This is a genomic window from Psychrobacter piscatorii, from assembly GCF_904846415.1.
GTDB lineage: Bacteria > Pseudomonadota > Gammaproteobacteria > Pseudomonadales > Moraxellaceae > Psychrobacter > Psychrobacter piscatorii.
Genome location: NZ_CAJHAR010000031.1, coordinates 1 through 43,366 on the forward strand (window position 1 = coordinate 1; position 43,366 = coordinate 43,366).

The 43,366-nt window shown below is 43.7% G+C and carries 35 protein-coding genes and 1 tRNA gene; 25 read left to right on the forward strand and 11 right to left on the reverse strand.

The window, feature by feature from the left end:
- The first annotated feature begins 938 nt into the window (after positions 1 to 938).
- From thrS to rnr, 4 genes are all read left to right on the forward strand, one after another.
- Entirely contained in the window at positions 939 to 2,873 is a 1,935-nt protein-coding gene (gene thrS, locus JMX83_RS12305) for a threonine--tRNA ligase (RefSeq protein WP_201602218.1), read from the forward strand.
- A 23-nt stretch (positions 2,874 to 2,896) separates the two neighbouring features.
- Positions 2,897 to 3,400 carry a translation initiation factor IF-3 gene (gene infC / locus JMX83_RS12310; protein WP_057762155.1) on the forward strand — a complete coding sequence of 168 codons (504 nt, stop codon included), beginning with the start codon at positions 2,897 to 2,899 and terminating at the stop codon, positions 3,398 to 3,400.
- Positions 3,401 to 3,735: 335 nt separating this feature from the next.
- On the forward strand, positions 3,736 to 4,980 hold the full coding sequence (locus JMX83_RS12315) for a toxic anion resistance protein (protein ID WP_201602221.1): 1,245 nt from the start codon (positions 3,736 to 3,738) through the stop codon (positions 4,978 to 4,980).
- 137 nt (positions 4,981 to 5,117) lie between these two features.
- Entirely contained in the window at positions 5,118 to 7,394 is a 2,277-nt protein-coding gene (gene rnr / locus JMX83_RS12320) for a ribonuclease R (RefSeq protein WP_201602222.1), read from the forward strand.
- A 93-nt stretch (positions 7,395 to 7,487) separates the two neighbouring features.
- Here rnr and JMX83_RS12325 read toward each other — a convergent pair whose 3' ends face one another.
- The 3 genes from JMX83_RS12325 to hisA all read right to left on the reverse strand — a co-directional run bounded on the left by JMX83_RS12325 (position 7,488) and on the right by hisA (position 10,310).
- Entirely contained in the window at positions 7,488 to 7,787 is a 300-nt protein-coding gene (locus JMX83_RS12325; RefSeq protein ID WP_201602223.1) for a hypothetical protein, read from the reverse strand.
- 81 nt (positions 7,788 to 7,868) lie between these two features.
- Positions 7,869 to 9,497 (reverse strand): mechanosensitive ion channel family protein, encoded by a 1,629-nt coding sequence (locus tag JMX83_RS12330; protein ID WP_227675854.1) that lies wholly within the window; start codon positions 9,495 to 9,497, stop codon positions 7,869 to 7,871.
- Between the two features lie 75 nt (positions 9,498 to 9,572).
- Positions 9,573 to 10,310 carry a 1-(5-phosphoribosyl)-5-[(5-phosphoribosylamino)methylideneamino]imidazole-4-carboxamide isomerase gene (gene hisA, locus JMX83_RS12335; RefSeq protein WP_201547583.1) on the reverse strand — a complete coding sequence of 246 codons (738 nt, stop codon included), beginning with the start codon at positions 10,308 to 10,310 and terminating at the stop codon, positions 9,573 to 9,575.
- 1,085 nt (positions 10,311 to 11,395) lie between these two features.
- Between hisA and JMX83_RS12340 the strand changes: the two genes are divergently transcribed.
- The 13 genes from JMX83_RS12340 to JMX83_RS12400 all read left to right on the forward strand — a co-directional run bounded on the left by JMX83_RS12340 (position 11,396) and on the right by JMX83_RS12400 (position 25,997).
- The gene (locus JMX83_RS12340) at positions 11,396 to 12,748 is read left to right on the forward strand and encodes a Na(+)-translocating NADH-quinone reductase subunit A (protein WP_201602225.1); all 1,353 of its coding nucleotides are present in this window, start codon (positions 11,396 to 11,398) and stop codon (positions 12,746 to 12,748) included.
- A 5-nt stretch (positions 12,749 to 12,753) separates the two neighbouring features.
- Positions 12,754 to 13,989, forward strand: coding sequence for an NADH:ubiquinone reductase (Na(+)-transporting) subunit B (locus JMX83_RS12345; protein WP_201602227.1), 1,236 nt, complete (start codon positions 12,754 to 12,756; stop codon positions 13,987 to 13,989).
- Positions 13,970 to 14,872, forward strand: a complete 903-nt coding sequence (locus JMX83_RS12350; RefSeq protein WP_201602229.1) for a Na(+)-translocating NADH-quinone reductase subunit C — start codon at positions 13,970 to 13,972, stop codon at positions 14,870 to 14,872. The genes JMX83_RS12345 and JMX83_RS12350 overlap by 20 nt, the downstream gene beginning before the upstream one ends.
- Before the next feature lies 1 nt (position 14,873).
- Entirely contained in the window at positions 14,874 to 15,545 is a 672-nt protein-coding gene (locus JMX83_RS12355; protein WP_201602231.1) for an NADH:ubiquinone reductase (Na(+)-transporting) subunit D, read from the forward strand.
- Positions 15,545 to 16,153, forward strand: coding sequence for an NADH:ubiquinone reductase (Na(+)-transporting) subunit E (gene nqrE / locus JMX83_RS12360; RefSeq protein WP_075107228.1), 609 nt, complete (start codon positions 15,545 to 15,547; stop codon positions 16,151 to 16,153). Before JMX83_RS12355 ends, nqrE begins: the two co-directional genes overlap by 1 nt.
- A 122-nt stretch (positions 16,154 to 16,275) precedes the next feature.
- Positions 16,276 to 17,511, forward strand: a complete 1,236-nt coding sequence (nqrF, locus tag JMX83_RS12365; RefSeq protein ID WP_201602233.1) for an NADH:ubiquinone reductase (Na(+)-transporting) subunit F — start codon at positions 16,276 to 16,278, stop codon at positions 17,509 to 17,511.
- 165 nt (positions 17,512 to 17,676) lie between these two features.
- Positions 17,677 to 18,477 carry an SDR family oxidoreductase gene (locus tag JMX83_RS12370; RefSeq protein WP_201602236.1) on the forward strand — a complete coding sequence of 267 codons (801 nt, stop codon included), beginning with the start codon at positions 17,677 to 17,679 and terminating at the stop codon, positions 18,475 to 18,477.
- A gap of 169 nt (positions 18,478 to 18,646) precedes the next feature.
- A complete protein-coding gene (locus JMX83_RS12375; protein WP_406947638.1) occupies positions 18,647 to 19,759 on the forward strand; it encodes an FAD:protein FMN transferase in 1,113 nt (370 codons plus the stop codon).
- Between the two features lie 141 nt (positions 19,760 to 19,900).
- Positions 19,901 to 20,146, forward strand: a complete 246-nt coding sequence (gene nqrM / locus JMX83_RS12380; RefSeq protein WP_201602239.1) for a (Na+)-NQR maturation NqrM — start codon at positions 19,901 to 19,903, stop codon at positions 20,144 to 20,146.
- 317 nt (positions 20,147 to 20,463) lie between these two features.
- Entirely contained in the window at positions 20,464 to 21,678 is a 1,215-nt protein-coding gene (locus JMX83_RS12385) for an MFS transporter (protein WP_201602242.1), read from the forward strand.
- Positions 21,679 to 21,812: 134 nt separating this feature from the next.
- Positions 21,813 to 22,658 (forward strand): arylesterase, encoded by an 846-nt coding sequence (locus JMX83_RS12390; protein WP_201602244.1) that lies wholly within the window; start codon positions 21,813 to 21,815, stop codon positions 22,656 to 22,658.
- A gap of 25 nt (positions 22,659 to 22,683) precedes the next feature.
- On the forward strand, positions 22,684 to 23,403 hold the full coding sequence (locus JMX83_RS12395) for an ABC transporter ATP-binding protein (protein WP_201602246.1): 720 nt from the start codon (positions 22,684 to 22,686) through the stop codon (positions 23,401 to 23,403).
- A complete protein-coding gene (locus tag JMX83_RS12400; RefSeq protein WP_201602249.1) occupies positions 23,400 to 25,997 on the forward strand; it encodes an ABC transporter permease in 2,598 nt (865 codons plus the stop codon). Before JMX83_RS12395 ends, JMX83_RS12400 begins: the two co-directional genes overlap by 4 nt.
- A gap of 141 nt (positions 25,998 to 26,138) precedes the next feature.
- On the opposite strand, the gene JMX83_RS12405 is transcribed toward JMX83_RS12400, so the two are convergent.
- On the reverse strand, positions 26,139 to 27,011 hold the full coding sequence (locus JMX83_RS12405; RefSeq protein WP_201602252.1) for an HNH endonuclease: 873 nt from the start codon (positions 27,009 to 27,011) through the stop codon (positions 26,139 to 26,141).
- Positions 26,995 to 28,680: an ATP-binding protein gene (locus tag JMX83_RS12410; protein WP_265089549.1), complete on the reverse strand. Its 1,686-nt coding sequence runs from the start codon at positions 28,678 to 28,680 to the stop codon at positions 26,995 to 26,997. Before JMX83_RS12410 ends, JMX83_RS12405 begins: the two co-directional genes overlap by 17 nt.
- A 111-nt stretch (positions 28,681 to 28,791) precedes the next feature.
- On the opposite strand from JMX83_RS12410, the gene JMX83_RS12415 reads away from it, so the two are divergent.
- Both JMX83_RS12415 and JMX83_RS12420 read left to right on the forward strand, forming a co-directional pair.
- The gene (locus JMX83_RS12415) at positions 28,792 to 30,114 is read left to right on the forward strand and encodes a valine--pyruvate transaminase (protein ID WP_201602255.1); all 1,323 of its coding nucleotides are present in this window, start codon (positions 28,792 to 28,794) and stop codon (positions 30,112 to 30,114) included.
- Positions 30,115 to 30,133: 19 nt separating this feature from the next.
- Positions 30,134 to 30,601 (forward strand): hypothetical protein, encoded by a 468-nt coding sequence (locus JMX83_RS12420; RefSeq protein ID WP_201602258.1) that lies wholly within the window; start codon positions 30,134 to 30,136, stop codon positions 30,599 to 30,601.
- Positions 30,602 to 30,689: 88 nt separating this feature from the next.
- Here JMX83_RS12420 and JMX83_RS12425 read toward each other — a convergent pair whose 3' ends face one another.
- From JMX83_RS12425 to hisB, 4 genes are all read right to left on the reverse strand, one after another.
- Entirely contained in the window at positions 30,690 to 31,595 is a 906-nt protein-coding gene (locus tag JMX83_RS12425) for a DJ-1/PfpI family protein (protein WP_201602261.1), read from the reverse strand.
- Between the two features lie 392 nt (positions 31,596 to 31,987).
- On the reverse strand, positions 31,988 to 32,356 hold the full coding sequence (locus JMX83_RS12430) for a hypothetical protein (protein ID WP_227675855.1): 369 nt from the start codon (positions 32,354 to 32,356) through the stop codon (positions 31,988 to 31,990).
- 192 nt (positions 32,357 to 32,548) lie between these two features.
- Positions 32,549 to 33,184: an imidazole glycerol phosphate synthase subunit HisH gene (gene hisH, locus JMX83_RS12435; RefSeq protein WP_201602291.1), complete on the reverse strand. Its 636-nt coding sequence runs from the start codon at positions 33,182 to 33,184 to the stop codon at positions 32,549 to 32,551.
- A 172-nt stretch (positions 33,185 to 33,356) separates the two neighbouring features.
- Positions 33,357 to 34,004 (reverse strand): imidazoleglycerol-phosphate dehydratase HisB, encoded by a 648-nt coding sequence (gene hisB / locus JMX83_RS12440; protein WP_201602294.1) that lies wholly within the window; start codon positions 34,002 to 34,004, stop codon positions 33,357 to 33,359.
- Positions 34,005 to 34,402: 398 nt separating this feature from the next.
- On the opposite strand from hisB, the gene JMX83_RS12445 reads away from it, so the two are divergent.
- Together JMX83_RS12445 and JMX83_RS12450 are read left to right on the forward strand one after the other, a co-directional pair.
- On the forward strand, positions 34,403 to 34,825 hold the full coding sequence (locus JMX83_RS12445; protein WP_075107241.1) for a hypothetical protein: 423 nt from the start codon (positions 34,403 to 34,405) through the stop codon (positions 34,823 to 34,825).
- A gap of 122 nt (positions 34,826 to 34,947) precedes the next feature.
- A tRNA-Phe gene (locus tag JMX83_RS12450) sits at positions 34,948 to 35,023 on the forward strand.
- Between the two features lie 104 nt (positions 35,024 to 35,127).
- Here the strand turns inward: JMX83_RS12450 and JMX83_RS12455 are convergent.
- Positions 35,128 to 35,484, reverse strand: coding sequence for a hypothetical protein (locus tag JMX83_RS12455; protein ID WP_201602297.1), 357 nt, complete (start codon positions 35,482 to 35,484; stop codon positions 35,128 to 35,130).
- A 133-nt stretch (positions 35,485 to 35,617) separates the two neighbouring features.
- On the opposite strand from JMX83_RS12455, the gene JMX83_RS12460 reads away from it, so the two are divergent.
- Entirely contained in the window at positions 35,618 to 36,118 is a 501-nt protein-coding gene (locus JMX83_RS12460; protein WP_201602299.1) for a DUF4385 domain-containing protein, read from the forward strand.
- A 117-nt stretch (positions 36,119 to 36,235) separates the two neighbouring features.
- Positions 36,236 to 36,919 carry a phosphoglycolate phosphatase gene (locus JMX83_RS12465; protein ID WP_201602301.1) on the forward strand — a complete coding sequence of 228 codons (684 nt, stop codon included), beginning with the start codon at positions 36,236 to 36,238 and terminating at the stop codon, positions 36,917 to 36,919.
- Between the two features lie 49 nt (positions 36,920 to 36,968).
- Here JMX83_RS12465 and JMX83_RS12470 read toward each other — a convergent pair whose 3' ends face one another.
- Positions 36,969 to 38,549 (reverse strand): YifB family Mg chelatase-like AAA ATPase, encoded by a 1,581-nt coding sequence (locus JMX83_RS12470; RefSeq protein WP_201602303.1) that lies wholly within the window; start codon positions 38,547 to 38,549, stop codon positions 36,969 to 36,971.
- Positions 38,550 to 38,885: 336 nt separating this feature from the next.
- Here JMX83_RS12470 and JMX83_RS12475 point away from each other — a divergent pair, with 336 nt between their 5' ends.
- Positions 38,886 to 41,336, forward strand: a complete 2,451-nt coding sequence (locus JMX83_RS12475) for a penicillin acylase family protein (protein WP_201602305.1) — start codon at positions 38,886 to 38,888, stop codon at positions 41,334 to 41,336.
- 362 nt (positions 41,337 to 41,698) lie between these two features.
- Complete coding sequence (hemN, locus tag JMX83_RS12480) at positions 41,699 to 43,192, forward strand: oxygen-independent coproporphyrinogen III oxidase (protein WP_406947639.1); 1,494 nt, start codon at positions 41,699 to 41,701, stop codon at positions 43,190 to 43,192.
- Positions 43,193 to 43,366: the final 174 nt, after the last annotated feature.

Here is a 43,366-nt window from a genome sequence, read left to right on the forward strand (position 1 = left end):
AAAGATAGTCAACTTTATTTTTTAGCATTCTGAATCAGCAAAAATCCACACAAGTTGTTCTTTAGTTATGCTTTTAAATAGTCTCAATCACTGTCGTCCAGTCATCGATATATAGGGTAAATCTTTCGCTTTTCGCCTTTTCCGTTGCCGGTTAAGCTATCTAGCGAGCCGACTATCTTATCATAATGATTTGAATTGTCAAGACTTTTTATAATTTCGTTTCACCAGGTTAACCGCGTTATTAATGTGTAATCTACACATCTCTCACTGCTAGTCCGTCTGATGAGGGCGTATTATAGAGGGTTTAATTTTTGTGTCAACCTGTTTTGTTCATGTTTTTGGACTTATTTTCCCGTAATTTAGAAAGTTGAATATTTTCAATAGGTTGGAGTTAGCTTCTTTAAAAAGGCAATAAAAGTGTGCTCTGGTTGATAGTTTTATCAGATATGTAGTGCCGTTTATTATCTTCTACCTCTTTTAAGGCACTCCTACTCATACCTCCAATATTGAGATTACTACAAACATCACTATATAAAAGGTTAATCGACAAACTTCATATAGTTTTGCCAACATTCTATTTTGAAATGTCCAAAAATAACTTTCGCAGTTTATCTCTTATTGAGCTTAAGGCTCTATCCCTTGATATCTAGTGTTGGTAGACGGTTTTTGCTATAATCATTCTTTTATTACATTACTTATTTTTGCTGATTATCTAAATTAGATAGATGACAAGGTTCTGTCTATGATATCGGTATTGGTTTGATACTCTTGAATAACCAATAAAACCCACAATATATAGCAGTACAAAGCAGTAGCAAGTAATGTGTCACTCTCACTATATATCACAACGATTAGATATAATTGATGCGGTCTCACGGTTATATGATTGATTGTTGCAATCATCACTGCCAACGGACCCAATAACAGGCGAATAGATTATGGTAGCGATTACTTTACCCGATGGTAGCGTGAAAAACTTCGAAGGTCATACAACAGTCATGGAAGTGGCGCAAAGTATTGGGACAGGGCTCGCTAAAGCGACAGTTGCTGGACGTGTCAATGGTCATCTAGTAGATGCGCACGATCCTATCGTCGCTGATGCCAACGTTGAAATCGTAACGCCAAAAGATGACGATGGTGTTGATATCATTCGTCACTCATGCGCTCACTTATTAGGTCATGCGGTTAAACAGCTATATCCTGATGTGAAGATGGTCATCGGTCCTGTTATTGATGATGGTTTTTACTACGATATCTTTAGTGAAACGCCATTTACGCCTGAGCATATGGACGCGATTGAAAAACGCATGATGGAGCTAATCAAGCAAGATTATGACGTTATTAAAAAAATGACGCCACGTGCCGAAGCGATCGAGATCTTTGAATCACGTAATGAAGACTATAAGTTAAAACTAATTAATGATATGCCAGGTGAAGAAGCCTTTGGTCTGTATCATCATCAAGAATACGTCGACATGTGCCGTGGCCCTCACGTACCAAACACTCGCTTTTTGAAAGTGTTCAAACTGACTAAAATGTCAGGTGCTTATTGGCGCGGCGATGCGAAAAATGAACAATTACAGCGTATCTATGGTACTGCGTGGGCTGATAAGAAACAGTTAAAAGCTTATATCCAACGTATCGAAGAAGCAGAAAAACGTGACCATCGTAAAATTGGTAAAGCGCTGAACCTATTTCATATGCAAGAGCAAGCCCCAGGTATGGTGTTCTGGCATGCTAATGGTTGGACGATTTATCAAGTACTTGAGCAGTATATGCGTAAAGTACAATACGATAACGGCTACGAAGAGATTAAGACACCTCAAATCGTTGATCGCAGTTTGTGGGAGCGCTCAGGACATTGGGGCAACTACGCAACCAATATGTTCACCACCTCTAGTGAGAACCGTGATTATGCAGTAAAACCAATGAACTGCCCTTGCCACGTGCAAGTGTTCAACCAAGGCTTAAAGTCTTACCGTGACTTGCCACTACGTATGGCTGAATTTGGTTCTTGCCATCGTAACGAGCCATCAGGATCATTACATGGTCTGATGCGTGTACGTGGTTTTACGCAAGATGATGCGCATATTTTCTGTACGCAGTCGCAGATTCAACAAGAAGTTGCTGACTTTATTAAGCTAACACTTGCTGTCTATGAAGATTTTGGTTTTGATAACATTATTATGAAGCTCTCTACTCGCCCTGAAAAACGCGTTGGTAGTGATGAGTCTTGGGATTTTGCAGAAAAAGCGTTGGCAGATGCGCTTGATAGTTCAGGGCTAAACTGGGATTACTTACCTGGCGAAGGCGCATTCTACGGTCCAAAGATTGAGTTCAGCCTAAAAGACTCGTTAGGTCGTATTTGGCAGTGCGGTACCATTCAGGTTGATCCAAACATGCCTGAGCGCCTCGACGCTGAGTTCGTCAATGAGCAAAACGATCGCGAAGTGCCTATTATGTTGCACCGTGCAATCTTAGGTTCATTTGAGCGCTTCATTGGTATTTTGATCGAAAACTATGCTGGTTGGATGCCAGTATGGCTAGCACCGCAGCAAGTTGTGGTCATGAATATCACTGATAAACAAGCTGATGCCTGCGAAAACGTGGTTAGCGAGCTCAAAAATGCAGGTTTACGCGCTATTAGCGACTTGCGTAACGAAAAGATTGGATTTAAGATACGAGAGAAAACATTAGAACGTATTCCCTATATGCTAGTATTAGGGGATAAAGAAGTGGAATCGGGCAGTGTCAACGTCCGAACTCGCGAAGGTGAGAACCTTGGCGTGATGAGTGTTTCTGAATTTATTACATTAGTACAGACCGCTGTCAGTAAAAAAGGCCGACAGACCCCAAAAACAGATGAGGAGTAATACCTATTAAACAGTCCAACCGTTTGAACATCAACGAAGATATCAACGTCAAAGAAGTCCGTCTCGTCAAAGAAGATGGCGAGCAAATGGGTGTGGTTGATATCGCAACCGCGATGAAAGCGGCACGTGATGAAAACCTAGATTTGGTTGAATTAGTTCCTGAAGCTAAGCCGCCAGTATGTAAGATCATGGATTATAAACATTTCCTCTATGATCAAAAGCAAAAGGCTAAAGAAGCTAAGAAAAACCAAAAGCAGACTCAGCTCAAAGAGATGAAGCTACGTCCTAGTACCGAAGAAGCCGATTATCAGGTTAAACTGAGAAAAATCGTGAGCTTCTTAGAAGATCAAGACAAAGTTAAAATTAGCATCCGTTTCCGCGGGCGTGAAATGGCGCACCAAGACATTGGTCGCAAACAACTTGATCGTATCATTGAAGATACTGCTGATATCTCAAACGTCGAACAATATCCTAAGATGGAAGGTCGTCAAATGGGTATGTTGCTCGGACCTACAAAGAAAAAGTAATCTGTTCATTGGGTTACTTTGAGTAGTGGCTGTTAGTCCATATAGCTATTTATAACTCTAACCATCAATATGCTACGGGATATTGATGGTTTTTTATTATTTGGACTGCCTACTGTCTCTCTTAAATGTATTTAGCCAGATATAATTGGCTGACGCTATTTTACAAAATCTACCTTCTCAACTATTTGATTACGCGGTAGTCTAAAGGTCTGTTTTGTATTTGCTTCTTCGCGCTTTTAAAAAATTCTAGTCAGTGTGTATAACAATAATCTATATCACGACCAATAGAGTCGTTTATAAAAACACTGCTTTTATCCGACATCAAAGGAAATTTCATGCAAGAATTGACGCCACCAGAAAACGCCACAACTCCTAGTATCTCTCTCACAGCGCCTGAACCTGTCAAAGAAATACAAAAAAGTGAAGCCGATCAAATGGTCAAGTTGGATGAAAGCCAAATTCCAGAACTTGATGCCAAAGTTGATGCGTTTGTCGATCATGTGATTACTAACTCGGTGCACAGCCCAGAGTTTCAGCAAAACGTTCAATCTATTCATAATTTAGGTACGAAAGAAATTCGTGAGTCAGCGCAAGTCTCTAATCGGATGTTGGAGCTACCGGCCAAAAGCCTCAATGACAGTTTGTTTGATAACTCCCCTATCGCTAAGTCTTTAACTGAGCTGCGTGGTATTGTCGAAGATCTAGATCCTAGTAAAAAAGAGCTAACTAGCTCACGTAAGCTGTTCGGTCTGATCCCATTTGGTAATAAGGTACAAGATTATTTCCGTCAATACGAGTCAGCACAATCGCATATTAATGCCGTTGTCACCAGTCTCTACAATGGTAAAGATGAATTGCTCAAAGACAATGCGATGATCGAGCAAGAGAAAGTCAATATGTGGGAGTTGATGCAGTCTATTCGCCAATATATCTATGTTGGTAAGAAGATTGATGAGCAGCTAGAGCAAAAAGTTTATGCGATAGAGGCAACAGATCCTGAGAAAGCACGCATTATTAAAGAAGAGATGTTGTTTTACGTCCGACAGAAAAATACCGATTTCTTGACTCAGTTAGCCGTCAACGTACAAGGTTATCTAGCGCTCGATACTATTCGCCGTAATAACTTAGAGCTGATAAAAGGGGTTGATCGAGCAACGACGACGACTGTTTCAGCACTACGTACAGCGGTGGTAGTTGCTCAAGCCATGACCAATCAAAAATTGGTACTTGATCAGATTACGGCATTGAATAAAACGACCAGTAGTTTGATTGAATCAACTTCAGCGATGCTCAAACGTCAGTCAGGTGAGATTCATGAGCAGGCGACCAGTAGTAGCATTGAGCTTGATAAACTGCAAAATGCCTTCAATAATGTCTATGACACCATGGATATGATCAGTAATTATAAAATTGAAGCGCTAGAGAATATGAAACAAACGGTCAATACTCTGACCACTGAAGTAGATAAAGCACAAAAATACTTGGATAAATCAAATCAAACCACAGTGCTAGAAGTGTCGAAAGAGCTTGATAGCAAAAAGATCACCAATCAATCAAACAGTATTGATATCGACATTTGATTTGTCCACATAGCAGTCATTAAAACTGACTGCTTCCTGCTACCGAGGACACATAAGACAATTGACGCAAGATATTGCGCCGTCGTTCGTGTTAAGATAGTCACTATTAATAATTTTAAAAATAGATACGGTAATTTATGAGTTGGAATGATCCAAACGCCTCAAGTGAGGCAAAAAAATATGACAACCCGATTCCTAGTCGTGAGCTGATACTTAGCACGATTAATGAGCATGGGGAAGTCACGCATCAACAATTGGCAAAAGCCTTTAATATTGATGATCCTGACCAATTTGACGCTTTAGGCAATCGCTTGAAGGCAATGGCACGTGATGGACAAGTGAACCGCGAAGGCCGTCCTTATCGCTATCGCACGGTCACTAAGCAGGATATCGTTACAGGGACGGTATCTGCACATCCAAAAGGTTTTGGTTTTGTGGTGCTAAGTGATATGCCAGATTTGTTTTTGCATGAAAAGCAAATGCGCTGGGTATTCAATGGCGATACAGTAGCAGCTGTCGGCACCTCGACAGACAATCGCGGTCGTACCGAAGGCCGTATTGTGGATGTAGTCGAGCGCCGCCAAAACAATTTCATCGGTACGCTTACACGTGATGAAGACGGCTATTGTGTTGAGCTTGGCAGTCCAAACAATCATCAACCGATTACCGTCACTGATGACAACGTACAGGCATTGAGTGCTAAACAAGGCGCGCCCGTTAAAGTAGATATCATTGACTGGCCAAACCAGCATGAATTTGGTACAGGTAAAATCACTGAAGTGTTGTCTGATGATAACGACCGTGAATTGATTATTGAGACGACCCTTCTTAACTATGATATTCCGTCAGATTTCAGTGAAGCGGCACTCAAGCAAGCAGCTGATTATCAAGAGCCGACTGAAAATGACATAAAAGGTCGCACAGATTTGCGTCATCTGCCACTTGTCACTATCGATGGTGAAGATGCACGTGATTTTGATGATGCCGTATTTGCTGAGAAGCGCTCAGGTGGTAACTACCGTGTCGTGGTTGCGATTGCGGATGTCAGCTATTATGTGACACCAAACTCACCACTGGACCAAGATGCCTATGAGCGCGGTACGTCCGTATACTTCCCGCATCGCGTGATTCCGATGTTGCCTGAAGTACTCTCTAACGGTCTATGCTCATTGAATCCTAACCTAGATCGCTTATGTATGGTTGCTGATATCAAGATATCGCGCGCAGGCAAGGTCACAGGATATGAGTTTTATCCGTCAGTGATGCACTCGCAAGCACGCTTAACTTACAACCAAGTGAACGACTATCTTGCCAATCCAAATGATAAGAGACTTCCTAAATCATTAACGGGTAACAAAGACGTCAAAAAATCCATCGATACGTTGTACCAGCTTTATGAGCTACTGCTTAAGAAGCGTGAAGAACGTCATGCAATGGAATTTGAAACGGTTGAAACGTACATCAAGTTCAACGAAAAAGGTGGCATTGACGCTATTTTACCGCGTACTCGTGGTGACTCTCAGAAGCTGATTGAAGAGTGTATGCTCCTTGCTAATACCTGCGCGGCAAACTTTGCGCTCAAGCACGAGCTACCAGTCTTATATCGTAACCATGATAAGCCTGATAATGAGAAGTCGATGCGTATTCACGAATATGCAAAAAACTTCGGTTTACCTTTCCCAGAAGAGAATCCAACACAAGCGGATTATCAGCGCATTATCGAAGCGACCAAAGATAGACCAGATGCGATCAGCATCCATAGCATGCTACTGCGTTCAATGATGCAAGCGAACTATGCGCCTGACAATATTGGTCACTTTGGCTTGGCTTATGATGAATACAGCCACTTTACCTCGCCGATTCGCCGTTACCCAGATTTGATGTTGCATCGTGGTATTAAAGCTCAAGTAACCAACAGCAAACAGCCTGTCATGGATTTCTCTCTTGACGGTGCTGGTACACAGACGTCAGATACAGAGCGCCGTGCAGAAAAAGCATCACGCTATGTAGAATCTTGGCTCAAGTGCCACTACATGACCGATCATGTTGGCGAAGAGTTCGAAGGTGTTGTGACCTCAGTCACTAACTTTGGTCTATTTGTCACCTTGACTGACTTATACATTGACGGTCTGGTACATATCTCGAATGTTGGCGATGATTTCTTTGTTTATGATGAGCAGCAACAGCAACTCATCGGTAAAGACAAAGGCACGCTCTTTGGACTAGGTGATTTGGTCAAGGTACAGGTTGCTGGCGTCAACATGGACTTGCTGCAAATTGACTTTGATTTAAAAGAAAAACTGCAGTCTAGTGCCATGAATCAGACAAAAAAGCAGCCTGCTAAAAAAGAGCAGCCTAAGAAAAGCCCTGCGAAGAGAAGTAATAACCGTAGAGGATCTAGCAAAAAAAGCTAATCTGAAACCGTAGTAACATAAATAAAAAGGGCTAACGATAACGTTGGCCCTTTTTTATGCTTTGTTATTTATAATTTTAGGTTAAATATTTTCTTACTGTGCATCACTCATTTGATCCAAACGATCTTGTTCAGATTGCTGTGCCTGGTCAATTTTATTAGTTGCATCATCTAAAATGGCTTTTGGCTGTTCGCCAAGTGGTTTGCTGGCAATATTTGCAGGGCTATTCTTAGAGCTATCTGCATCAGATACAGCTGCTGTAGGCTGTTCAGAGGCTACACTGCTAATAGCAACCTCTCTATTTTTCTCATGACTATTGCCATTAATGATATTAAAACCAAGCAATGCCACGATACCGATTACGGCGAATATGATTAGATGCTTCATTTCCATAAAAAATCTCGACTTTGATTAATTACCAAATACGAGTTTCATTGCACTTTTTGTGCCGACTTTTAAGCCTGCTATCTCTTACTATTCTTGTGGACTATTATTATTGAGTAAATCCGTTTCATCTGAGCTTTGAGCAATCTCTTGCTCGACCTTTTCCATCAGCTTGTCATCAGGGCGGGCATCGAGGACCTCATCAGCATTACGGCCTTGCAAAATAACTTTGGCTCGCGCCTTCGCTTGCTTTTTATCTTTATCATCAATAGGATTCTCATTATCTTGATGGGTCAAAGTAGGCTCAGGTGTGGTTGAGGTTATCGTCACATCAGCTTTGTCGCTACCAGCACTGCTCTGCATATACTCAAAAGCTTTCTCTAATTTGTCATTAAACCGCAAACGATAAATGGGTTCAGGCAAGCTAAAGCCTTCGTTTTCTAATGCATGTTTGGTCTCGCGAATGGCAATACTACGCGCTTTGGCAAAATCTGTCTCTGATTGATCCACCCAAACCTGAAACTCTAAAACAATATTAGAGTCACCGACATTGATAATGACGGCAATCGCTTTAGGCTCATCCAATACAAATGCTAACGTATCTATTGCATCCAGTCCTACTTTGATGGCTGCCAATGGATCATCATTAGCATCAACGCCTAATTCAAAAGTAAAGCGGCGCTCGGGATTTTTGGTATAGTTTAGAATGGTACCTTTAAAGACTTCAGCATTGGGAATACGTAACTGATTGCCATCTAATGTCATCAGTATCGTCGCACGTGAGGTCAGACGAACGACAATGCCCTCTTGCCCATTGATGACCACTTGATCACGTGCACGAAATGGCTGACGGATACTAAGCATCAGGGAGGCAATATAGTTTTCGATAGTGTCTTTGACTGCAAAACCAACGGCAATACCGATGACACCTGCCCCACCAAGCAGAGTACCTAAAATTGTCTCCGCCCCGATGAGACTCAGCCCTAAGATAAGACCAAAAATAATAAAAATGACTTTTACGGTCTGCGACAACAACTCGGCGACAAAAGGATTGGGCGTTAGGCGCTGCCACATTCTCTTGCGGTTAGATAACCAACTGCCAAACCATGTCACCAATGCAAAGATAACGATGCCGACTAGCAGTAAAGGCAAAGCTTTCACAAGGTTTTCTAATTGCGCTTTTAGACCTTGATAAACCGTCGAGACATTCTCTTGAACGTCCAACGTTCGATTAATATTGTCATCGACCGTGACAACATCTGTCAAACGATTGGTCAGATTGATGGCTTGCTGCGCTTTTTTTTCGTTGGCGGTCTCCCCTGTTAGGGTGACAACACCTTGGCTAACACTGACATTGACGGCCTGTAACCCTTCAATTTCAGAAAAAATACCATTGATACGCTGACGGATTTCATTGTCTTTTTGCGGTGTAGGTGTGGTTTCAATTTGACCGTTATTGGTGCTCTCGCCACTGATTACTGGTGGCGGGGCGGGTGTCGGTAATGAGGTGGCAGGTTCTGATGCTTCCTCGTCTGGCGCAGGATCACTATCAGGTGTTGCCTCTTCTGTACTCTCCACGCCGAGCGCGGTTGCAATGCCAGAGAGCTCTTCACCAGCAGCATAGGCGGGCCACGTAAATACGATGCTTAACATCAACAGCATTTGACCCCACGCTGTTATAAAACGGCGTATCATTGGACGGTCAAAATAAGTGGCCATAAGCATCCTTTGCTTGTTTACAGATTTTATATCGTTCAAATTTTCACTGGTGATTAGCTATCTGATTTTCTTTATTTAGCTATCTAAGTAACGTTGTGCTTCGCTCAGGTTTAACGTACCTTCATAAATAGCACGACCAGTGATGATACCTTCGATACAATCACCATAAGGCTTTAACAGCTCGATATCTTTCATGTCAGTCACGCCGCCTGATGCAATCACGGGTAATCCGCCTTCGCGAGCCAAATTGACGGTTTGTTCAACATTGACGCCTTGCATCATGCCATCACGGGCAATATCAGTATACACAATAGAAGAAACACCCACATCAGCGAAGCGCTTGGCAAGCTCGGTTGCCTTGGTATCGGTAACATTGGCCCAACCATGAGTGGCTACCATACCGTCTTTGGCATCGATACCAACGATAATATGTCCTGCAAATTCACGGCAAGCTTCTGCAACAAAATCCGGATCTTCAACAGCTTTTGTACCAATAATAATGTAGGTCAGACCAGCAGTAATGTATTGCTCAATAGTATTCATATTACGCACGCCGCCACCTAATTGAATAGGCAGGTTCGGATATGCTTTGGTAATATCATTGACCACTTGTCTATGTACTGGCACGCCATCAAAAGCACCATTCAGATCGACCAAATGTAGACGACGTGCGCCCTCATCTACCCAACGTGCAGCCATAGCGACTGGGTCATCAGAAAACACCGTATCATCTTCCATACGGCCTTGTTTTAAACGTACACATTTACCATCTTTTAAATCAATGGCCGGGATAATGACAGGCACAGCACACATATAGCATTCCTTATAAAGCACAATTTTGGCAATAAATTTAGTAAATTACATTGTTGAGAATGAAACGATATTAGAGAATCAAACAACGATAGAAAACACCACTCAGACGCGGCATAAATTATAGACAGATTCAAAAAACCAAATAAAATGGGTCAGAAATCTGCTCAAATAGAGATAGGATACAATCGAAACCAAACAATCATAACCATAAGTTGTAGTACGTAGAATCACCACCAACATTCGTTAAATTCTATTACTGACTGGCAATTTTAGGTCAATTTAGCGTATAATCCTAGGTAAATTTTTATTTGTTTCTATGTGATAGTAACCAGGTGTTACGCTTTTTGTTGAGTCGTTATTGCTTAGTAGCATATCGAGGCGATTCAGATACAACGAGCAATGGCTAAATATATCTGTATGATATTGACTGATATTTTGCCAAAAAGGGTTATAATAGAAATCTAATCTGGTAGCTTGTATACCACCGATTCTGCAGTCTTAAGCCCTATTGGTTGCCTTTTAAATCCCTATCACGAGCTAACAATATTAGAACAGTTATGACTAGAGTTATAGCAGCTCACAATAATGACGTGATGCTTGCTTATCTAGGTTGCCTTTTAGCCAGTTTGTCATCTACTTCAATAGATCGTTATTTGGTCACACTTCTAAAAAATCGCGTATTTTTAAACGATACTGATTGGATAAAAGTGGCCCATCATACTGGTGTTACAAGTTTTTAATTTCAATGAAACGTGTGATAAGGCTGTTATTTTCAAAGTAATCTCTTTTGGCAGTGTGCTTTTGGCGATTGATTTTGATTCGATAGTTTTAGCATACACCTTGGTAGCCAGTCGCCACTTTGGTAATTCGAATAAGACATTAACGTGTTGTTAAGGAGTCTAAGGTCAGCGTTAATACTCTTAATAGTAGTTATGATTATGTATTGCCCTCACAGAGCTTTCATCGCTATTTCAATATAGAAGTAGATGATTGAAGGCTTTATTGAGTGATATAAATGTTCATACTACCGATGTACCAAACAGGACGTCTGGTATCGTTTTAGACTATGGACTAAGTTTTCGCTTATGATTACCATCAAAAAAGGTTTGGATTTGCCCATCACCGGTGAACCCTCCCACGAGATATCTGAGCACCAACCGACACATGTAGCACTTGTTGGCTATGACTACGTGGGCATGAAGCCTACGATGAATGTCAAAGAAGGTGACATCGTAGCAAAAGGTCAGCCCGTTTTTGAAGACAAAAAACGTGTTGGCGTCATCTACACTGCACCTGCTGCTGGTAAGGTCGTCGCGATTAAACGCGGTGAGCGCCGAGTGTTTGAAAGTCTTGTGATCGCGGTCGATCCAAAAGGTGAAGAAATAGACTTTGAGCGCTATGACTCACAGCAGCTTGCTGACCTAGACTCTGAAGTCGTTGAAACCCAACTGATTGCCTCTGGCGAATGGACTGCGTTTCGTACGCGCCCCTACAGCCGTGCACCAGAAATTGGTGCTCGTCCACACGCTATCTTTGTCACAGCAATGGATACCAATCCATTAGCCCTTGACCCAATGCTGGTGATCAATGAGCAGCTACAAGCGTTCAATGATGGACTTGCTGTATTATCTACGCTTAGTCCAAAGACTTTTGTCTGCCATCATGGCGATGCCCAGCTGACGCCAGTTGCAAAAACTGCGGCTAATAATGTCACTGAGTATCACGCCTTTGCTGGTAAACATCCAGCAGGTCTTGCTGGTACGCACATTCACTTTTTGCATCCAATCATGCGCGGTGTGTCCGTATGGACGATTGGATACCAAGACGTGATTGCGATTGGTAAACTGTTCACGACTGGACATCTATATACACGCCGTATGCTGAGTTTAGCTGGTCCTGCGGTTACCAAGCCACATCTGGTTGCGACCGAGCGCGGCGCTGATATTACGGCATTGACTAAAGGTCAATTGGCGGCAGGCGATAATCGTATTATCTCAGGTTCAGTCTTGTCTGGTCGTAAAGTGTTTGACAATATCGCTTATCTTGGTCGTTTTCATAATCAGATCAGTGTACTAGCTGAAGGCCATGAGCGTCCAGCGTTCCACTTCTTTAGCCCAGGTAAAAACCGCTTCTCAAAACTGCCTATCTATATTTCGCAGTTCTTTGGTGGCAAAAAATACAATTTCACCACGACAAGTAACGGCTCACCTCGCGCCATGGTACCAATCGGTGTCTATGAAGAAGTCATGCCTCAAGATTATCTACCGACCCAACTGTTACGTGCTTTGATTGTCGAAGACATCTTAAGCGCCACTGATTTGGGTGTACTTGAGTTGGACGAAGAAGACTTGGCACTATGCACCTTTGTATCTCCTGGCAAATATGAGTTCGGTGATATTTTGCGTGATAACTTAACGCGCATTGAGCTGGAGGGCTAACCACGATGAAATTTTTACACAATATGTTCGATCGTATGGAGCCATCTTTCACTAAAGGCGGCAAACACGAAAAGTACTACGCTATTTTTGAGATGTTTGATACGTTCTTACGTCAACCAGACTCAACCACCTATGCGTCATCGCATGTGCGTGATGGTATTGATCTAAAACGTATTATGATTACGGTATGGCTATGTACGTTCCCAGCAATGTTTTGGGGTATGTACAATATCGGTCATCAAGCACTAACTGCTATCGCTCAGCTTGGCTTGCAGCCTGACGGCTGGCGTACAGTTATCACTAGCATGGCAGGCTATAACCCAGACAGTATCTGGGCTAGCTTTGTCTACGGAGCCATGCAGTTTTTGCCGATTTATATCGTGACGTTTGCGGTTGGTATTCTCTGTGAGATTATCTTTGCCGTTGTTCGCGGGCACGAAGTCAACGAAGGTTTCTTTGTGACGTCAGTTCTATTTGCATTATGTCTACCACCTGATATTCCATTATGGCAAGTTGCCCTAGGTATTATCTTTGGTGTGGTTGTCGCAAAAGAAGTGTTCGGTGGTACTGGTAAAAACTTCTTGAACCCTGCCCTATCGGGTCGTGCATTCCTGTATTTTGCTTATCCAGCGTATATGTCTGGTGACTCAGTATGGACGGCAGTAGATGGATTCTCAGGCGCGACGCCGCTTGGCCTTGCAGCCCTTGGTGTGGTTCCTCAGGACTTTGTCGATGTCTATGGTAATGCGATCACGTGGAGTGATGCATTCTTAGGTAATATGCAAGGTAGTATCGGTGAAGTATCAACGTTAGCTATCCTAATGGGTGCTGCGGTGTTGCTTTGGACGCGTATTGCTTCTTGGCGCATCATGGCAGGTTGTGTGGTTGGTCTGATCGCTACGTCTCTTGTGTTCAATATGGTTGGCTCTGACGACAATATGATGATGAGCTTGCCGTTCTACTGGCACTTAGTGATCGGTGGTTTCGCTTTCGGTGCTGTGTTTATGGCAACCGATCCAGTTTCAGCTGCGCATACTAATAAAGGCCGCTGGGCTTACGGTATTTTGATTGGTTTTATGACCGTATTGATTCGTGTCATTAACCCTGCTTTCCCAGAAGGCATCATGCTGGCCATTTTGTTTGCCAACTTATTTGCTCCACTGTTTGATTATTTTGTGACCCAAGCAAACATCAAACGCCAAACCGCTCGGAGGGTTCGTTATGTCCAAGCCCAAAAGTAATAACGCAAAAACCATTAGTGTGGCTTTGATGCTGTGCTTGGTGTGTTCCGTATTGGTCTCGGCAGCTGCCGTTGGCCTAAAGCCAGCACAAGTCGAAAATGCGCGCTTAGATCGTAACAAAAACATTTTGGTTGCGGCTGACATGTACGATGCAGAGTCTGATACAGCAGATGATGTTGCCGAACGTTTTAAAGACTTCGATGTCAAAATCATTGATCTAAACAAGGGCAACTACCTTGATGACGATGAGTTAAAAACGGCTGGTATTCCTGATCGTAATGCTTATGACGCCAGTCAAGCGACAAAAAACCAAGCCTTAAGTGAAGACTTGGGTGACAATGATCCTGCTGGTATTGGCCGCAAGCCAAAATATGCTAAAGTCTATGTCAAAGAAGATGACGCGGGTAAGCCTGAGCTAATCGTTTTGCCAATTCAAGGCTACGGACTCTGGGGTACGATCTATGGTTTCTTAACCCTTGAAAGTGACATGAATACCATCAAAGGTATCAGCTTTTATGAGCATAAAGAAACCCCAGGTCTTGGCGCTCGTATCGAAGAGCCAGAATGGCGCGCAAAGTGGAACGGCATCCACTCTTATGATGACAGTGGCGAAGTTGCCACGGGTGTAACCAAAGCCGGCAATTCAAAAGAAAACTGGGTTGATGGCATCAGTGGTGCAACTCTGACTAGCCGCGGCGTCAGTAATATGATTCAGTTTTGGTTAGGCGAGCAAGGCTATAAGCCTTATCTAGATATGCTACGTGAACAGAGCGGCCAGACACTTGATAATGCAGACACACAAGCAAATCAATCAAAGCTGGCAGCTCAACCTGAAACCGAATTGGCAGCCAAGCTACCAGTAGCAAACGGCAAGGAGGCATAACATGGCTGATACTAAAAGTATTTTAACCACGCCTATTTTTGACAATAATCCCATTGGTCTACAGATTCTCGGTATCTGTTCGGCGCTGGCGGTCACAACAAGTATGGCAAATGCCATGGTCATGTGTGTGGCATTGACATTGGTAACGGCGTTCTCAAGCTTCTTTATCTCTGTCATTCGTAAAAAGATTCCATCGAGCATCCGTATCATTGTACAGATGACGATTATTGCTTCATTAGTTATCTTGGTAGATCAGGTTCTAAAAGCCGTCGCTTATGATGTGAGTAAAGGTCTGTCGGTCTTCGTTGGTTTGATTATCACCAACTGTATCGTTATGGGCCGTGCTGAAGCATTTGCGATGAGCAACCCGCCAATCCCAAGCTTTTTAGATGGTATTGGTAACGGTCTTGGTTACTCAGCGGTCTTATTATTCGTTGCCACCATTCGTGAGCTGTTAGGCGCAGGTACTTGGTTTGGTATCACGATCCTACAGCCAGTTACTGATGGCGGTTGGTATATACCGAATGGCTTATTGCTGTTGCCACCATCAGCGTTTTTCATTATTGCTTTGTTTATCGCTATCGTCCGTATCTGGAAACCAGAGCAAGTGGAAGAAGCTGAGTTTGTAATGAAGCCGCAGTCTAAAGGCATGGCACATGGAGGCGGTCACTAATGGGACATTATATTAGTTTATTTATAACCTCAGTCTTTATTGAAAACATGGCACTTGCCTACTTCTTAGGTATGTGTACGTTTTTGGCCGTATCCAAAAAAGTCTCAACGGCTATTGGTTTAGGGGTTGCTGTAATTGTCGTGATGGCCATCACGGTTCCGCTAAACAACTTGCTATTCCAGTTCATCCTAAAAGATGGTGCGCTGGCATGGGCAGGCTTTCCTGATATCGACCTCAGCTTTTTAGGATTGCTCAGTTATATTGGTTTGATTGCTGCCACCGTACAGATTTTAGAGATGTTCTTAGACAAGTTTGTACCAAGTCTTTATAACGCGCTTGGGGTATTCTTACCACTGATCACTGTAAACTGTGCCATCTTAGGTGGTGTACTATTTATGGTAGAGCGTGACTATAACTTTGGTGAGTCTGTCGTCTATGGTGTGGGTGCAGGCTTCGGTTGGGCACTTGCTATTACTGCATTGGCAGGTATTCGTGAAAAGCTCAAATACTCAGACATTCCAGCGCCATTGCGCGGTCTTGGTATTACCTTTCTCACGGTTGGTCTTATGTCGCTCGGCTTTATGTCGTTCGGTGGTATGTCCATCTAAACTACTAAGCTCAAAGCTTCTATTAGCTATTTGATCTATTTAATTCATTTATTCGGTAAGGGTTCGGACACAGCTTAAAACATGTCTTCGCACCCCTACCCCATAGATTAAGGATACCTACCATGGATTACGCTACGGCGATTGGTGGCGTTGCTATGTTTACCTTGATCATCATGGGCCTTGTCGCTATTATTTTGGCGGCGCGCTCAAGACTGGTCAGTTCAGGCGATGTTACTATCCATATTAATGATAATCCCGATAATGACGTGGTGACACCAGCAGGCGGTAAACTACTGCAAACGCTAGCGGGCGAAGGCATCTTTTTGTCTTCAGCGTGTGGTGGCGGTGGTACCTGTGCGCAGTGTCGTTGCCGCGTTATTGAAGGTGGCGGGTCTATTTTGCCCACCGAAGAAGGCTACTTTACTCAAGGCGAGATCCGCAATCACATGCGCTTGGCTTGTCAGGTAGCTGTTAAGCAAGACATGAAAATTGAGATTGATCCTGAGTTCTTTGATGTACAGAAATGGGAATGTGAGGTTGTCTCTAATGACAACGTTGCGACTTTCATTAAAGAGCTGGTACTAAAAATTCCAGAAGGCGAAGAAGTAAACTTCCGCGCTGGTGGTTATGTGCAGCTCGAAGCGCCACCGCATGAAGTACATTACAAAGACTTTGCGATTGACGAAGAGTATAGAGAAGACTGGGAAAAATTCGGTATCTTCAACTATGTCTCGAAAGTTGATGAGCCTGTTATCCGTGCTTACTCGATGGCCAACTACCCTGAAGAGAAAGGCCTCATCAAGTTCAACATTCGTATCGCAAGTCCTCCGCCACGTGGTGGTGACGGCATCCCGCCAGGCAAAATGTCCTCTTGGGTATTTAGCCTAGTCCCTGGTGACAAAGTGACAGTTTCAGGTCCTTACGGTGAGTTCTTTGCCAAGAAGACCGAAGCTGAAATGATCTTTGTCGGTGGTGGTGCTGGTATGGCCCCAATGCGCTCGCATATCTTTGATCAGCTCAAACGCTTGAACACTGATCGTAAGATTAGCTTCTGGTACGGTGCTCGCTCAATTCGTGAGATGTTCTACGTTGAAGACTATGACCAACTGGAAGAAGAGTTTGATAACTTTGAGTGGCATGTGGCACTGTCTGACCCATTACCAGAAGATAACTGGGAAGGTCCAACAGGATTTATCCATAATGTGTTGCTCGAAAACTATCTGAAAGATCATCCAAACCCCGAAGACTGTGAATACTACATGTGTGGGCCACCGATGATGAACGCTGCTGTCATCGACATGCTACACAGCATGGGCGTAGAAGACGAAAACATCATGCTTGATGACTTCGGTGGTTAAGTTAGCTAGATAAACTCAAAAGCATACAAAAAAGAGTCTCAATTGAGGCTCTTTTTTTGTGCGATTTTTAGTAATTATTATGATTCCTTAGACTACAAATCTAACTAGTAGATTAACTTTGCTATCCTATATCATGGACTCTCTAAATATTAAGAAAGGACGCTTATGAAAACGAAATACAAAGATCTAACCATTTGGATCACTGGTGCCTCTAGTGGTATTGGGCAAGCATTAGCGATTGCTTTTGCCAAGCGTGGTGCTAGAATTATTCTCAGTGGCCGTGATAACGAAAAGCTAGAAGCCGTCAAAAAAAGCTGCAAGCGTGCGAACAGGCATATTGTCATTCCTTTTGATATTAGTGACGCGGCTCAAGCAAGAGCAGCCTATGACAATGCCAAAGCTCAAGCAGGAACAATCGATTGGCTCATCAATAATGCTGGTATCAGTCAACGCTCACTCATCATGGAGACAGATGAAGACGTCGAGCGTCAGATCATGGAGATAGACTACTTTGCCCAGACGCGTCTGACGAGACTGGTATTGCCAGACATGATCGCACAAGGCGGTGGCAAGATCGTCATGGTATCAAGTGTGGCAGGCTTATTAGGTACGCAATATCGCGGCGCTTACGGGGCAGCAAAAGCCGCACTGCATATGTGGGCGAACAGCTTACGTGCTGAACTGCATGACCAAGGCATAGAAGTGGCAACGATATTCCCAGGATTTATCCAAACCAATATCTCTATCAATGCATTAACAGGTGATGGCAGCGCCCAAGGAACGATGGATGAGGCAACCAATAAAGGTCTGACTGCCACTGAGTTTGCAAAGCAAGTGGTGAAGGCACTCACAAAAGGCGAGGAATATATCATTGTTGCTGGTCGCAAAGAAAAACTGGCAACACGAGTCAATCGCGTGTCACCACCGAAACTCTATAAGCTAATACGCGAGTCGCAAGTAAAATAGCTTGGTATGCAGTAGATTGTCACTGAACATTGCCATCATTGGTATTTATAGGGTCAAGGGGTGTAAAATAAGCGTGTCTTGTTTTACACCCTATTCATTTCTGCGTCATACCGAAGATATTATGAAAAATACAATGTACTGCTTACTTTCTAAGAAAACGATCAAAAACATGCTGTTTGGCACGATGAGCCTTACCAGCATCTTGAGTCTCAGTGCTTGCCAGCAAACACCAGATTATAACTATCTAACTGGTGAAACGATGGGAACAAGCTACCATATCAGCTATCAGCTCCCTGATAATGCAGACGAAGCAGCCATACAAGCGTCAATCGATGAACGCCTGAAACAGATTAACGACAGCATGTCGACCTATCAGAGCGACTCGACCATCTCTAAATTTAATCGGTTGGATAAAAACACGCCGATTACCATCGACGCTGATTTTAGTCGGGTGCTGGATGTGTCAAAGATTGTCTACGAGCAATCTGGTGGTGCGTTTGATCCTACCGTTATGCCTTTAGTAGAGACTTGGGGTTTTGGCAGCACTATGACAGTCGAGCGTTTACAAAGTCCGCCTACAGCGCTCGAGATTGCTCAAGCAAAAGCACTGGTAGACTTTGAGAGTATTATAAGAAAAGACCAAACGGTATCCAAAACCAAAGACGGCGTCGAGCTTGATTTTTCTGCCGTTGCTAAAGGTTATGGTGTTGACGTCATCGCTGATGTACTCAGAGAGGATTATCAAATTCGCAATTATATGGTTGAGATTGGCGGTGAAATTTCGACATCTGGCGTTAACAACCAACAGCAGCCATGGCAAATTGCGATTGACGCCCCTATTGAAGGCAGCACTGTCAGCGAGCGCCAAACGATATCTGCGATTCGTCAACCAAAAAATACGGCTAGCCAAATGCATCTGGCAACCTCTGGAAACTATCGCAACTCCGTCATATTCGATGGCAAACGCTATAGCCATACTATTGACCCGACCACTGGCAAACCTATCGCGGGCGGTGCACCTTCAGTCACGGTAGCAGCTGACTCAGTCGCATTAGCTGATGCATGGGCAACAGCGCTGACAGCGATGCCTTATCATAAAGCACTAGATGTCGCTAAAGCTCAAAACTTGGCTGCTATGTTTGTAGTATTGGCTGACGATGTAAAAACAGACGGTTCTGACGGCAATACTTCGGATGACGTGTCTGATGATGATATCGATGACTGGCAAGTCGTACAGACTCCCGCGATGCAAGCACTACGCGCTGACAAAAAGCCCCAGTAAGTTTCTGGTATTGAAACAAGAGAATACGATAACGCGCAACGAGCGACACCAAAATTTGCTATACTATTAGTTAGTTGCCATTAAAAGTACATCGTTATCACTAACAGCAACTGCCCCACTTTTGACAATGAGGTTTCCTCTATGCTTAGCCAATTGCTTCCCATGCTTGCCATTACCTTTACGGTGTTTATCCTATTTTTCATTTTTATGGGTATCGGTTATGTGGTCAAAAAAAAGCCGCTCAAAGGCTCTTGTGGCGGCGTTGCCAAATTGATGGGTGATGAGCAGTGCTCATTTTGCGGCGATGATCCCAACAAGTGCGACTCATTGATGGCAGAACAGCAAGAAAACGCGTTAAGAGCTGCCCAACTCGGCAAATCTGTGTAAAAACTTATTGGTTACCATACGCGGGTAGTATTTACCTAACATCTGTTCGTATAATAGCGTCAAGTCATTCAAAGTGACTTGGCGCTATTTTTATATCGTCATCTCTTATTATTCCTATTTAGACACTCTCTACTTAGATATTTTCTATTTAAAAAATTGGCTAGCAAACTTATCTGTTTTGCCCTCTGCAAATTTTTAGTTCTGATTACCGTTTAGGTACGTGTCTGAGTAAATGATCTTTGGTGTTGTTTTACAAGCGACGATTTTTCGGCGCTTTTTTATAACGTGTCCTTTTTCCCTGTTATCGTTGTACTGCTATGTCTACCTCATCCAATCTGCCTTCATCACGTTTCACCTTTTGGTTAGTGCTATGTGCCATGATTTTGCTAGCGACCAATATGCGCGCCCCTATCGTTGCGCTGGGCGCAATCGCACCAGTGGTAAAAGAAGCACTCAATATCTCGGAGATACAGATTGGCTGGCTAGGCGCTGTGCCGATGCTGGGTTTTGCCCTTGGTGCACTGATCTCGCCAGCGATTGGCAAGCGCTTCGGGCTTGAGAATACGCTGATTGCCATGATCGCGCTATTAACCACTGGCATGATTTTGCGTACCGTTATCCCGACGTGGACTGGGTTTTTGATCGGTACCTTATTGCTGACTTTAGCAATCGGCTTTGCTAATACATTGGCCGCGCCTGTCATCAAGCAACGTACTCCGCAACATATTCCGCTGATTACGGGTTTGTTTAGTTTAACCATGACAGTGACCGCAGGGATAGTCTCAGGCATCGTCCTCCCTTTATCTGAGCAAGTAGGCTGGCAATGGGCGCTAGGTGGTTGGACGATTTTAGGTATTTTTGCGTTATTGATTTGGTTATTTTTGCGTGTGCGTTTGGGCTCATCCAACCACCAACCCGTCATATCTACAGATAAAGATGCCTCTGATATCTCTATGTGGCGAACGACGTTTGCTTGGCAAATTGCAGTCTTTATGGGGCTGCAATCATTACTATTTTATACCGTTGCCAGTTTTTTGCCCTCTATTTTGGTTAGTAAAGGACTATCTGCTGTGAGCGCTGGCCAAATGGGTTCTGTGTTTCAGTTTATGGCACCCATCTCTATTTTGAGTCTGACGTGGCTAATCAATCGTGGTCGTCCTATTCAGGCACTCGCCGTGTTTGCCGCTGTACTCAATGTCATTGGCGTGTTAGGTATCAGCTATCTATCTACTGAGTTGGCGTGGCTATGGTCAGCGATGATGGGAATTGGGTGCTCAGCGATTTTTACATTGAGTATGATGCTGTTTTCCCTGCGTACCTATACCACCAATCAATCAAGTGAGCTGTCTGGTATGGCACAAGCGGTCGGTTATTTGATTGCATTTTTTGGGCCGCTTGGCACAGGCTGGCTTCATGAATCGACTGATAGCTGGGGTCTGCCACTTTTTATTATGCTGGTACTCATGATTGCAAACGTGGTAATTGCTTGGCTCGTCAGTCGTCCAGTGATGGTTGATGGTAAATACATTTGATTTCACTCTTTTGACCTCTATAAGCTTTTGATTTCTAACACGTAATAAAGCTGTCTTTAAATTAACCTTAGGGCAATATTGGTCGCCGTCTTATTTTGCTACACTGGTTTGATTGCATATAGGACATAACCCCCATGATGAACTTACCCTTTCGTTCTCACAGCTTCCCTGCTATCGCCATGCTCGCAGCTGTAATGGCGATCAGTGGCTGTCAAAAAGATGCCGAACCTACAGCGCCGACTGACACGCAGAATACCGAAACAACTAACAATCAAGCCGATACAGAATCCGTAACCACTGAGGCCGCAGCACCCGCCGATCAACAAGTCAATTCTTCACCAATCACTATTTTAGCGCTTGGTGACTCACTGACGGAAGGTCTTGGGGTTGATAAAAATGATAACTACCCTGCTCAGTTAGAAGATCGTCTGCAAGAGAAGGGCTACGACAATGCCAAGGTTATCAATTCAGGATTGAGTGGAGAAACCAGTACTGGGCTGGTCAATCGCTTAGATTGGGTGCTACAAACCAAACCTGATGTGACGATTTTGACCATTGGTGCTAACGATGCCATACGCGGCATCGATGTGGCGACGATTGAAGCCAATATTCGTACTGCTGTTAAACGTCTACAAGATAATGGCAGTGTCGTCATTTTGGGCGGTATGTCAATCTATGACAATCTAGGCAGTGACTACGTTGCAGCATTCTCAGACATTTATCCTCGCGTCGCGAAAGACATGAACGTAACCCTTATTCCGTTCTTCTTAAAAGGTGTGGGCGGTGATCGCGCGCTCAATCAAGCCGATGCGATTCATCCGACGAAGGAAGGCTACACGATCATCGTCAATGACAATATCTTGCCTATTCTAGAGCCTAAATTAAGTGAGTTAAAAGAGCTAAAGACAACCGATACAGAGAATACGACTGAAACGGTTCAAGCCGAAACGACAAAAAATACGCCAAATGAGACTACTTAACGAGACCACTTAACGAGACACTGTAATGACATCATCACCTTCGGTTGCCGCATCCACGCTAAAAGCAGGCACTAAGACACAAGCCCTACTGACCGCCTCGCAGTTAAATAAAACCGTGCAAGTCGGTGAGCAAAAATTATCCATCATCAAGGACGTAGATATCTATGTCAACGCGGGCGAGTTTGTGGTCATTATGGGTAAATCAGGCTCAGGTAAATCCACCTTACTAGGATTGCTCGCGGCATTAGACTATCCTGATAGCGGTACGGTGTCACTGGAAAATCAAACGCTCAGTAGTCTGGATGAAGATGCGCTGGCGGTCATTCGTCAACAGGATATGGGCTTTGTCTTTCAGTCATTTCATCTACTCCCAACACTGACAGTGGCCGAAAACATCGCCTTTCCTCTTGATATCGCAAGGCGTCCAAACCCAGCACGAGTCAACGAGCTGATTGATGCGGTTGATTTGGGTCATAGACGTCATAGCTTACCCAATCAACTATCTGGTGGTGAGCAGCAGCGTACAGCGGTGGCACGCGCTTTGGTTTCTCATCCAAAGATTGTCTTTGCCGATGAGCCGACAGGGAACCTCGATGAGCAAAATGCCGATCAAGTCATGCAGTTGTTATTGGACTTACGCCAGCAGGTTGGTTCAGCGCTGGTGGTGGTGACTCATGATCCTGCGCTTGCCGAAATGGCAGATCGCGTCATTACCATGCATGACGGCCGGATTGTACCGACATGAATGAAAAGCTGACAGACAACACATCGACTGATATAAAAAAGACTGATACCAGCATGCTCAATCAACTCTTCACCAAAACACTAGGCTCGCAAGCACTCAGCCGTAGCTGGTGGCAGCGCTGGGTGTATCCTGTCTTGTTTCTACTCACATTAACCTTGTCACTTGCAACCTACCTGACCCTCGACTCGGTACAGCAGTCTGTCGATAGTTATATCAATGACAATCAGCGCGCACTTGTTGGTGGGGATTTGATTTTAAACAGTAAACAAGATTGGCCAAGCGAGGTATTGGCGCAAGTAGAAACCCTCCCCGATACGCAGACCGTGTATGACTATCAGTTTAGCGCCATGCTCGTCACCGATGAGCAAACTTTGCTTGCCAGCGTCAAAGCCGTCACACCATCTTACCCTTTGTACGGTACCGCTGAGCTTGCCTCAGGAAAGCCGCTGTGGGAGCAACTAACCGCTGACAATATCGTCGTCGCCCCAGAAGTGCTCAGTAGTTTGAAAGCAAGCATCGGCGACCGTATCGACATTGGCGATGCGCAGTTTACCATCAGTGATGTGCTGACCAAAGAGCCTGATCGACCTTTGACCGCCTTTGGTTTTGGCGGGCGGGTCTTGATGAAACAAGATGCGTTAGAGGCGACCAATCTACTCGGTCAGCGCAGCCGCATCAATTACCGTATTGAGATAGCAGGTGATCCTGAGCTGATAAACACGCAGCGCAAAAAGCTCACAGGCATACTGACCAGTTATCCTGATATCGAGCTCTCTGATGCTGATTCGGCGGACACCTCCGTTTCGCGTATCTCTGATAATGTATTGATGTTCTTAAAGCTACTGGTCATTGCCGTATTGCTACTCTCTGCGGTCGCCATGTACGGCGTCATTAGTGCGTTTGTCAGTAAGCAGCAGTCCAATAATGCCATTCGTTTGGCGTTAGGCGAGCCGCTTGGCTCACTCAAACGTAGCTATTATCAATTGCTTATCGTCACGACTGTCATTGCTTGTGCCGCAGCGATTGTCCTTAGCCTAGGCTTGCTTAAAATCGGTCAGCCGTATCTGGTTGCTATTTTGCCTGCTGATGTGGGTCTATCTATCAACCCAGTCAGTACGATTAAGACCATATTCATTGCTTTAGCCCTGACGCTACTGATTGCGCAGCGTGGTCTAAGCGCACTTAACACGACCAAACCCGCTACCCTACTCAATCAAGGGGCGAGCACGCAGGCGCAAAACCTGCCGTGGTATCGACGCACGCCATTACTGTGGTATGGCATCGTGCTGGCAGGGCTGTATGTCTTCTTTGCTTATGAAGTTGGCTCACTGTCATTAGGCGCGCAGTTACTGGGCGGCTTGATTGGCTTTGTGACGATATTTTGGCTACTGGCGCGTGGGTGGCTATGGCTACTTAATAAGTTAGCGAGCAATACCAAAGTCAGCTGGATGCAGCGTATCGCCATTCATAACCTTGCGCGTAAAGGCAATCAATCTGCGCTGTTCTTTGTCACCTTATCGCTATCGGTTGCGGTGCTGACGCTCATCACTACCCTTAATCACAGTATCAATGCGCAGTTTATTAATGCCTATCCTGAAGACGCGCCCAATCTGTTTTTGCTCGATGTGCAGAGCGATCAACATGACGATATTGATGCGATCATTGAGGCACCTGTCACCTATTATCCGGTCATTCGTGCACGTGTGGAGACGGCTAACGGTGTACCAGCAAAAGATATTGAACCTGAGGATGGGTTTGATGACCCTACGCGGGTGTTTAACTTAAGCTACGCAGATACGGTCATGGACACCGAATACATCACTGAATCGCTCACAGACGATGCGCTGTATACTCCTATCGATGATGCCGATCAGCAAGTCAAACCCTTATCTATCTTGGACACTGCCGCTAGTATGCTCAATGTCGGCATGGGCGATCAGGTACGCTTTAATATTCAAGGTATCGAAATCGTCGGGCAGATTACCAGTATTCGCACGCGCTATGAGCGTGGCCCAAGCCCGTATTTTTACTTCTTGTTTGAGCCGTCGGTGCTGTCCGCTGCGCCGCAGATTCAGTTTGCTACTGCGCATGTATCAGAGAGTGCTATTCCAGAGCTACAAGGCAAACTGGTACGCGAGTTCCCTGCTGTCACCACGATCGATGGCACGGCTATCGCCAAGCAAATCCAAGAGTTGGTAGTACAAATGAGCCGCTTGGTCTATGTGTTCACCTTGCTTGCCCTACTCACTGGGGTCATGGTGCTGATCAGCTCGCTACTGTCTACCTCGCAAGATCGTATGAAAGACAGCGCATCATTTAGACTGCTCGGTATGCAAAAGCGCGACTTGTATATGCTTAATATTTTAGAGTTGGGTGTGCTTGGTATTAGCGCGGCGACCTTTGCGGTGGTCATCGCCAGCGTTGGCGCATGGGCGGCTATCACTCAGTGGTTTAATCTACAGTTTAGTGTGCCGTGGACGAGCTTGGCTATTGGCGGTGCGGCGTTAATCGTATTGCTGTTTGCTATTGCCATTATTTATGTGAAACTGGTGATTGGACGCGGGATTATGGCAAGGGTAAGGGCTATGATTTAGGCGTATTTTATTTTAGCTTTAAACGGAAAAAACCCCTTATTAGGGGTTTTTCGATTTACTACTATTTGCAAGTTTAGTAAAGGCTGTTGATAGGGTTTGGTTATGACACTGTATATTGAAAACTTCAAGTTTATTGCGTGCTTAAATAATAGGCTCTATAGGAGCAAGTAACTCTCTCTTGAAAGCTTCATATAGAATTTTTCTACAATCATTGGGGGTTTTAGCTCCATCAATAACATGTTGTAGAATATAATTAACAATGGATTGATTGTCATGAACAAGCTTTAAGTTTTCAATGCTTTGTTTGGTACTCAAGTACTCACCAGCTATAAATGTAGAATATCTTTCAGATAAATCAAACAAATTAAAATGAAAATCAGCTCTTTTCTTGTCAGATTCGGACCAAGATTCAGGAGGAGAAACGAAAAATTCTGTCTTTTTCTCATGACTTGGCTTAAAAATTACATCTATCCACTTATCCTCAAAAAATATATTGAAATCATTATAAGGATGAATTATCTGATCTTCATAAATTTTTGCAAATTTACTCTTTTTAAGGTCTTGATTACATATTTTACAAGACGGTACTAAATTTGAAGTTAGTAACGAAAATTGTGGGTATTTAGACTTTGGTAAGAAATGATCTAATTCTTTAACGTTACCTATGCCACCACAATATGGACAACCTTCGATTGAAGAGGCTAAAATCGTGTTATAAATTACTCTAGAATCAAGCCTTTCTGGTACAAAATAGTTGCTATATAAAGAGCTTAGTTCTGAGTGTGTTAAACTTCCTACCACTAACGGATCAATATTTGCTCTTTTAGAGAAATTATGTGTGGGAATTTTAAATCCGTCTCCCTTAGCAGTACTGTCTTCATAACTCTCGAACTCTTTGATCAAATCAAGTTTATGTGTTTTTATTCTAGACACTAAATTGGGTTCTCTGATACCTTCAAGCACAATATCTAGAGTACTCTCAAAGGTATTAGAATTTTTAACTATCTTCAGCATCACTTCTTCCTTTTTCAGCTGATGCTACAAGATTAGCCAGAATCAATCTTCCTTCCACTCCTAACTGTTGGTTATAGTCATCCATAATTTCATGAAAACTTTTGCCTGATTCTACAGAGTTTTTTAGTAAATGATAAAAACCAGAATTTTCGACTTCTAACCCAAACACATCTCTAGTTAATACCCCAACATTTTCACCAAAGGTTTCGATTTTAGGTCTAATGCTAGTAGATATAGAACCGTAACGACTAATTTTCCATGCACATGATTTAGGAACTTCTTGCAAGACAACAGGTGAATGAGTTGCAATAATAGCTACTCCATTTCTACTAGTTAAAAGATTAGATAGTGCACGAACAAAGGCAGATAACAAAGGTGGATGTAAATGACTTTCAGGCTCATCAATTAATACTAAGGTTTTTTCCTCTACAGTTGCCACTAAGAGTGTTAATGTAATTAAAACAATTGCATGACCAGAACTCATACTTCGAATTTTTACCAGTCCTTCTTCTTCTAGGTCATCACCTGTCAGTTTAGCCAAATCTTTCAAGTTCATTTCAGAAAAATTACCATCGGACTCTAAAGTCTGAATTGCGTTTAACCAAAGTTCCTCTTTCTTATGAATACATACCTTTAAAGCTTTAATAAACTCTTCGTGTAAGTCATCAATCTTCTTGAGACCTTCTTTAATGCTACTTTTAAAACCTATATAGCTGTAGCATGTGCCTTTTGTCGGGTCATCTTGCTGGCTGTAAGGTTTGAAGGGGTCGAAAGCACTAAATGATACTGAAGCTACTCTACTAAAATATTCTTTGTCAATCTTAATATCTTTCCCAAAGGAGCTTTCAGTCATGAAGTTCTGATTTTCTCTATCGTTTCCTATAATAGAATCGACCATGCCATTTAATATAGTAGTTTTACCAATACCATTTCTACCAATAAGTACATGTATATTCGTTTTGGGTTTAAACTCTGGATAAACTCTAAAATCTAAAGTAATATCTGAACGATTTTCCATACCCTTACGAACAAATTTGAATTCAAACTCTGTTAATATTGCTCCGCCTTTCAGTATTCGTGCGTATTGCTCTTTCACTGTAGTTAAACTTGCGCTTCTAAGTAAGGATTTTTCAAATACTGCTTCACTTTTCAACTCTTCAATCTTATTAGGATTGGATACAATATCATTGAGAGCATGTAAAACACTTTTCCTAATAATCTCAGGTATTTTACTCATTTTCTCGTAATAGTCTTCACTTCCTCCTAGAGAGAAAAACTCATCTGGTAAAGCTGTGGCTCCTTCCTCAATTCTACCAGAAGTACGATCATTTTCTCTTTGTCCTTTGAATCCTATCTGAACATAGCCTATCTTATACTGAGTTCCTTGATCATCAAATATTACTAAAGAAAAAGTAGTATAAAATCCGTGATCATTCCAGTTGTCTTTTACTAAGAAAATGCTACTTTCGTGACTGGGGGGCACATCCCAAGGTGTATTAACTACATGTATGAACATAACAGTATCAACCAATATTACGATACTTGAATAATAACAAATTGAAGCCAGACGTGTGTTCAATATTCTAGTTAATGAAGAACTATTAGTCGATTTGAAGAACAGTTTAACCACGAGCGTATATGTATAGACACATAAACCAATATCAGCCATGCAGTTTGCTTATTTATTGGGGGGATTACCTAACCCTCATTTGCTATACTAGCCCAACTTTATCGGTTAAATACCCACTTATAACACCCTCCCAAACAGCATGGTAGCCTTATGAAATTCTCAAAGTTCGGTCAAAAATTTACCCAGCCCACTGGCATCTCACAATTGATGGATGATCTGGGCGACGCGCTAAAAAGCGATCAGCCTGTCAACATGCTGGGCGGTGGTAACCCTGCCAAAATTGATGCCGTTAATGAGCTGTTTTTGGAGACCTATAAGTCGCTGGGCGTTGATAATGATACAGGTGAGGCAAATAGTAGCGCGATTATTAGCATGGCGAACTATTCCAATCCACAAGGAGATGCAGGCTTTATCGATGCCTTGGTTGGCTTTTTTAACCGTCATTATGACTGGAACCTTACCTCAGAAAACATCGCCCTGACCAATGGCTCACAGAATGCGTTTTTCTATCTGTTTAATCTGTTTGGCGGTGCGTTCACAGGTGAGCAAAACCAATCTATCGACAAGTCCATTCTACTGCCATTGACCCCTGAGTATATTGGCTATAGTGATGTGCATGTGGAAGGTCAGCATTTCGCAGCCGTATTACCACATATCGATGAAGTGACGCATGATGGCGAGGAAGGCTTCTTTAAATATCGTGTGGATTTTGACGCGTTAGAGAACTTGCCAGCGCTAAAGGAAGGTCGTATCGGGGCGATTTGCTGCTCACGCCCGACCAATCCGACGGGCAACGTGCTGACCGATGAAGAAATGGCGCATTTGGCCGAGATTGCGGGGCGCTATGACATACCACTGATTATCGATAATGCTTATGGTATGCCCTTCCCGAATATCATCTACTCTGATGTCAATTTGAACTGGGATCACAATACGATTCTTTGCTTTAGCCTATCGAAGATTGGCTTGCCCGGTATGCGTACGGGTATTATCGTGGCCGATGCGGAAGTGATTGAAGCGGTGAGCGCGATGAATGCGGTGGTCAACCTAGCACCGACCCGCTTTGGTGCAGCGATTGCCACGCCACTGGTCGAAAACGACCGTATCAAGCAGTTATCTGATAATGAAATTAAGCCGTTTTATCAAAAACAGGCGAAACTCGCGGTGACGCTATTGAAAGAAGCATTGGGCGATTATCCATTGAGAATTCACAAGCCTGAAGGCGCGATATTCTTTTGGTTATGGTTTAAAGACTTGCCGATTAGCACCCTTGAGCTGTACGAGCGCCTTAAAGAAAAAGGCACGCTTATTGTACCAAGCGAGTATTTCTTCCCCGGTGTGGACGTTAGCGATTACCAACATGCACACGAATGTATCCGCATGAGTATCGCGGCTGACGAGCAGACACTGACGGATGGTATCAAAGTGATTGGTGAAGTAGTGCGCGCATTATATGATGAGGCTAATAGCTAACATATAAACTTAGAGTCTGATGGATATGTACCCAATATTTTTACTCTATGGCATATTTATATTTTCATCTATTTTTTTAGTGTGGATCTTAATAGCGATCATAACTGACTTTATATTTTTATGTTTCCCAAAAGTAGATTCAAAGGTTTTAAGCAAAAGAATAGTGATTACATCTGCTAGAGTCACTTATCTGGGTGACGTACATGAGCTTTTTATTAAGTATCAATATGAATTCGAAGGTGTCACTTATACCAGCACATTATTGAATGCTTTTGGAGGAGTGCGTAGTTTTGGTGAAAACGGAGTTAGAAAGGCAGTAGCTAAGTCGATAACTTCAGAAGACAGAACAGCTGTCTATGTCTGCCCTTTTTACCCGAAACTAGCTTATGCTTTGCCGTTTGGATGGAGTAAAGTTTTGGTGTTGCCGATAATTGCTGTGGTATTAGCTTTGTTCCTTTCCTCAGGCAACAAACTAGATATTTTTTGAGTTACAACAAAAAACGGACTAATTAATAGTCCGTTTTTTATGCTATTAAATGATCTATTTTATTTTAAATGGATGGTTTGCTAACCTTTTAGCTAAGCGCTTTTAGCAATTCCGTAGCGCTCAGTTTACCAAACTCATTGGCAGCTAATGGTCCATCGCCTGAGATCAGTTTTCTGTCTTGATGAGTGCTACCGGTGGCCAGTTTATTGCTAATAGTGACGCCCAGATCTTCAAGCTTTTCACCAAAGTACCATGGCATCGTACCGGGCAAATAGCCAATTTTTGGCATTTGCTTATCCATACCAGTGGGGAACGCTACCATCTCATAACCTTTAAAGATAAAGTCGCGCTCGGACTTATCATCCGCTGCATCAGGATCATCTAGGTTAGCGGACAATAAAGCGGCAGGTCCATGGCAAATCGCCAAGGTAAACAAGTCATTTTTATGGCCCCAGCGTAGCAATTCGCCAAGGTTTTTGTCGTCAGGCAAGCCTAGCATCGCGCCATGACCACCTGGAATAAAAATCGCTGCATAGTCGTCGCTATTGGCCATGTCATTTTTGACAAAGTCAGCGATACTTTTCGGACTCTCAAGCTTTGGCTGATATTCAGCGTATATTTGTTTAACATCGTCATCGTCTTCTGGCATCGCCCATTGCTCAACTTTGACAGACGCTCCTGTTGGCGTAAAGATATCCGTGTCAAAACCCGCTTTTTTAAAATGCAATAAGGGCACCATCATCTCAACAGGGTGATTGCCGGTATCAAACTTATTACCATTTTCCATAGTCATGTATTGCTGCTCGCTACAGACCATGAGGATTTTTTTATTGCCCTTATACGGCGTGTCATACTCTGTGTTGTCATAGTTGGTTTTACTTGGGGCCGCCAATTTCAAAGATGACTTGGAAGGAATATATACTCCCGCTTCGATTTCTTGTGCTTGCAACCCTAATGTTTCTTTTGCGTTGTCTAGTATTCCTTGGATATTCATAGTGCTTCCTAGTTATTATTAATTATGGAGGATGGATAGCTAGTCAGGTGGTATTTAAAGACGATATGCTTAGGATATACGCCGATACCGCTACCCTTTTATCTTAAGATAACAAACTGAGAAAGGGTTAAATAGACAAGACTTTTTATATTTCGTAAGCTTTGTAAAGAGAGCGTGTTTTATCTGTCAAATTACAACCGCTGCAATAGCTACCGACTTAGGCAGAAGCTATTTTAAAAATCATTTATGTGGATGTTTTTTAGGAGTATTGTTCTTGACGAACCAATGCAAAAGCACGGTATCAAAGCGATTGGTGGAAGTTTTTTGTGAGCTTTATGATTAAGCATAAAGCAAATAATTGTAAATAAAGCGAACAAATAAAAACGGACTCATTAATAGTCCGTTTTTTTATGGCGCTTGGTCAGTGAGGTAGATTTATTGGTTGGTCGAAAGATAGTCGTCCACTTATTGAGTGCAAAGAGTAGATAAGGCAATAGGCACGTATTCATCAGATCATGCAGACTGGCCTTTATATCCACCATTTCTAATGCCAAGAGGCCTTTTGGTATGATGATATGGCGATTGTCCAGATACTCACCTGATAACGCCACACCAGTGACCACGATCAATGCGATAAACGCTCTTATATTGTGGTTTTTGATGAGAGGACGCAGCACAAACAGACAAAGCAGATAGACGCCAACCCCGACATAGATATGTAAGGCATCTTTGGCAAGGCCAGTTGTTTCAACAACATTCATTTTAAAGGCAGTAAAGTCCACTAGAGTATTCCAAATATAAGCGAGCAGAAAATGATGGAGCGTATCACTAAACAATAATAACTAAAAATTGATAGTTAAGAATGATAATAGTGCAGAATAAAAAAGGCAGATTATACAAGCGATAATCTACCCTATTTTGAAGCAAGTGTGCAATTTACGTTTACTGCCTATCTACACACTCCACTCGACAAAGTTCTTTAACAGTTGCAAGCCAGCGGTATGGCTTTTTTCTGGATGGAATTGGGTGGCAAATAGATTGTCTTGGATGACACTAGCACAAAACGGTTGACCATAGTCACATACCGCCGCCACTTGCGCGCTATCAGCAGGCGCGCAGTAGTAGCTATGTACAAAATAAAAGTGCGCGTTATCTTCAATACCCTGCCAAAGCGGATGGTCAAAGTCCATACCGCTAATGGTATTCCAGCCCATATGGGGCACTTTTATCGTGTCGCCTTTCCTATCTTTCCACGTAGGATCAAATGCTTCTACCGTGCCATTTAGGATACCGAGGCAGTCCGTACCACCATTTTCAGCGGATTGCGTAAACAATGCCTGCATGCCCACACAGATGGCCATAACGGGCTTGTTAAACACTGCATCGCGCACCACGTCATCGATGCCTGCATCATGCATACCAGCGATACAATCACGCATCGCGCCAACACCAGGGAAGACAATTTTATCTGCTGCAGCGACCACTTTTGGGTCGTTTGTGATAGAGACGTCTGCCCCGACGACTGATAGTGCTTTGCCAGCTGAGTGCAAATTGCCCATACCATAATCTAATAGCGCTACTTTGGTCATCAATTGGTTCTCGTTTTTAAAGATTTTGACTACTATACTATGTATACTATTTTCTGTTACTAAGGTGTAGATAAGGTTTTGCTACAAGGAAGTTAAGCGTAGGCTGTACAACCAGTACGCCAAGCTTAACTGACCCTTTTGAGTAATCTTGTAGAAGAGCCTTAAATGCGTCTTAGAAAGCCTCTTTGGTCGATGGCAAGGTGTTCAGCGCACGCTCATCATATTCGCAAGCCATACGCAGCGCACGAGCAAACGCTTTAAATGTTGATTCAATCTGGTGATGGCTATTTTTGCCTTTTAGATTGTCCAAATGCACGGTCATCCATGAGTGATTGACGAAGCCATAAAAGAACTCACTGAATAGGTCAACATCGAAGCGGCCAACGTGCGAGCGCGTAAATGGAATGTCCATGTGCAGCCCTGGACGCCCTGACAGATCAACCACAGCGCGGGTCAGTGCTTCGTCTAACGGTGCATAAAAGTGCCCATAACGACGGATGCCTTTTTTATCGCCCAACGCTTTGTTAAATGCTTGACCAAGGGTAATACCGGTGTCTTCGACGCTATGATGGTCATCGATAAAGGTATCACCAACACATTTGATATCCAAGTCAAACAAACCGTGACGCTTGATCTGATCAATCATATGATCCAAAAACGGTACGCCCGTGTCTACCACGCCTTTGCCTGTACCATCGAGGTTGACGGTACACGTGATTTGCGTTTCGGCAGTATTGCGCTCAACGGTCGCGATGCGCTCAGGGCGACCATATAAATTTAGGTTTGTTGCTTGATTTTGCTCAGTTGCATTGGCTGTCATGGCTATTCTCTATCGGTTTTTTATCAGTGAAAAGCGGTCAATTATAAATAAGGTAAAACATCGCCCATTGCTGTCCGTTACATCGCCGCTAGCGCTGCAACCAGCGTCAGCAAAAAATGTATGAAAAAGTGATATATACAAAAGATATCAATATATTAGGATTGATGTGTACCACATATTATCTAGCCTCATCATAGCAAACCCTAACATTTACTGCCACGACCAAGCGCTAAACCACGCACAAATTTACGTCATTCTGCTAAAATAGTGTGTTCAGTATTATCAATCATGACTCGCTCGAACATTGACAATGTCTACCTTGTGGCACTACTCTCCATGACATAGTGCTGTGTATACCGACTTTATACTATAAAAACTCTCTGTTTATAGGAACTGCTATGCCGTTAGAAGCGATCGCCATTAATAGTTTGGATGCGCCACTTATCAAAAAACCTGCCCGCGATAATGAGCTAGCAGAGCGCTTGCAGGCATTGTACGATAGCGATGATGCGCAGCCTGATGGTGCTGAGGTATTAAATATCGTGGCGCAAGGGTTTAAACGTGGACAATATCTCTATGTGGGTATGTTCAATGATAAGCCTATCGCTGCGGTTGCCTGCTTTGATGATGGGCAGACCGATGCCAAACGTTTGCAGTATCTGACGGTACATCCAGAGAATCGTAAACGCGCCATCGACGCCAAATTCATTAAACTGGTCTATGATGCCGAGGTCAAAAAAGGCGTGCGTGAATTCGTCCCTGCGGATGCGGATATTCATCGAATCATGAGCGAGTACGAACTACTCCGCGTAAAAGACTAAATGTATAGAAAAAATGGTTAATTTTACCCATATTTGATTATTTATCGTCTTTTATTCGATATAACGCAAAAACCACTTGACAGTCGTGCTCATATTTAGTTTAATAGCGCCTCAACGAAGACGGCTCGATAGCTCAGTAGGTAGAGCAACGGATTGAAAATCCGTGTGTCGGCAGTTCGATCCTGCCTCGAGCCACCATTCGTTAATAGATTCTAAAAAGCCCCGAACAGTGATGTTTGGGGCTTTTTTTATGTTTAAATTTTACCGTATTCTTTAGCGTTCATTTTATTCATGCTTCGCTCTTATTCGTACAGCCGACCACGTAATAATACATTGCAGCGCTCGCGTGAATCCAAGTCATAGATCGTTGCGCGGTAATCAATACCGTGGCGTCCTTCAAAGAATATCACGCGATCACCCACGGCTAAGAAACAAGACGTGCGCGCGTCATAAATAAAGCCATCTATTACGAACGCCAAATCACGATCTATCTCGCGTACGGTATACGTCTCACCTTGCGGAATCAACTTTTCAAACCAAGCGCTATGGGCAGCCATAATCGTAAACATACTTGTCGTTAGCATTAGTAACGCAATCTGTATATTTTTGGATACTAGCGAACGGATTTGCTTAGTGACACTTATTTTGTTCTTTAACATGATATTTCTCATCGCTCACTTTACTCACGGTTGCATAACATTTTTGTGCTTTTTTCTACACTGCTTGGCTCAGTATACTCAGTAACTATGAATGAGCAGATACCCATTATAGTACAGAGCCTAGGTGGCAGATATGAGAGAATTCGATTACGACTTGGATTATAAAAATCTTGATCTACGTGAGCATCCTGAGCTATATCGCGTCGGGCGCGGTGAGCAAGGCGTGTTACTTGTAGAGCCTTACAAGTCTGAAATCCTCCCGCATTGGCGCTTTGCTACTCCTGATATCGCCCGCGAGAGCAGTGAGGCGATTTACCAGATGTTTCTAGATTACTTGGCTGACGATGACTTCGTCGGTGCAGATATGGCGCGTAAATTTATCCAAATGGGCTATACCCGCGCGCGTCGCTATGCCAATCATAAAGGCGGCAAAAAATATAAAGGGCCAGTACCTGATGATAAAAAAGGCCAAAGCGGCGCCCATGGTCGCGAAGAGTTACCACGACAAACCGAAGACCCCATCAAAGCAGAATCGGCGCATATTTTTAAGCAAAAATGGGACGAGTGCCGTGAGAACGAAGATTATCTAAGAATGAAGAAAGAACACCGCGCACGTTATAAAGATGTCGAGTAAGTGCTACTGCTCATCACATTGAGAATATAACAACACTAAATTGACCAGTATTAAAATACTACTGTGCTAAGGTATGGCCAATATAATAAATATAATTACTTTTAATAGCGAGGAACAATGAATAAGCAACTTTTAATTTTTGACTTTGATGGCACTCTCATTGATAGCGTGCCTGATTTGGCCGATGCGACCAATGCAATGCTGACCACGCTTGGTAAAGACACCTATCCAATTGAGACGATACGCAATTGGATAGGCAATGGTTCACGAATGCTCGTAGAGCGTGCTTTGGTCGGTGATGTCACTGTCCCAGAGGGCGCACTGACCCAAGCCGAGGCTAATCACGCAGAGCAAATATTTTTTGAAGCTTATAAGAACCTCAGTGGTAGTAAAACTGTCGCCTATCCAAATGTCGACGAAGGACTCAAAAAACTCCATGCCGCTGGCTATACGCTTGCCCTAGTCACCAACAAACCCATTCGTTTTGTGCCAAAAATATTAGAATCATTTGGCTGGCAGGATTTGTTTAGTGAAGTGATGGGCGGTGACAGTCTACCAGTCAAAAAACCAGACCCAGCGCCTCTATTGCACGTTTGCGACGCTCTCAATGTTAGTGTCGCGCAGTCAGTGATGATTGGAGATTCTAGAAACGATATGTTAGCGGGGCAAAACGCCAATATGGATACGTTTGGTCTGTCTTATGGCTATAACTATGGGCAAGACATTCGTGAGCTAAACCCAACCGAAGCGTTTGATAATTTTGCTGACTTGGTTACTTGGATTATGAAAGATAACATCTAATCCATAAAAGCATTTATCAAACGGATGTAAAAATTGGCTCAAACGAAGACTACTCCTTACTACGATAGCTGAGCGCCTCTGACACATGGGCGCTGGTAATATCGACACTCGCAGCCAAATCAGCAATCGTGCGTGCAACTCGTAACACTCGATGATATCCACGCGCGGATAAATTCAAGCGCTGCTGAGCAAGTTGCAATAGTTGCTTTTCGCTATCGCCAAGTTTGATGTATTCATCGATTTCGCTCGGACTTAGCTCATTATTAACTTTTCGTTGTCGTTTTAATTGATGCTGATGCGCAGCTGCTACTCGCTCGCGTACTTGTTTGGAAGTTTCACCTGCCTGCGCGCTTTGCAAGTCAGCAATCGGCAATGCTGGTACGGTAATATGCAAATCAATACGATCTAATAGTGGCCCTGAGAGCTTGTCTTGATAGCGTTTGATTTGCTCAGGTCGACAGCGGCAGCGCCCTGAGGTATCGCCATCATAGCCACATGGGCACGGATTCATCGCGGCGACCAGTTGAAAGTTGGCTGGAAAGGTCATTTGCGAGTTGGCACGGCTAATAGTGATTTGCTTGGCTTCTAACGGCTGGCGCAATACCTCAAGCACGCTGCGATCAAACTCTGGTAACTCATCAAGAAACAATACCCCTTTATTAGCAAGCGTAATCTCACCCGGTTTGGGCCGTGAGCCGCCGCCAACCAAGGCGACAGCCGATATAGTGTGATGCACTTGCCTAAAGGGGCGTGTGCCGTAATCGTAATCACTGTCTGCCACTGAATACGTACTAGCTACCTCGAGCGCATCCTCATCACTGAGATCAGGCAATATCGTCGGCAAACGTGAGGCCATGAGCGTCTTGCCCGACCCTGGCGGCCCTGTAAATAATAAAGAATGACCGCCAGCTGCTGCAATCTCCAGCGCGCGTCTGGCATGGTGCTGTCCTTTGACATCTGCTAAGTCCACTTGATAGCCGACCTGCTGCGGTGCTGGACTGGGCTGTACCACTGACAAACTTGCATAGCTTGCACTTGGGTCAACGAGCGACTGTAAGTGACTGCAAACTGCTTTTAGACTCTGTGCAGCCAATATCGTCACACCATCAACGCGGCTAGCCTCACGACCATTATCAATTGGTACGATGAGCTTCGGTGTCTGCGCTAAATGGCTTGGCTCACTTTGTGTTTGTTCATTTGCGTCTATCGTTTGTGATAACTTTAACGCGAGTCCTTCCGCTTTAATCGCGCGTGCCACTGCCAAACTACCGGTTACCTGCCGAAGCTCACCGTTAAGTGCCAACTCGCCAATAAACTCAAGTCCTGATAGCACCTCTGGCTCAAGCTGGCCGCTTGCCGCTAATATACCAATGGCAATCGGCAAGTCCAGACGCGCGCCATCTTTAGGCAAGTCAGCGGGGGCTAAATTAATCGTTAGACGCCGATTAGGAAACTGAAATCCTGAATTAAGAATGGCAGAGCGTACCCTATCTTTACTCTCGCGCACGGCCGCTTCAGGCAGACCAACAATGGTCAATGCAGGTAATCCCTGTGACAGATGAACCTCAATAATTACCTTGGGAGCGTGTAAACCGACGACTGAGCGGGTATAGACTTGGGCAAACGACATCAGCGTTTCCTAACATTAGAGATTAATCGATGATAAAGTATTATTTATCAACGCGCAAATGTCGTGTTTTATAGTCTATTTTATTTACTAGCATAGTTATCAAAAATTATTATATGATAAGTAGGTGCTCTTATGCCTTATCTTATCTGACTTGATTTTTTGATTTACGCAATGCCTATTAGATAGGCTAGATATAGTAAAAAATTTTCTCAGTATGGTACGTCCAGAGTTAGAAAGAGCATTGGCAATAAAAGGATTTTATTGATCATATAAAGCTCGGTGATTGCTGTTTTCTACGGCTTTATACACACCAACTAACCATGGATGGATAAGCTTATGAGCATCGATATGCTTAATCGGCGTGTGCCTAGGCTCGCGCTACTCACAGTGGCAGTTTCTATAGGGTTATCTGGTTGTTTCGGCGACGACGATAACGATTCATTTACCTCTCAATCAACTTATTCAGCAAACATTCAACGTACCGAGTTCGGTATACCTCATATCACTGCCAAAGACTATAAAGGACTTGGTTACGGCGTGGGTTATGCCTTTGCCGAGGATAATATCTGCTCGCTGGCACGTGAAGTCGTTGTGGCTAGCGGCCAAAGTATGCGGTATCTGGGCGACGAAGGTGATGTGGACAGCGACGTTTTTTATACGTGGTACAACTCTCCGGAGAGACGCGCTAAATTTTTGGCTGCTCAGGATCCAGAGGTCGTTGATGCGGTCACTGGTTACGCGGCTGGCTATAGCCGATACCTACGGGATAAAGGGGTTGATAACATCAATCCTGATTGTGCAGGTGCAGAATGGGTACGTGAAATCACGATTGATGATTTGCTGACCGTATATGGCAAAGCGAACTTGCGCGGTGGCCTGTCTAACTTTGTCCGACCCATCGTAGCGGCCGCACCGCCTGATTCAAATGCAACGATGAACAGCAGTAGAATGCGTACCGTTAGTCCAGAGCCAGTAGCCGAGTTTGATAACTCCACGATCAATGCGATGAAAGGTGGCAGCAATGCTTATGCTTTTGGCAGCGAGGTAACTGGTACAGATAGTGGCATCTTATATGGCAATCCGCATGAGCCATGGGAAGGTGTACAGCGCTTTTACGAGTTTCATTTGACCTTACCAGGCGAGCTTGATGTGATGGGCGCCGCTCAACAAGGTCAACCCTTTATTAACATCGGCTTTAACAAGGATGTGGCTTGGAGCCATACTGTTTCGACCGCCAAACGCTTCACCCTTTACCAGCTCAGTTTGGTAAACGGTAACCCTATGAAATACAACTATCAAAACAGTGCAGGTGTGTTTGAGCAACGTGATATCGAAAAAGTCGATGTGACCATTCAACTGCCGAACAATCAAACATTGGTTCGTCCTATCTACTTATCACAGTATGGACCTATGCTGAACGTAAATAAGCTGAATGGTCAATTACCTAACTGGGGCGATAATAATCTCGCTTATACGATTCGTGATGCAGCTTCTGAAAATCCGCGTGCCCTGAACCAATGGCGCAGTATGAATAAAGCACGCAGTGTGGAAGACTTGGTTGATAGAATGCAAGATACGCTAGGACTTGGGTTCGTCAATACCATTGCCACTGATCGCTATGGCAAAGCGCTATACGCTGATATCTCAACCGTACCGCATGTCACTAAGCAACAACTAGAATCTTGTAGTGCAAATGCTGGTCCATTCCTAGTCGCGTTGATTGCATCAGACTTGCCAGCACTAAACGGAGCCACAGCTGCCTGTGAATGGGGCAATGATGCTGACTCGCCGCAAGCAGGTATTTTCGGACGCTCAAATCTGCCTTTCTTAATTCGTGATGATTACGTCGCCAACTCAAACGACAGCTACTGGTTAAGCAACCCCAAGCAGCCCTTGACTGGATTTTCACCTCTCCTACGTCGTCGTCTATCGCCATTTTTAGGGCCTAATGCCGTAGATGGTGTGCCGTTGCTGATGCGTTCGCGCATGGGACTGACACAGATCTCAGATAGACTCAGCAATAAAGACCAACTTGGTGGCAACACCTTTAATTTAGATAATATGCAAGACGTTGTCTATGGCAACCGCAGCTACGTCGCCGAGCTCGTGCTCGATGATGTGTTGGCAGACTGTACAGCCAATCCTGTGATGCCACTGACCAGCGGTGATACGATCGATGCCACTCAGGCTTGTGCAGTTTTGAGCAATTGGGATCGCCGTGATAATTTAGATAGTAAAGGCGCTCATGTATTTAGAGAGTTCTGGCGCAAGGTCAATTTTACGGAAACCACGGACGATGCATTCAATGTGAAGTTTGATATTAACGACCCTGTCAACACGCCTCGTGACCTCATTATTAATGACAATACCCGCAGCGCATTGGGAGATGCGATTGCCTTCTTTAATAGCAAAAATATAGCGCTTGATGCGACTTTGGCAGATCTACAATATGTCATCGATGCAGGCAATAATAATGAAAAAATACCTATGCATGGTGGACTTGGACGCGAAGGTATATTTAACGTTGCTCAAGGTCCAGAACTAAACGAAGATGGTACTTATAAGCCAATTACCAATGGTCCTACCTATATGCAGACCGTCACCTTTGATAGCAAAGGACCCGTCGTAGAGGCGCTATTGGCTTATTCACAAGCCTCAGACAGTACACGCCCTTACCATCGTGATCAGACGCGCCGTTACTCAGCTAAAGACTGGATACGCTTACCGTTTAGTCAAGCTGAAGTCAAAGATCAGGCCGTTGGTAATACCCTTCAGCTAAGAGAATAGTTTTAATAGAAAAAAGCATAAATATAAAAGACCTCAGCTCAGTGCTGGGGTTTTTTATATTTGCATGACAATTCTCCTTCAACACTTAAGTACACGCACCGACCTCCCCACTGCTAATAAGGATTTGCTATACTAGCTGATATATATTTAGCGGCACCTATTGCTACTAATAGACGATTCAAATAGCTCTATTAACCATTATAAAAACACAAAATCGACTCCAAATATGAGTCCTTGACAGCACAAAATCCAGCAGTGTCGAGAGTCAAAACGAGGAATACCGCATGACAGACTATTCAGAGCCGAACACTCAGCAGCCCTACAACCGCGCGGACGAGCCACCAACCACTGTACGCCCTGTTATGCAGCCAGACAACCCTTATGCCAGTACACGCGGCAGTATTACCAGTAAGCAGCTACCAGCATTCGATGAGGCGATCATTAATAAGTACAATCGCTCGGGACCACGTTACACCTCTTATCCAACTGCTCTAGAGTTCACGCCAATACCAGATAGCTTTGAGACAAATGATTTTGAGGCAGTCGGTCTTGAAACAAAAATCCTGCAGAATCGTGAGTCACGCGCGCCTTTATCTTTATACTTCCATATTCCCTTTTGTCGCCACCTTTGCTATTACTGCGCATGCAATAAAATCATCACCAAAAAAAATAGCGATTCTGGTGATTATCTGCAATATTTAATGGCTGAGATTGCCCTTAAACGCCGTTTGCTGTCTGTGCCAGAAGGTAGCGAAAAACCTTTAGTCAAGCAGCTACATTTGGGCGGTGGTACGCCAACATTTTTGCGTGATGAAGAGATGGTTAAACTGTGGGAATTTTTGCAGACTCAGTTTGAGTTTTTGCCAGACGATGAAGGCGACTATTCTATCGAAATCGACCCGCGTGAGCTGAGTGATAATACGCTCAAGATATTACGCAACCTCGGTTTTAATCGTATCAGTTTAGGCGTGCAAGACTTAGATGAAACGGTACAAATTGCCGTCAATCGTGTGCACTCAGCAGAGCTTATTGAGAGTGTCTTGACAGAGGCGCGCGCGCTTGGTTTTCACTCTATCAATATTGATTTGATTTATGGTTTACCGCATCAAACGCCTGCTACTTTGGACAAAACCGTACATCGTATCATCGAGATGTCACCAGATCGCCTGTCTGTCTTTAACTACGCGCATCTGCCTGAGCGTTTCAAAGCTCAACGTCAGATCAGAGACGAAGATCTGCCCAGCCCAGCAGCCAAACTCGCTATGCTCGGCAACACCGTCAATACATTGAGCAAAGCAGGCTATCAATATATCGGTATCGATCACTTTGCCAAGCCCGATGACGAGCTGGCGATCGCCCAGCGCGAAGGTAAATTACATCGTAATTTTCAAGGCTACACCATCATGGGTGACTGTGATTTATTGGGTTTTGGGGTTTCATCTATCAGTCAAATTGCCAATAGCAATACGCGCTATATATTGCAAAATGATACCGATCTACAGAATTACCAAGCTAAGATTGATATGGCGAAAATCAATCCTATGGTCATGCCTGCCGTGAAATATATTAAGACGTCCATCAAAGATCGCTTACGTGAATATGTCATCATGAACTTGCTCTGCCACGATTATCTTGATTTTAAAGATGTGAATCAAAAATTTGGTATCGATGCGATTACCTATTTTATTAATGAGATTCAGCAATTAGGCGAGATGCAAGCAGATAGACTGATTGATATGGATGCAGCAGGCATTCGTGTCTTACCTAGGGGCCGCTTGCTTGGTCGCAATGTCGCCATGGTATTTGATGAATATTTAGAAAAAAGACATAAAAACCGTTTCTCAAAAGTTATCTGATATAACGACTTGGCAGCCAACTATTAGCCATTAAAAAGACCTCAAACGTTCTTTATAGTACCTAAAAGTGTGTAATTCTGACAATAGCCTCCTGTAAAGGGGGTTATTTTTTGCTTGAAATTTACACGTACGTATAGTATAATGTGTGTAATATGTGTAAGGAATCGAGATGAT

Excerpts from the sequence above, each read along its gene's own strand:
- thrS (WP_201602218.1), top strand. The coding sequence starts at position 939 with ATGGTAGCGATTACTTTACCCGATGGTAGCGTGAAAAACTTCGAAGGT.
- JMX83_RS12315 (WP_201602221.1), top strand. The coding sequence starts at position 3,736 with ATGCAAGAATTGACGCCACCAGAAAACGCCACAACTCCTAGTATCTCT.
- rnr (WP_201602222.1), top strand. The coding sequence starts at position 5,118 with ATGAGTTGGAATGATCCAAACGCCTCAAGTGAGGCAAAAAAATATGAC.
- JMX83_RS12325 (WP_201602223.1), bottom strand. The coding sequence starts at position 7,787 with ATGGAAATGAAGCATCTAATCATATTCGCCGTAATCGGTATCGTGGCA.
- JMX83_RS12330 (WP_227675854.1), bottom strand. The coding sequence starts at position 9,497 with ATGGCCACTTATTTTGACCGTCCAATGATACGCCGTTTTATAACAGCG.
- hisA (WP_201547583.1), bottom strand. The coding sequence starts at position 10,310 with ATGTGTGCTGTGCCTGTCATTATCCCGGCCATTGATTTAAAAGATGGT.
- JMX83_RS12340 (WP_201602225.1), top strand. The coding sequence starts at position 11,396 with ATGATTACCATCAAAAAAGGTTTGGATTTGCCCATCACCGGTGAACCC.
- JMX83_RS12345 (WP_201602227.1), top strand. The coding sequence starts at position 12,754 with ATGAAATTTTTACACAATATGTTCGATCGTATGGAGCCATCTTTCACT.
- JMX83_RS12350 (WP_201602229.1), top strand. The coding sequence starts at position 13,970 with ATGTCCAAGCCCAAAAGTAATAACGCAAAAACCATTAGTGTGGCTTTG.
- JMX83_RS12355 (WP_201602231.1), top strand. The coding sequence starts at position 14,874 with ATGGCTGATACTAAAAGTATTTTAACCACGCCTATTTTTGACAATAAT.
- nqrE (WP_075107228.1), top strand. The coding sequence starts at position 15,545 with ATGGGACATTATATTAGTTTATTTATAACCTCAGTCTTTATTGAAAAC.
- nqrF (WP_201602233.1), top strand. The coding sequence starts at position 16,276 with ATGGATTACGCTACGGCGATTGGTGGCGTTGCTATGTTTACCTTGATC.
- JMX83_RS12370 (WP_201602236.1), top strand. The coding sequence starts at position 17,677 with ATGAAAACGAAATACAAAGATCTAACCATTTGGATCACTGGTGCCTCT.
- JMX83_RS12375 (WP_406947638.1), top strand. The coding sequence starts at position 18,647 with ATGCTGTTTGGCACGATGAGCCTTACCAGCATCTTGAGTCTCAGTGCT.
- nqrM (WP_201602239.1), top strand. The coding sequence starts at position 19,901 with ATGCTTAGCCAATTGCTTCCCATGCTTGCCATTACCTTTACGGTGTTT.
- JMX83_RS12385 (WP_201602242.1), top strand. The coding sequence starts at position 20,464 with ATGTCTACCTCATCCAATCTGCCTTCATCACGTTTCACCTTTTGGTTA.
- JMX83_RS12390 (WP_201602244.1), top strand. The coding sequence starts at position 21,813 with ATGATGAACTTACCCTTTCGTTCTCACAGCTTCCCTGCTATCGCCATG.
- JMX83_RS12395 (WP_201602246.1), top strand. The coding sequence starts at position 22,684 with ATGACATCATCACCTTCGGTTGCCGCATCCACGCTAAAAGCAGGCACT.
- JMX83_RS12400 (WP_201602249.1), top strand. The coding sequence starts at position 23,400 with ATGAATGAAAAGCTGACAGACAACACATCGACTGATATAAAAAAGACT.
- JMX83_RS12405 (WP_201602252.1), bottom strand. The coding sequence starts at position 27,011 with ATGCTGAAGATAGTTAAAAATTCTAATACCTTTGAGAGTACTCTAGAT.
- JMX83_RS12410 (WP_265089549.1), bottom strand. The coding sequence starts at position 28,680 with ATGGCTGATATTGGTTTATGTGTCTATACATATACGCTCGTGGTTAAA.
- JMX83_RS12415 (WP_201602255.1), top strand. The coding sequence starts at position 28,792 with ATGAAATTCTCAAAGTTCGGTCAAAAATTTACCCAGCCCACTGGCATC.
- JMX83_RS12420 (WP_201602258.1), top strand. The coding sequence starts at position 30,134 with ATGGATATGTACCCAATATTTTTACTCTATGGCATATTTATATTTTCA.
- JMX83_RS12425 (WP_201602261.1), bottom strand. The coding sequence starts at position 31,595 with ATGAATATCCAAGGAATACTAGACAACGCAAAAGAAACATTAGGGTTG.
- JMX83_RS12430 (WP_227675855.1), bottom strand. The coding sequence starts at position 32,356 with ATGAATGTTGTTGAAACAACTGGCCTTGCCAAAGATGCCTTACATATC.
- hisH (WP_201602291.1), bottom strand. The coding sequence starts at position 33,184 with ATGACCAAAGTAGCGCTATTAGATTATGGTATGGGCAATTTGCACTCA.
- hisB (WP_201602294.1), bottom strand. The coding sequence starts at position 34,004 with ATGACAGCCAATGCAACTGAGCAAAATCAAGCAACAAACCTAAATTTA.
- JMX83_RS12445 (WP_075107241.1), top strand. The coding sequence starts at position 34,403 with ATGCCGTTAGAAGCGATCGCCATTAATAGTTTGGATGCGCCACTTATC.
- JMX83_RS12455 (WP_201602297.1), bottom strand. The coding sequence starts at position 35,484 with ATGTTAAAGAACAAAATAAGTGTCACTAAGCAAATCCGTTCGCTAGTA.
- JMX83_RS12460 (WP_201602299.1), top strand. The coding sequence starts at position 35,618 with ATGAGAGAATTCGATTACGACTTGGATTATAAAAATCTTGATCTACGT.
- JMX83_RS12465 (WP_201602301.1), top strand. The coding sequence starts at position 36,236 with ATGAATAAGCAACTTTTAATTTTTGACTTTGATGGCACTCTCATTGAT.
- JMX83_RS12470 (WP_201602303.1), bottom strand. The coding sequence starts at position 38,549 with ATGTCGTTTGCCCAAGTCTATACCCGCTCAGTCGTCGGTTTACACGCT.
- JMX83_RS12475 (WP_201602305.1), top strand. The coding sequence starts at position 38,886 with ATGAGCATCGATATGCTTAATCGGCGTGTGCCTAGGCTCGCGCTACTC.
- hemN (WP_406947639.1), top strand. The coding sequence starts at position 41,699 with ATGCAGCCAGACAACCCTTATGCCAGTACACGCGGCAGTATTACCAGT.